Source organism: Ancylobacter vacuolatus, from assembly GCF_030813595.1.
GTDB classification, from domain to species: domain Bacteria; phylum Pseudomonadota; class Alphaproteobacteria; order Rhizobiales; family Xanthobacteraceae; genus Ancylobacter; species Ancylobacter vacuolatus.
Window position 1 is genome coordinate 147514 of the sequence record NZ_JAUSUH010000008.1, and the last position, 57671, is coordinate 205184.

The following is a 57671-nucleotide window of genomic DNA, read 5'->3' on the forward strand; positions in this document are numbered from 1 at the left end:
TCAGTGCTCTGCCGTTCATCATGGTCACGGCCGAGGCCAAGTCGGAAAACGTCATTGCCGCCAAGAAGGCGGGGGTGAACAACTATATCGTCAAGCCCTTCAACGCGCAGACGCTGAAGAGCAAGATCGACACTGTCTTCGACAGCTGACCCTGTCGCTGGAGCCCTTGTCGATCAGGTGAAATGACCTGATCGACAAGCATGTGCTCGGCAATCAACAGGCCGGTGCCTTTTCCCGGCGTGAAAGCCTGTCGACTTTCGCGGAAAAGGCTCGGGCCAATCGATATGGCGCCCCTCGGGATCTCCCGGGGGGCGTTTCATTTGCGTGGCCCGCCCTGGCGCGAACCCCCCCGATTTTGCCGATACCCTCCAGAATGGAGGGAAACACCATCCAACCCTGAAGCAACTCAGCTTGAGTGGATATAATCGTCAAAATAGTCCTTTGCCCAAGGACACGCGCAGCCAGCAATCAACATCGTTGCATGACTGCAAATCCAAGGCAGGGGAATTGAATCATGTATGTCATCGTCGATGACCGTTCGATTGTTGCGGACAGCTATGTTTCCAGCTTCTCGCGCGAAGGTTTTTCCAGCTTCGGCGTCAATGAAGACGAGTTCAAGGGCTGGATCGAAAGCGCCTCGGGCAATGACATTGCCGCGGTCGAGGGCTTCCTCCTCGGCGATTTCGAGCGCCGCCCGACCTATCCCGAGATGATCCGCTCGCACAGCAGCGCGCCGATCCTGGCCCTCAGCGACCAGAAGAGCCTGACCCAGACCCTGGAGCTGTTCACCGCGGGCATTGACGATGTGGTGCGCAAGCCCGTTCATGTCCGCGAGATCGTGGCGCGCACTGATGCCATCTGGCGGCGGGTGAACTCCAATGTCGCCCCCACCAGCGAAGAACGGCTGAAAGTGTTCTTCGACGGCCGCGATCCCGAGATCGACGGCGAGGCGCTGGCTTTGCCGCGCCGCGAGCGGCACATGCTGGAATATCTGGTCAAGAATTCCCGCCGGCGCGTGACCAAGACGCAGATCTTCAACACCATTTATGGCATCTTCAACGACGACGTCGACGAGAGCGTGGTCGAAGGCCACATGAGCAAGCTGCGCAAGAAGCTGCGGCTGAAGCTCGGCTATGACGTGATCGATGCCAAGCGCTATCTCGGCTACCAGTTCGTCGGCTGACGGCGCCGGGCCGGCGGTGGCCGGCCGCCGGCTCAATCGAGCGGGAGACCGAGGCGCTCGGCCTGGCGCTTGACGAAGGTTTCCATGCGCTGGCGGCCGCTTTCGGTGAGCTCGACGATGATCCGCCGGCGATCGGCCGGGTCCGGGCGGCGCTCGATCAGGCCGGCCTCGCGCAGTTCGTCGATGCGGCGCAGCGCCGTTGTCGTCGGCGCCCCTGAGGCGATGCACAGGCTGGTCACCGAGATGGGGCGGCCGGACGCTTCCGCCATCGCCAGATCCAGCAGCATGTCCCAGGCCGGGTCCGAGAACAGATCGGACTGGAAGATGGCGTCGCGGTCGGCACGGGCCGCCACCAGGGTTTTCAGATAGTTCGGCCGGATGATCGGCTTGTCCACCCCGATCAGAGGGATTCCCGCCGCGCCATTGGATGCCTTCTGGCTGTCCTCGACCAGCGAGAAGGCCCGCCGCACCGCCTGCGCGACCTCTTCGGGCAGCAGCGGCTTCTGCAGGAAATCCACCGCATTGAGACGCAGCGCGCCCACCGCCCGGTCCAGCGAGGCATGACCGGTGATGATGATGGTCGCGAGCGGGCGCTTGCGGCCCATCAAGGCGAGCTTCTGCAGCAGTTCGATGCCGTCGATGCGCGGCATCTGCAGATCGGTGACGACCACCTGCAACTGTTCATTGCGCTGCACCAGGTCGATCGCTTCCACCGGGGTGTTGGCGATGAGGCTGGGCAGGCCGAGCGATGCCAGCCCCTCGCTCAGTTCGATCAGGATGTCCGGGTCGTCGTCGACGAGCAGGACACGCGGAAGTTCCAGCTCTGTTTCACTTGCCATCACACCGCCACACGCCGGACCCAGGCGAAAAGAACGTCACGCTCGGCGACGTCTGTAATGACTCTATGATAGTGCCGCAGGGGCATCATTGTGAAATAACAAATCTCCGCGCGGGGGATGCCTTTTTTATGAAGGCGAGCCTGTGACCATGTCGGCTCCGGGTCCGCACCTCAACCCCCTGCACTCAACCCCCGGCCGTCGTCCCCCCGGCGAGGCCAGCGGCGATGTCGTCGAGGATGTCGTTCGGGTCGACGGGCTTCACGTAGAGAAAGTCGCTGTCGAAATCCGCCGCCGCCACATTGTGCATGACATGGCCGGTGATGATGATGATCAGGGCCGGGCGGAGCGCCTCCGGCAAGGCCCGCGCCTCGGCCACCACCTGGCGCCCGTCGACGGCGCCGATGCGCAGATCGGTAATCAGCACACGCGGCGCCAGCCCCTGGCGCAGGTGCCCGATCGCGTTCTCCGCCGTGACGGACAGCTCGACGCGCCAGCCCAGCGAGGTGAAATACTCGCCGAGCTCGTGCGCCAGCTCCTCCTCGTCGTCGCAGATCAGCATGGTTTGTGCCGTGTTCATGCTGCATCCTGCGTGGCGCTGGCCTGGGTGGTCGGCAAGGTAATGGCGAAGCAGGCGCCGCCGCCCCTATTCTCCACCACAATAGTGCCGTTCATGTCGCGGATCACGCTGCGGGCCAGCGACAGGCCGAGCCCGGTACCCTTTTCGGTCGATTTCGTCGTGGCGAAGGGCTCGAACAGGCGTTCCAGCATTTCGGGGGGCACGCCGCCGGCATTGTCCTGTACCAGAACCACCGCGCGCCCCTCCTCCAGCCCGATCGACACCCGAACCGCGCGGTCGCCGGCGCCGCCCTCGCGGTCGCCCACCCCGCTCTCGCGGGAGCCAGCGTCACTCTGGTGGTCGGTGTCGTCGCGAGGGGCCTCGCCGTCCTGCGCCTCGCCGTCCTGCGCCTCGAAGGCGTCGCGGGCATTGATCAGCACATTGACGATGACCTGCTCGAACATGGTCTGTTCGCCAAAGACCAGCAGCTCGGCCGGGGCGCTGGTTTCGATCGACAGCGCGATATTGGCGGCGCGGAACTGCTCGGCGACGAAGCCGGCGGCGAGTTCCACGGCGTGGCGCAGCGAAAAGGGCAGGAGATGCTCGGTCGGCATGCGACCATAGCGGCGGACCTGATCGGTGATGCGCTTGGCGCGGTCGACCTGCGCCGAGATGCGCTCCAGCTTCGCCGCCACCGGCTCGCCGCCCGGCAGCGGGTCGAGCAGGCGGCGGGCATTGGCCACCGCCATCTTGATGACGGCGAGCGGCTGGTTGAGCTCATGGGCGATGGCGGTGGCCATTTCGCCCAGCGTCGCCAGCTTGGCGGCCTGCATCACCTGCAATTCGGCATTGCGCACCCGAGAGGTGTCGACCAACACGATAAGCTGCTGCTGGCGCCGCTCCCACAGCACGCTACCCACCGAGCCGCGCAGCGAGATGATATCGCCCGGCCCGCGCGCATAGCCCATGGTCAGGGCGCCCCAGCGGCGGGTGTCCGGCTCGCCGGCGGCGCCGCGCACCGCCTTGACGAAGCGAGGCCAGGCCGGGTCGTCGAGCGAGGGGGAGACGAGGGTGGCGGCGCTGGGGTTGAAGAAGCTCACATGATCGGTGTCGGGGTCGATCACCACGACGCAGGCCGGCACCGCCTGAATCACCGCGCGCAGATTTTCCTCCACCGCCGCCAGGGCCGCCTGCGCCTCGCCGATCTCGCCGAGGCGGATGCGGTCGCGGCGCGACTGCAGGATGAGCACGGCGGCAAGGCAGGCACCGCTGATGAACAGCAGCACCAGCGGCACGGCGCCCGGCCTCTGCGCCAGGGCGCGCTCGCGCCGGAAGATCTCCTGATTATAGGCGACCGATTGCATCAGAATGGTCTGCAGAGCCTCCCCGAGCGGTTCCAGCTCGGCGCTCAGCGCCCTCAGCTCAGCGGCGGCGTCGCCGTCTTCGGGGTCAAGCCTGGCGACATCGTCGATCACCTGGTCCAGCCGGACCTCGAAGATCTGCGTCGGCCCGCGGGTGTCGACCACGTCGCTGAGCACCCGCCCCTCGTCGGAATCATAGAGAAGCGGCAGCCGCGAGCGCAGGATTTCGAGGCGAAGCATCAGCGCGTGCACGCCGTGCACGCTTGGGACGATCGAGAGCTTGGCGAATTCGGCCTGCACCTTCACGAATTCCAGCTGCGCCTGATAGGCGACCCACCCCGAGGAGCGGATCGTCGCGGTGAGAAAGGCCTGCTGGCGTGTCTGCGAGACATAGACCAGCGCGGTTGCGAGGAAGAGCGCAACGGAAGCGACGACGAGGCCGATTTTCAGAAGGCCGAGCGACCGCCTATTGCGCGATAAAATCAATGGACTTTACCTGCCAGACCATGCGCGACTGGAAATATTGCTGCCCGAGCGCGGGGTCGGAATCGATGGGGTACATCACCCAGAACGGTCCCTTGTCGCGCACCCGCATCGTCGCGCCGTCGAGCCGGGTGGTGAGGATCGCGCCATGGTCCTTCCAGTCCTCGGCCGGAATCGGGGCGACATAGTCGTTCAGCGCCATCACCTTGGCTTCGCGCACGGGCCGGCCACCAAGAGCGGCCAGCACGCCGAGCGAGGGGCCGGTGAAGGTGTTCACGCCCTTGGTCCATGGGGTGCCGGTCTCGATCCGGCTCTGGGGCAGCGTGTCCAGTTCGGCCAGGGTCAGCGTCTTCTGCGCGAGGACCTGCCCGTTCTCGCCAAGCCAGCGGAGGCCCAGGTCCTGCGCGTGCGCCATGTTCGGCACCGCGCAGGCCATCAGCGCCAGCACGAGCGCACAGACCAGCCTGATCGACATCGTTCGCTCCATGAATGGCGCCCGCGCGCCCGGCTCGCTCGCGAGCGCTGGGAAGATCGCACGTGCCTTTGCGCCGGGCCTGCCAAATTGCTGCCATTTCGGCAGCGACGGAGCGGAGATCGTTCCATTTTGGATCAAATAGCTCGCACAGGGGTGCCGGCAGGCGATGGAGCCCTGCGCCGAGATGAGCCGCCGCAACGAGTTATCTTCCAATCCTGCAGCAAAATGCGACCTTTGACCTAAAGAAACGCGGCCGATTGCATCCAAAATGCCGGAAGACTAGGAAAGAGTGACTGCGAAAGTGTCCAGGTGCCGCGTGCCCGCCCGCAAGACACTGGCCCGGGATGAGGCGGCAGCGACGTGCCCTTTTTCGATGCGGCGGCCATGACCCCAGAATCTTCCCTGCACGCGGCGCCGATGGCGGCGCTACCCGATGGCTCCGCGGTGCCGGAGACTGCTTCCGAAGCCACAACGCTGTGGAAGGGCGCCTCCCGCCGCCTTCTGTTGCTGCTGTTGCTGCTGCTGGCGCTGCTGGTGCCGGCCTCGGTGGCGTTCCTTACCATCCAGCTGCATGAGCAGCATGAGGATGAGGTCGCCGTCGCCGCCTCGCGCAAGCTGGCGCTGGCGTTGACCTCGCATCTGGAGCGGACGGTCGAGTCGATCGAGTCCTTCCTCGACAGTTTTTCAGGTCTCGCCGACGAGACTTCGCCGCAGGAAATCTACGACCGGCTCCTGACCGCCCGGCTGCCCGCCTCGGTCATCCAGGTCACCTATGTCGATCGGGAGGGCGCGGTGGTGGCGAGCAACCTGCTGCCTCCGGGCAACGGTTTGAACCTTGCCGATCGGGAGCATATCCGGGTGCATCTGAACGATGACCCGACCGGCCGCGACATTTTCATCAGCAAGCCGGTGAAGGGGCGGATCAGCGGCGCCTGGTCGATCCAGTTTACCCGCGCCCTGCGCGCGCCGGACGGCAAGCTGCGCGGCATACTCGCGGCCTCCTACCAGATTTCCGACTTCATCGACTTCTATGAGAGGCTGCTGCCCGAGGGCCAGGGCCTGATCGCCCTGGTCGGCTTCGATGGGGTGGTGCGCGCCAGCGTTCCGGCCGCCAGCCAGATGGACGGACTGGATGCCGCCGCGATTCTCCCCGGTCTGGAGTCGCTCGGCAGCCATGCCAACGGTCCCTATGCCGGCGTCGCCTGGGACGATGTGCGCCGGATCGGCTATTCCGTGCATTCCGACCGCTACCCCTTCCTGGTGGTGGTGGCGGCCGACCGCAGCGCGATCCTGGCGGAGTCCCACGATTTCCATGCCGCGATCTGGTTGATCGCCGGCGGGCTCGGCCTCACTTTGGCGGCGCTGGCGCTGTTCGGCCTGCGCCATTCGCGGCTGGAGCGCGCCTATCGCGAGCGCGAACTGAAGGCCAACGCCCAGGAGCGCGAGGCGCAGGTGCTTCAGGCGATCAGCCGCGTACCGGGCATCCACGTGCTGCATATCGAGAACGGCCAGGCCATCCGTATAGGCGACGCCACGGAGGACATTCTTCCCCGGTTGATCGCCGCGCATGTGGAAGCGCCCGATTTCCTCGCCCGCGTCGAGCAGGGCAATGCCCCGTCGGTGGCGATCGAGCATTTTTCCGGCGAGGGCGAGGAGTTCGAGGTGGAGCTGGTGCTGACCCGGCTGCGCCCGGCCACGCAGGACCGATCCGGCCCGGCGGCCCCCATGACACCCGCCGCCGTGGTGTTCGCGCTTGACGAGACCGCCAAGCGCATGGAGGAGAACAAGCTCTACCAGATGTCGAAGATGGCGGCGCTGGGCGAACTCGTGACCGGCCTCGCCCATGAGATCAACCAGCCGCTCGGCGTCATCCGGCTGGCGGCGAGCAATGCGATGACCGGCCTGCGCAAGGGGCTGCCGGTGGAGCACACCAGCGAGAAGCTCGAACGCATCATCCGCCAGGTCGAGCGCATGAAGTCGATCATCGACCACATGCGGATCTTCGGGCGCAAGGACGCGCTCACCGTCGACCCCTCCTCGGCGGAGACGGCGGTGGAGGGCACGCTGCAGGTCCTCGGCACGGAAATCCGGCTCGACGGCATCGAGCTGTCCTTCGCCGGCAGTGCCGGCGGCGCGCGCGTGCCCTGCCGGCAGGAACAGCTGGAGCAGGTGCTGATCAATCTGGTGCTGAACGCGCGCGATGCCATCCGCGCGCGCCGCCAGGAGAAGCCGGACTGCTCCGGCCGCATCGCCATTACCATCGAACGCCGCGAGATGGAGGGGCGGCGCTGGGTCCTCGTCACCGTGCGGGACAATGGCGGGGGCATCCCCGGGGCGGCGATCGGCAAGATCTTCCAGCCCTTCTTCACCACCAAGCCGCCGGGCCAGGGAACGGGGCTGGGCTTGTCGGTCAGCTTCGGCATTATCCGCGAGTATGGCGGCACGCTCGCCGTCGCCAATGTCGAGGACGGCGCGCTGTTCACCATCGCCCTTCCCGAGGTTGCGGCGCAGACACAGGAGGATGTGGCGGGAGCCGCCTTGGTGCCGCCAGCCCGGCGAAGCGAGCCTGAGACAAGCTCCGGTAGCTAGCCAGAGGAGCCGTCCTGACAGTCCCGGACCGGCAATTGTCCCGACCGGAGATCGGTATGAGCTCAGCTTCCCCTTATTTTCTTAAACGCCGCTCCCCGGCGCGCGGCTTCGACGCCGCGCTGCTGGACGACTTGCCCGCCGCCGTCCTGATGTGCGACCCGCAGACCGGACAGATCGACTATGCCAATGCCCGCGCGCGGGCTCTGTTTGAGACCATCCGTCAGGTGCTGCCGGGCGCGCCGGCGCAGCTCGCCGGTGCCTCGCTGGCGCTGTTCGCTCTCGATCTCGGCCCGAAGGGCGAGCGCCTCGCCCGCCACGATCTGATGCCGCTCAAGGCCGATGTGGCCATTGGCGGCGAGACCCTGCGCTTCGCCATCACGCCGATCCGCAATGCGCGGGGCGACTATGTCCACGCCCAGGTGGTGTGGAGCGTGGAGACCGCCACGCTCGCCACCGAGGCGAAGATCCGGCGCCTGATGCAGATGGTCGATCAGATGCCGATCAACGTTATGACGTGCTCGCTCGACGGGTTCATCGTCGACTACGCCAACCGCACCAGCCTCGACACGCTGGCCCGCATCGAGCAGCATCTGCCGATCAAGGCCTCCGAGCTGGTCGGCTCGTCGATCGACGTCTTCCACAAGAAGCCGGAAATGCAGCGGCACATGCTGGCCGACGCCTCGCGCCTGCCGCACACGGCGCGCATCCAGGTCGGCCCGGAAACGCTCAATCTCAGCGTCTCGGCGCTGATGACCCCCGATGGGCGCTATGACGGCCCCATGCTCACCTGGGCGCTCATCACCGACACGGTGAAGGTCGCCTCCAGCGTCACCGCTGTCATCAACGAGATGAACCAGTCCTCCTCGGCGATGGAGCACGCCAGCGCCGAGCTCGACGGCCTCACCCGCCAGAGCGAGGAGATGACATCCTCGGTGGCGGCGGCGGCGGTCGAGATGTCGATGTCGTTCAGCGAGGTCTCCAAGCAGATCCGCAACGCCACCGACATGACGGCGCAGGCGGCCGAGCGCGCCACCTCGGCCGACGGGCTGGTCAGCGGACTGGTGGAGAGCATCGAGCGCATCGGCAATATCTCGGCGATGATCGAGCGCATCGCTTCGCAGACCAACCTCCTCGCCCTCAACGCCGCCATCGAGGCGGCCCGCGTCGGCGATGCCGGCAAGGGCTTCGCGGTGGTGGCTTCCGAGGTGAAGGAACTCGCGCTGCAGACCGCCAATGCCACCAAGGAAATCAGCACCCAGGTCGACGCGGTGCAGCGGGCCAGCAGCGATGCGGCGCGGGCGGTGAACGAGATCACCCACAGCGTCGGCACCCTGCGCGACGTGTTCACCACCCTTTCCGCCGCTGTCGAGGAGCAGAGCGTCACCAATGGCTCGGTGACGCAGAGCATCGATGGCGTCTCGCGCATTTCCGGCCAGATCCGGGGCACGGCTGGCCAGATCGAACAGGTGTCTGACGCGGTGTCCGCCCTTGGTGGGCGGCTGCGCGAGGAAGTGAAGGTGCTGACCGCCTGATCGAGATGCGGGCCGGGCACCCGCGATCCTTTTCTCCCTGAACTCCCCGCAAGGGCCGGCTCGCGCCGGCCCTTTTTTCGCGTCGCAACGACGGCCTCGTCGCCACGCGGAAGCCCGGCCGGCGGCGGCGGGCCGGAACTTTTTTTCGCGCGCGCGCGTTCTGCGAGCGGCCCTTCACGCGGCCCTTCACGCGAGAGCATCCATGTCCGAGAGCTATTGGGACGCCTGTTTTGATCGCCCCTTGCCGACGCGCGAGGGGCGCCATCTGCGCACGCTGCGCGATGCCTATGAGTTCATTCGGGCACGCTGCGCCTATCCCGGCCATCCGCTGGCGACGGCCACGCTCAGTGCGCTGCACGTTGCGGCGCAGAGCGGCGGCTCGCCCGAGGCGCGCCGCGCGCAGGAGCGCACCGCCCGCCTGATGCGGATCAACCGCTGGGGCGGACACTGACGTCATTGCTGGCGCCGCTCCCGAAGCCACCCCTGGCGATGCGCCGGCTCGGTGCGCCGCGTAGGCCCTTTTTCCTTGCCTTTCTCCCTCCTGACGGTGAACCCCATCATGCGCAAGATACTGCCTGGCTCCGCCTTTCCGCTCGGCGTGACGGTCGACGGAAGAGGGACGAATTTTGCGCTGTTCTCCGACAATGCGGTCGGGGTGACGCTGTGCCTGTTCGATCGCTATGGCGAGACCGAGCTGGAGCGGATCGACCTGCACGAATGCACCAACGGCGTCTGGCACTGCTATCTCCCCGGCGTCGGGCGCGGCCAGGTCTATGGCTGGCGCGTGCATGGGCCGTGGGCGCCGGAGGCGGGCCATCGCTTCAACCCGAACAAGCTGCTGCTTGATCCCTATGCCCGCATGCTGGTGGGCGACATCAAGTGGCATGACGCGCTCTATGGCTACACGATCGGCGCCGGCGACGACGCCGACCTGATCATGGACGAGCGCGACAGCGCCGCCTTCATGCCGAAGGCCCGCGTCGTCGCCGGCACGCCGATGGCCGCGACCCAGCACCCGCGCATCTCCTGGGCCAAGACGGTCATCTATGAGGGCCATGTGCGCGGGTTGACCATGCGCCACCCGCTGGTGCCGGAATCGATCCGCGGCACCTTCACCGCGCTCAGCCAGCCGGAGTTCATCGACTACATCGCCAAGCTCGGCGTCACCGCGGTGGAGCTGCTGCCGGTGCATGCCTTCACCCAGGACCGGCATCTGCTGGACCGGGGCCTCGCCAATTACTGGGGCTACAACACGCTGAACTTCTTCGCGCCGGAGCCGCGCTATCTCGGCGAGGACGGGCTCGACGCCATCGGCGAGGCGGTGGACCGGCTGCACCAGGCGGGAATCGAGATCATTCTCGACGTGGTCTACAACCACACCTGCGAGGGCAACCATCTCGGCCCCACTTTGTCGTTCAAGGGCATCGACAACGCCTCCTATTATCGGCTGCTGCCCGGCAATGGCCGCTACTATGACGACCTCACCGGCTGCGGCAACTCGGTCAACACCGACCATCCGCGCGTGCTGCAGATGGTGATGGACTCACTTCGCATGTGGGCTTCGGTCTACGGCATTGATGGGTTCCGCTTCGATCTCGCCACCACGCTCGGCCGCCGGCCAGAGGGTTTCGATTCCGGCCACGCCTTCTTCAACGCCATTCTGCAGGACCCCACCCTAGGCGGGCTCAAGCTGATCGCCGAGCCGTGGGATGTCGGCCCCGGCGGCTACCAGCTCGGCGCGTTCCCGCCCGGCTTCTCGGAGTGGAACGGCGACTACCGCGACACGGTGCGCGAGTTCTGGTGCGGCTCGGAAGGGCTGTTGCCGAGCTTCGCCACCCGCTTCGCCGCCTCGCAGGACATCTTCTCGGAAGGGCGCCGCCGGCCGTGGTCGAGCCTCAACTTCATCACCGCCCATGACGGCTTCACCCTGCACGACCTCGTCACGTACAACGACAAGCACAATGAGGCCAATGGCGAGGACAACCGCGACGGCCACGACGACAACAAGAGCTGGAACTGCGGCGTCGAGGGCGAGACCGACGATCCCGCCATCAACGCGCTCCGCCGCCGGCAGAAGCGCAATTTGATCGCCACGCTGTTCCTCAGCCAGGGCGTGCCGATGCTGCTTGCCGGCGACGAGCGTTCCAACTCGCAGGGCGGCAATAACAACGCCTATTGCCAGGACAACGAGATCGGCTGGGTCGACTGGTCGGATGACGACCCGGAGCTGCCGGAATTCGTCGCCCGCCTCGCCGAGATCCGCAAGACCCATTCCTGCCTCTCGCGCCCGGAATTCCTCACCGGCTCGCGCAACGAGATGGGCCAGCCCGATGTCGCCTGGTTCAACAATGGCGGCACCCGCATGAGCGAGGAGAACTGGTCCGACCCGCACTCGAAATGCATCACCCTGCGCCTCGCCCCGGTGCTGCCGGAGGAGCCTTCGCTGGTGATCATGCTCAACGCCTCGCATGTCGACGTCGATTTCGTCGCCCCGCCGGTGCAGTCCGGGCGCTGGGAGGCGATCCTCGCCACCGGCGACGACCTCGAAGGCTCCAGCCTTGAGGGCGGTGGAAGCTTCGGCGTGCCGGGCCGCACGCTCATCGTCTGGGAATGGCGCGCATGAACAGCCCCCGCTTCGGACCGATCCTCGACGGCACGGCCACAAGCTTCCGCCTCTACGCGCCGGATGCGGACCATGTGAGCGTGGAGATCGACGGCACCGCGCCCAGGGCGATGGAGAAGGACGGCGATGGCTTCTTCATCGCCGCCGTCGACGGGCTCGGTGCGGGCACGCGCTATCGCTTCCGCATCGGTGACGGGGAGGGGGCGGTCGCCGTCCCCGATCCCGCCTCGCGCGGGCAGGCGGAAGATGCCGATGGCTGGAGCCTTACACCGGCGCCGGTCGCCATGTCGGCGGGCGGCGCCTCCCGCCCCTGGCACGAGGCTGTCATCGCCGAGATGCATGTCGGCACGGCCACTCCGGAAGGCACGTTCCGGGCGCTGATCGAGCGGCTCGACCATTTCCGCGATGCGGGCTTCACCGTGATCGAGCTGATGCCGGTCGCCGATTTTCCCGGCCGCCGCAACTGGGGCTATGACGGGGTGCTGCTCTACGCCCCCGACACCGCCTATGGCACGCCGGACGATCTGCGCGCCCTTATCGCTGCCGCCCATGAGCGCGGGCTCGGCGTGATGCTGGATGTCGTCTACAACCATTTCGGCCCGAGCGGGAACTACCTGCCGCTCTATGCCAAATCGTTCTTCCGCGAGGACATACACACCCCCTGGGGCCCGGCGATCGACCTGGAGAACCCCATCGTGCGGGCGTTCTTCACCGAGAACGCCGCCTATTGGCTGCGCGATTTCGGTTTTGACGGGCTGCGCTTCGACGCGGTGCATGCGCTCGCCACCGCCGGCGCCGAGACTTTCCTGCGCGAGATCGCGGCCGCCTGCCGCGCGGTGCGCCCGGAGGCGTGGCTGGTGTTGGAGAACCACGACAACATTGCCGGCTGGCTGACCCGCGAGGAGCATCTGTTCACCGCGCAGTGGAACGATGACTGGCACCACGCCTTCCATGTGCTCGGCAGCGGCGAGCGCACCGGCTATTACGCCCCCTATGCCGGGGACGCGGTTGCCTCCGCCGGGCGGGCCCTCGCCGAGGGCTTCGTCTTCCAGGGCGAACCCTATCCGGGCGAGGGCGGCCATCCGCGCGGCACGCCCTGCGCTGATCTCGCCCCAGACGCCTTTGTCAGCTTCGTGCAAAATCACGACCATATCGGCAACCGCCCGCTAGGCGACCGTCTGGCGGCGACTCTGGCACAGGAGCGGCTGGCCTTTCTGCGCTTCGTGCTGATGCTCTCGCCGGAAATCCCCCTGCTGTTCCAGGGCGAGGAGGCGCTGCTGCCCACGCCCTTCCCGTTCTTCTGCGATTTTGAGGGCGAATTGGCGGACGCGGTGCGCAAGGGCCGCCGCAGTGAGTTCGCCGATTTCTTCGACGCCCATGGCGAGAGTTTCCCCGACCCGCTGAGCGAGGCGACCTTCTTTTCCGCCAAGCTGAAGGCCGAGGACATGCGCACCCCGCAGGCGCGGGCCGAGCTCGACGCCTTCCACCGTCTGGCCGAGCAGCGCCGCCGTCTGGTCTGGCCGCTCACCGCCAGCCCCTATCGCGGCAGCGAGCTGAGCCGGACCGGGGAGGCTCTGCGCGTCGCCTGGCACTATGGCGCCGGCACGCTGGTAATGGTGCTGAATGGAGGCAAGGGCCGCGTGCGGATCGACCCGCAGACCAGCCTTCCCGGCATGCCGGCGGGCGCCAGCATTGGCGGCGTGATCCACGAGGCGGAAGGGCAGCTGACGCTCGACCCCTTCGCCGCCGCCCTCTGGAGCCTTGCCCGCGCATGAACCCCGCCCTCCGCGCCACCTATCGCTTCCAGTTCCATCGCGGCTTCACCTTTGCCGATGCGCAGGCGCTGGTGCCCTACCTCGCCGATCTGGGCGTGAGTCACCTCTATGCCTCGCCGATCACCACGGCGGTGCCGGGCTCGACCCATGGCTATGACGTCGCCGACCCGACCCGGATCAACCCGGAGCTGGGCGGGGAGGAGGGTTTTGAGGCTCTCGCCGGCGCGCTGGCGGCGCGGGGCATGGGCGTGGTGCTCGACATCGTGCCGAACCACATGGCGGCCTCCAGCCACAACCCGTTCTGGCTCGACATGATGGAAGCCGGCCCGGGCTCGGCCGCCGCCCGCGTGTTCGACGTGAAATGGGAAAGCGGCCGGCTGCTGCTGCCGGTGCTGGGCGATCCGCTGAAGGCGACGCTGGAGGCCGGGGCGCTGTCGCTGCGCGCCGATTACGAGATCGGGCGCGTCAATGTCGCCTATGCCGACCACGTCTTTCCGCTGCGGGCGCAGACCGTGGCGGGGCTGCTGCGCGCGGCCGGCCTCGCTGCCGCTGCCGACTGCTTCGCCGTGGTGGAGGGCGGATCGGACGATACCGGAAGAGGCGCGGCCCGCGCCGTGCTCACCGGCCTCGACGCCGCCGCGCGCCAGGCGCTGGAGGCGGCGCTGGCGCAAGCGGACCTCGCCGCGGTGCTGGAGGCGCAGCACTGGCGCCTCGCCTGGTGGCGCACGGCGGCGCATGATCTCAATTACCGCCGCTTCTTCAACATCACCGATCTCGCCGGCGTGCGGGTGGAGGACCCCGAGGTGTTCGACCTCGTGCACCGCCTGCCGCTGGAGCTGATCCGGCGCGGGCTGGTCCACGGGCTGCGGATCGACCATATTGACGGGCTGGTCGATCCCGCCGGCTATTGCGCTCGGCTGCGGGCAGCGGTGGGGCCTGATGTGCCGCTGCTGGTCGAGAAGATATTGGAGCCGGGCGAGGTGCTGCGTCCCTGGCCGATCGAGGGCACTACCGGCTATGAGCGGCTGAACGACATCAACGCGCTTTTCGTCGACCCGGAGGGCTATGGCGCCTTCGAGGCGGCGCTGCGGGCGCGTCACCTTCTCGTCGGCGCGCTGCCGGAGCGGCTGGCGAGCGCCAAGCGGCAGGTGCTGGAAGCGAGCCTCAAGGCCGAGGTCGACATTCTGGCCATGCTCGCGCGCGAGGGGCTGGACGCGGCCATGACCGCCGGCGACCTCACCGACACGGCGATCCGCGACGGCGTGGTGGCGCTGCTCGCTCATTGCCCGGTCTATCGCTCCTATGCGACGCCTGCTGGCCATGCGCCCGAAGATGTCGCGATCTGGCAGGAAATCCGCACCCGGATCGACGCCACGGAGAACCCGTTGACCGCTGCGGCGGCCGCGCTGCTGCTCGATCGGCTGGAGAGCCCGGAGCGGCCGAGCGACCATGAATTCCGCTCGCGCTTCCAGCAGCTCAGCGGCCCTGCCATGGCCAAGGGCTTCGAGGATACCGAGCTTTACCGCTTTCCGGTGCTGCTCTGCGCCAATGAAGTCGGCGGCAGCCTCGACCATCCCGCCCGCAGCGCGCAGGAGTTGCACGCGCTTTATGAGGCGCGCGCCAAAGACGGCGCGGCCGACCTCATCCCGCTGGCAACGCATGACACCAAGCGCGGCCCCGGCCCGCGCGCCCGCCTCGCCGCGCTGAGCGGCAGGCCCGAGGCGTGGCTGGCGTTCTGCGAGGCGGCGGAGGCGCTCACGGTCCCGCTGCGGCGCGAGGAGGCGGGCATTGTTATGCCCGACGCGCTCGATGCGCATATGATCCTGCAGACGCTGGTTTCCGCCTGGCCGATCACGCCTGAGCGGATGGAAACCTATCTCACCAAGGCGCTGCGCGAGGCCAAGCGCCACAGCAATTGGGAAACCCCGAACGAGGCCTATGAAGCGGCGAGCCTCGGCTTTGCCCGGGCGCTGGTCGAGGCGCCGGAGGCGGCGGAATTCCGCGCCCGGCTCGAGGCGTTCGTGGCCGCGCTTGCCCCTGCCGGGCGGCTTGTTGCGCTCGGCCAGCTTATTCTCCAGCACACGCTTCCGGGCACGCCCGACATCTATCAGGGCACGGAGTTTCGCGATTTCTCGCTGGTCGACCCCGACAACCGCCGCCCGGTGGACTGGGCGGCACGGGCACAGGCGCTGGCGGGGCAGGCCGCCGCGCTCGACCCCGACGATGCCGCCATTTTCCAGCTGACGCGGGACCTGCTGGCGCTACGCGCGCGCAACCCGGCGCTGATGCGCGGCGATTATCGCCGGCTTGACATCGCGCCCTCGGCCGCGCCCTCGCCCTGGGGCTGGTTCGGCTTCGAGCGCCGGCACGGGGAGCATGCCGTGCGGGTGGTGCTGCCGACCCGTATCCCGGAGCCGGGCGCGCCGCTGGACGACCTGACCGAATGGCTTGGCGAGTGGCTCGGCGAGGGCTGGCGGCCGCTGGAGGGCCACGCCCTCAGCGCCGACATGCCGTTCCTACTGGCGGAAAGCGGGCCGGCGTGAGGGTCAGCCCCTCGGCGCCTTGAAGAAGGCGAACACGCCGATCACGCTGCGCAGCGCGATCCAGCCGATGATGACGTTGCCGGCGATGAACAGCACCAGCGCCATCTGCGTCACCGGTTCGCCCGCGCCCTGTTCCGTGAGTTTCAGCGCCGCGAGTGGCAGGGTGGCGACGCCGAAGGTGTAGCCCCAGGCGCCGGGACCGAAGGGCTGCTGGCGCAGCCAGGGCACAAGTCGCGCCATCACCAGCGCGAGAAAACAGCCATAGCCGAACAGAGCGAGCGCCACCTTGTCCGCCGGGCCCGGCGCCAGCGAGAGATAGGCGACGCAGGCGACCGCCGGCGGCGCCAGTTCCATGCCGAGGCTGGAGCGCTGCGCGGCCGGCAGCGCGTGCTGGAACAGGCGGGTGAGGAACACCGATTCCATCGACAGCCACGACATCACCCCCATGCCGAAGAACATCCAGCCGAGCGCCGTCTGGCCGAAGGTGGCGCAGGCGATGGCGCCGACCAGCCCGCCGCCAACGGTGGGGAGATAGAGGATCGGCGTCACCTCCTGCGGCATGCGACCGCCCTGCCACAGGCCGCCGACGCTCCAGGCGGCGTAAAGGACAACGCCCGACGCTCCCAGAATGAACAGGCTCCAGCCGAGCAGTGGCACATGCGGGCCGATGGCGATGGCGGCGATCAGGGTGGAAACCGGCGCCAGCGCGGCGATGAGCCCTTGGGCGGGGTGGTTCAGCTCCGCGCGCGCCGCGCCGGAATGGATCAGCCATTTCAAGGCGTAGAGAACGCTCCAGAGCAGCCAGAGCCCGAAGGCGAGCACCGCCAGGCTCTCGCCGATCAGGACCGGCGCCCCCCAGAGCCTCGTCGCCATGCGCCAGCCATTGGCGAGGCCGCCAATGCCGAGAACACTGCCGAAGAACATCGGGCGCATATGAAGGAGGAAGGACGTCACGATGGGCACCTGTCGCTTGAGGCGCGACACTTACCCCAGAGTGAGGGCGGAATGCACCTCCGCCCGCCTATTGGAACTTCGCCCGCAGCCGGTCGGTCAGGAATTCCATCGCCAGCACGATGATGAAGATGGCGAGGATGATGGCCGAGGCGTTGCGGTACTGGAACAGGTCGAACGCCACTTTCAGCTCCTGCCCGATGCCGCCGGCGCCGACGAGACCAAGCACGACGGAGGCGCGCACGGCCTTTTCCAGCGCGAACAGCGAGGAGTTGATCAGCGTCGGCATCACGTCCGGCAGGATCGCCCCGCACAGCACGGTGACGCGGTTGGCGCCGATAGCGTGCAGCGCCTCCTGCGGCTTCTTGTCGGCCTCCTCCATCGCCTCGGCGAAGAAGCGGCCGCAAAAGCCGATCGTGTCGACGACGATGGTCATCGTGCCGGCCACCGCGCCAAGGCCCAGCGTGGAAACGAAGAGCAGCGCCCAGACCAGATCCGGCACGGTGCGGAACAGCGAGATCAGCGCGCGCGGAAAATGCCGGAAGGCGCCGAGCGGCGAGATGCCGCGCGCCGCCAGCCAGCCCATCGGCAGGCTGATGATGACGCCGAACACCGTGCCGACCAGCGCGATCTGCAGCGTCTCCAGAATGCGCCAGCCCATGCGCTGGAGAAAGCCGGGGTCGGTGTTGGGCGGCAGCATCCGCCCCACCAGCTCGGCCATGCGCGGCATGCCGTTGGCGAGCTTTTCCGGCGAGGGTGCGACCTGCCCCATCGAGACGAGGAACAGCGCCCCGACCACCACCAGAACGGTGAAGGACAGTGGCGAGATCGCGGGGAGGCGGGAGGGGGGAAGCGTGCGGGGCAGGGTGGGCGAGGGGGTGCTAACCATGGAAAACGCCATCCATATCGCGCAGGGAAACCCGCACTGTGGGTCGGTCGAAATGCACCTTGCCGTCTTTAAGCGCGACGATGCGGTCGGAATAGTCGAGCGCGTGCTGCATGTCGTGGGTGGTGTAGACGAGGGTGATGCCGTGATCGCGGGCGAGCTCGGAGAAAATCCGCATGATGTCGCGCCCCACCGCTGGGTCGAGGCTGGCGGCCGGCTCGTCGGCGATCAGCAGGCGCGGGCGGCGGATCAGCGCGCGGGCGATGGCGACGCGCTGGGCCTGTCCGCCGGAAAGCTGGTCGGCGCGGGCGCCCGCCTTGTCGGCGAGGCGCACCTCGGCCAGCACCGCCATCGCTTCCTCGCGCCATTCCTGCCGGGCGAGGGCGTGGTGCCAGGCGCGCCAGCTGCCGGGCAGGCCGAGCTTGCCCTGGATGACATTGGTCAGCACCGATTGCCGGCCCACAAGCCCGTGGTTCTGGAACACGAAGCCGATCTGCCGGCGCAGCCGGGTCAGCTGCGCGGCGCTGGGGGCGGCCATGAAGCGCTCACCCAGCGTGGTGATCTCACCATGGGTCGAGGGCAAAAGGCCGATCAGGCATTTGAGCAGGGTCGACTTGCCGGCGCCATTGGAGCCGATAAGCGCCACGCGCTGGTCGGCGCGGATGTCGAGGTCGATCCCGGCGAACACCGCCTGCCCGTTGGGATAAGTCTTGGCGAGGCCGCGCGCGCCGATGATCTGCGGGGCGAGGACCGGCGCCACCGACTTCACCAGCGGCCCGATCTCGGGATTGCCGGTGTCGGCCGGGCGCAGGCCGGCGAGGGGCGGCACGGGAACGTGCTCGGTCGGAACGCGCTCCATGGCGGCCTCCATCACGGACGAAAAGAAACGCCGGACGGGAGCAAGGCCCGTCCGGCGCTGGGGTGAGGGGTTCAGTTGATGAAGGAACCGAAATTCTCGATGCCGATGGTGCGGTACATCGAGCGGACATAGTCGTAGTCGCTGTCCTTCACGTCGGTGATGAAGATACCGCCCTTGAACTTCTGGTTGTCATCGCCCTGCAGCACTGCGCCCATCAGCTCGTTGCCATGCTTGAGGAAGGCCTCGCGCACCTTCACGAATACGTCCTCGGGAATGTCCTTGCGGGCGACGAGGATGTCGTTGGGCAGGTCGCGGCCACGGGCGACGACGGCGAAGGCGGCGTTGGGGAACGCCTTGCGGATGGAATTGAGGTGGCCATAGTTCAGGCCGATGGCGGCGATGTCGCCCCGGATCAGCGCTTCCGCCGCGACGTTGCGGGAGATGATGACGCCGTCATAATCCTTGCCATACATGATGCCGAAATCGGCCAGCACCTGCGCCGGGCCGAGATGCTGCGAGGTCGAGCCGACCGAGCCGAAGGACACCTTCTTGCCCTTGAGGTCGTCAATGGTGCGGATCGGGCCATTGGCCAGCACGGCGATCTGCGCGAAATAGTCCGGGCGCTGCCAGGCGACGACGATGCGCGGGTCGCTGAGCTGCTTCATGACCACATATTCGGCCGGGCCGGTGAGCACGAGCTCGACATGGCCGGAATTCATCGCCTCGACGGCGGCGGTGCGGGAGCTGACCGGGATCAGCTCGATATCGAGGCCGGTGAGCTTGGAAAGCTCCTTCTGGAAGCCGCCGAACTCCTGCTGCAGCGCCTCCAGGCCTTCAATGTCGGTGACGGCGAAACGAACCGGTTCGGCCGTCGCCGCGAAGGCCGTCGCCAGGGTAATGGCGAGGGCGGAAACAAGCTTGCGAAACATTTTGTGCCCCTTGCTGTATAGACAGGAACTGTGGACTACGGTTATCTGTATAGACAGCGTATGACGTGTCCATGACAAGGACGTAAGGGTGCCGAGGCGGATGATGAGTGTGCGGATCGAGAATGGGCGGGCGCTCAGGGGCGGCCAATGGAGCGACCGGCCGGTGGTGGTGAGTGGTGGGCGCATCGCCGGGGAGGCAAACGACGCCGCTCCCGACGCCGCTCCCGAGCGTGCCATCGACGCGCGCGGCCTGCTGGTGCTGCCGGGCATCGTCGACATTCATGGTGACGCCTTCGAGCGCCACATCATGCCCCGCCCGGGCGTGCGCTTCGACATGAAGCTCGCTCTGCGCGACACTGATCGCCAGCTGGTGGCGAACGGCATCACCACCGCCTTTCACGGCGTCACCATCTCCTGGGAGCCGGGCCTGCGCTCGGTCGAGGCGGCGCGCACCTTCGTTGCCACGCTGCTCGCTTTGCGCGAGGGGCTGGCCTGCGACACCCGGCTGCATCTGCGCTGGGAGACCTTCGCGCTGGAGGCGCTGGAGGAAGTGCGGGAATGGCTGGTGCTCACCCCCGCGCCCATTCTCGCCTTTAACGACCACACGACCGGCTCGGTGCTCAAGGGCACCATCGCCCGCAAGATCGGCCAGATGGCGGAGCGTTCCGGCCTCAGCCAAGAGGACTATAGGACGCTGCTCGACCGGGTGTGGGGCGCGCGCGAGGCGGTGCCTGCCGCCATTGAAAGCCTGGCCGCCAGCGCGCGGGCGAACGGAAATGTGCTGCTCGCCCATGACGAGGATTCGCCGGCCGTCCGCGCCCGCTTCCGCGCGCTGGGCGCGGTGGCCTCCGAATTCCCGATGAACCAGGAGACGGCGCAGGCCGCCCGCGACGCCGGCGAGGACGTGATCCTCGGCGCGCCGAACGTGGTGCGCGGCGGCAGCCATAATGGCGCGCTCAGCGCGGCTGAAGCCATTGCCGCCGGGCGCTGCACGGTGCTGACCAGCGATTACCACTACCCCTCGCCGCTCTATGCCGCCTTCACCCTGGCGGCGGGCGACCATGAGGCGCTGGCGCGGCACTGGCCGCTCGTCTCCGCCAACCCCGCCCGCGTCGCCCGCCTCAGTGATCGCGGCAGCCTGGAGGCGGGAAGCCGGGCCGATCTCCTGCTCGTCGATGCCTCCGACATGGCGCATCCGGAAGTGGTGGCGACCATGGTGGCGGGACGAATCGTCTATGCTCGCCGGGCTCTGGAGCGTCGGCCGTCCGCGGGCCTGGCGCAGGCAGCGGAGTGAGGGCGTGAACAGGAGCGTGAAGGCGCAGCCGGGTCCGGCGAATGGCATTTCAGGTTTTGACGGGCTGGTGTTCCGCCCGCGCCGCGATGCGCCGATCTGGCAGCAGATCTACGACTATATCCTCTCGCTGATCGACAGCGGCTGGCTCACGCCGGGCGGCCAGCTGCCGGGCGAGGTGCATCTGGCGGAGAAGCTGGGCGTCACCCGCATCACCCTGCGCCGGGCGCTGCAGCAATTGCAGCAGGAAGGGCACCTCACCTCGCGCAAGGGGGTGGGGGTGTTCGTGCGCAGCCTGCCCTCGGCGCTGGTGGTGCGCGACGGCAGCCGCTTCGCCGAGAGCCTGCGCGCCGACGGCAAGAGCGTCACCACCACGACCACGGTGCTGGAAGAGGAGTTCGCGGACGCCGCCGCCGCCGAGCAGCTGCACCTGGCCGTGGGGGCGCCGGTGGTGCGCCTGCGCCGCGTGCGCTCGGCCGATGGCCAGCCGATCTATATCAGCACCAAGGTCTTCCCCGCCGCCCTGCTGCCGGACTTCATCACCGTCTATTCCCGGCGCCAGTCGGTGACGGATGGGTTCATCGCCCATGGCATCCAGAAGTACCGCCGCGCCGAGACCCGCATCAGCGGTGGCTTCGCCACGCCTGACGAGGCGAGCCTGCTGGCGCTGACGCCGGGGACGCCGGTGTTCCGCACAAGCTCCATCAACACCGACGCCAGCGGCAACCGGATCGAATGGGCGCGTGGCTGCTGGCTGCTGACCTCGGTCGATTTCGTATTCTGAGCCGATCTCACGCGCGCCAGTTTCGGCACTTCTTCACCGCCTCGCGGAAACGGGCGTGGTCCTGCGCGCTGACGGAGCCGTCCGGCTCGAAGCGCCGGAAGGCGGCACGGGCGGCGCCGGTCTCGGCGCCGCAGAGCGCGGCGAGGCCCAGCGCGGTCATCTCGTGCAGCTCCGGCACCTTGATGGCGCGGCCGCTGGCGGCGGCCAGGAAGGTGGCGAAGGAGCGGCTCCGCGACAGGCCGCCATCGATCGAGATGTCGGTGATGTTCCCGCGGCCGGCTTCTGCGGCTTCGATAAGGCCGACAGTGAGCAGTGCGATGCCTTCCAGCGCCGCGCGGACCATGTCGCGCCGGTCGGTCGAGGCCTCCATGCCGATGAACAGCGGCGCCGCCTTGCGGTCCCAATAGGGTGCGGCGAGGCCCGACAGCGCCGGCACGAAAACAAGCCCCCGGCTGAGGGCGGAAGGCCCCTTGAACCCGTCGAGTTCCTGCGTCTGGCTGAACAGGCCAAGCCGGCGCAGCCATTCCAGCGCCGCCCCGGCATCGTAGACGCCGCCCTCGACGGCGAAGACCGGCGCCTCACCCTTGCACTGCCAGGCTATGGTCGGCAGCAGGCCGGCGGTGTCGGGGCGCGCCGGGCCGGCGACCGCCAGCAGGAAGGCGCCCGTGCCGAAGGTGATCTTGGCCTCGCCCGGCGCGCGGCAGCCATGACCGTAGAGGGCCGCTTGCTGGTCGACGATCGAGACCTTCACCGGCACGCCGTCGATCTGTCCGAAGCCGCTATCGGAGGGCCGAATGCAGGGCAGGAAGGTGCGCGGCACCCCATGCAGCGCGCAGAGCTCGTCGCTCCACAGGCCGGTGGAAAGATCGAGCAGGCCGGTGCGCGAGGCGGTGGCTAGGTCGGTGGCGAAGGTGCCGGTGAGCTGATCGAGGAAATAGGCGTCGGTGGTGCCCAGCCTGAGCCGGCCATTGGCCCGGGCGGTGGCGACGGCGGGGATGTTCTCGACCAGCCAGGCCAGCTTGGAGGCGGAAAAATAGGGATCGAGCGGCAGGCCGCAGATCGCCCGCGAGCGGATCACGTCTTCGCAGGAGCGGGCGGCGAGGGCGTCCGTGGTGCGCGAATCCTGCCAGACGATGACGGGAGAGAGCGCTTCCCCGCTCACCGCGTCCCAGGCGAGGCAGCTCTCTCCCTGATTGGCGAGGGCGATGGCATCGACCGGCCCGGCGGCCGCCAGCACGGCGCGGATGTTGCGGAGCAATTCGCGCGGGTCGTGCTCCACCCAGCCCGGCGCGGGGTGGCGCTGACCATGGGTGAGGCTGGCGGCCAACCAGGCCGCGCCGTCCGCCTCGACGACGAGGCAGCGGGTTGACGTCGTGCCCTGGTCGATAGCGGCGACACGCACTAGGCCCTCTCCTCGAAACCGATATGCACGCGGCCCGCCGTCTGGGCGGCGGACGGGATAGGTAAGACAATGCGACGTTCCGGTCGCCACGTCTTCTCTTGCGCCCACATTTCGCGGCCGTCCAGCACCAGCGAGAGCCGCCCGCGCGCCTGCCGTGCGAAGCGCAGCTGGAAGTCCGGGAAAGCCGGCGCGGCACCGCTGCCGCGCCGGATCAGGCCGGGCACGACGAGCTTGACCGGCGGGTCGAAGGTGACGGGGATGAGGGCGTCCCCGTCGAGGCCGGAATCCCTGTCGCGCGCCAGATCCTCGGCAATGGCGCGGCCGACCGCGCGGCCCTCGCGGAAGGACCAGCCGGCGGTCTCCACCGCGCGCAGCAGATTGCCGGCGGCGAAGAGGTGAGGGTCGGCGGTGCGGCCATAAGGGTCGATCGCCGGGCCGGAACTGCCGGGGTCGACCCCGAGGGCCGACTGAAGCAGCAGCGCCGATTCCGGGGTGAAACGGCCGGTGAGCAGCACCCCGTCGCAGGCGAGCTTTTGCAGGGTACCGTCGCGCAGGCGCAGCGTGACATCCTCCACCCGGCGGACGCCGTGAATGTCGAGGAGTTCCGCCCCGCAATGGAACGGAATGCCCATCGCGCGGGGAAACCACATCAGCGGGGCCGGGGCGAGCGGGTGCGGGCCGGGCTCGATCATGGCGACGGGGCGGGCGCCATGGCTGAGGCAGGTGAGCACGGCTGAGAGGCTGACCAGCTCCGAGCCGACGATGAGCGGGCGCCTGAACGGCATCAGCCCGTGAAAGGCGACATAAGACTGCAGCGCACCTGTCGTCACCACCCCGATCGGCCGGTCGCCTGAGATCAGCCGGGCGGCGCGGGGCGTTTCGCGCGCGCCGGTGGCGATGAGCAGCCGCCGGGCCTTGAGCGTCTCCACGCCGCGCGGGGTCGCCAGTTCAACCCGGCCCCCGGCCATAAGCTGCACCACGGAGTGGCCGGTGCGGACCTCCACCCCGGCACGGGCGGCTTCCGCCTCCAGTCGCCTGCCATAGGCGGCACCAAAATAAACCCGGTGAAAATCGAGCATGCCGAAGGGCGAATGACTGCAATGTCGGGTGGCGCCGCCGAGCTGCGCCTCGCGTTCCAGCAGCACGACACGGGCGACGCCGTGCCGGCGCAGCTCCACCGCCGCCGCCACCCCGGCCGGCCCGCCGCCGATGACGATGACATCCGCGTCGCTCATGAGCGCTCGTTCCCGATCGCCAGCGGCTCGCGAAGCTTGCCCCGCGTCATCTCGGCCAGCCTTGCATTGCAGTAGAAGCCCTGGCAGCGGCCCATGCCGGCGCGGGTGCGCCGGCGCAGGCCGCCGAAATCGCCGGGTGGCACCGGGCTTATGAGCGCCGCCTCGATCTCGCGCCGTGTCACCATTTCGCAATGGCAGACGATCTCGCCATGGTCGGGCGCCTGCCAGTCGCGCGGGCAGGTTTCGGTGAGGTTGGGCAGGCGCAGTTCCGGCGCGTCGCTCGCCTGGGACAGCGAGAGGCCGAAGCCCTCGATGAGCTTCAGTGCGTGCTGCGCCAGCCCGAGCGCGGCGCTGAGCCCGGTGGAGCGGATGCCGCCCAGCGTGACGGCGCGCTTCTCCGGCCGGCAGAAGATGCGGTAGGCCTTGGCCTCGCTCGCCGGCCGCAGTCCGGCATAGACCGCCGTCACGGGCATGCCCGCCAGCGCCGGCACGATCTGCGCCCCGCGCGCCAGCAGGCCCTCGAGTGTGGCGGTCTCGACGGTGGCACGCACGCGGTCTTCCTGTTCCTCGGCGGTGGGGCCGATCAGCACATTGCCGAAGGCGGTGGGGCAGACCACTACGCCCTTGGTGATCTCGGTCGGCACCGGCAGCACGATGCGCGGCACATGGGCATAGGCCGCCTTATCCAGCACGACGAACTGGCCCTTGCGCGGGCGTATCTCGAATTCCGGGGAAAAGCCCAGCCGCGCGTCGACGATGTCGCCATAGAGGCCGGCCGTATTGACCACGGCGCGGGCCGACACCGTGCCGGCGGTGGTCGCGAGGTGCCACTCGCCGTCGAAACGCCCCTCGATCAGCTCGGCATTGCGCAGGAAATGTGCCCCCAGCGCCACGCCCTGCGTGAGATAGGTCAGCGGCGCGGTCCAGGGGTCGATGATGTGCTCGTCCGCCACCTCGATCGCCGCCACCAGCCGGTCGGAGAGGCCGGGCATGGTGGCGCGGGCGGTGGCTCCCGACAGCAGCGCCAGGTTGGAGACGCCATTTTCGCGCCCCTGCGCGGCGATGGCATCCAGCTTTTCCGCCTCAAGGTCGTTCCAGGCGCAGACCAGCGCCCCGGTCTTCACCAGGTCGAGGCCGAGACCGGGACCGAGGGTTAGGTATTCCTCCCGCCCGGCCTTGATCAGGTCGAGCTCCAGGCTGCCCGGCGGGGCGTCGAAGCCGGTGTGGAGAATGGCGCTATTGGCCTTGGAGGCGCCGGAAAGAATGTCGCTGCCCTTCTCGATCAGCACCACTTTGGCACCGGCCAGGGCAAGCCTGCGCACCACCGCGCAACCGACCACGCCGGCGCCGATGACGGCGATGTCGAAACTCTCGTCAAAGGCAGGCGGTTCGGGGCGCATGGCGCTCCTTTCCATGTCGGCACGTTCCTGTCGGCACGGCGCGCCGGCTCGTCCGGGCGCGCGGTCCCCGCCACCCCTGGGTGGCGGGGATGTCTGCGGGGGCTCAGCGATAGGGGTAGCCGGCCTTCTGCATGGTCTCGTCATACTTCTTGAAGGCGGCGACGACGCGGGCCGCGCGCGGGCTGGCGGCGGCGGTCTCGTCCCAGAAGCCCTTGGAGTCGGCGACCACCTTGTCCCAGTCGGCCGGCGGCAGCGAGGTCAGCTCCATCTTGTTGCCCTCGACGCGCAGCTTGGCCTCGCCGCCCCAATACCAGACGTCGCGGTAATAGTGCGACTGGTCGATGCTCATCAGGAACAGTTCCTTGAGGTGCGGCGGCACCTTGGCCCAGCTCGGGGAGTTGGCGAAGTAGCTGCCGAACCAGGCGCCGGTGACCGAGTTGGTCAGCGCGTAGTTGCACACATCGGCCCAGCCCACTTCATAGGCTTCGGTGAAGCCGCACCAGGCGACGCCGTCGAGCTCGCCGGTCTGCAGCGCCACTTCGACGTTGTCCCACGGGATCGTCACCGGCACGAGGCCGTACTTGGAGAGGAACTTGCCGGCGGTGGGCACGCCGAAGACGCGCAGGCCGGCCATGTCGGCGAGGCTCTTGATCGGCTTGTCGACGGTGAAGATGTGCAGCGGGTCCCAGGCGCCGGTGGACAGCCAGGTGACGTTGGGCACCTCGGCATAGGCCTCGGCCCAGATTTCCTTCAGCCCGTAATAGCGGAACAGCGCCGGCACATCGAGGCTGTAGCGGGTGGCGAAGGGGAAGTAGCCGCCGAAAACAGCGATATCGACCGGCGAGGCCATGGTCGCCTCGTCCGACTGCACCGCGTCGAGCGTGCCGGTCTGCAAAGCGCGGAACAGGTCGGAGGTCGGGACCAGCTGGTCAGCGTAATAGAGTTCGATCTCCATCGCGCCATTGGCGGCGGCGTTGAAGGCGTCGATCTGCGGCTTGATGACATGGGCGCCGAGCGGGGCGCCGGAATAGGTCTGCAGGCGCCATTTGATGGTGCCGGCCTGGGCGATGACGGCGGGCGCCGCCAGCGTCGTGGTCGCCAGCGCGGCGCCGGTGCCGAGCGCTGCCTTGCCGAGGAAGCTGCGGCGGGTGGCGAGAATGGCGTCGGCGGCGGGGTCCACCTTCTTGGGTGTGGGCTTCTTGATGTCGTCGGTCATCGGTTGCTCCTCTGTTTTCTGGAAGGGTCGGTCGGCTGTTGCGATCAGCCTTTGACTTTCATGTGTTCGGGAAGCCAGAGCGCGATCTGCGGGAAGACCATCAGCATGACGATGGTGAACAGCATGATCGCGGCGAAGGGCCAGATCGACTTGTAGATGTCGACCAGCGAAATCTCCTTCGGCGCCAGTGAGCGCATCAGGAACAGATTGTAGCCGAAGGGCGGGGTGATGTAGGCGATCTGGCAGGTAATCGTGTACAGGATGCCGTACCAGATCAGCTGGTTGTCGAAGCCGAGATCGAGCGCCTTCACCAGCGGGATATAGAGCGGCGCGACGATGACCAGCATGGCGGTGTCGTCGAGGAACATCCCCATGATGATGAAGCTTAGCTGCATCATGATGATGATGGTCCAGGGATTGAGGTCCCATTGCTGGACGAACAGGAACTCGACCGCCTTCACCGCGCCGAGCCCGTCGAACACCGTGCCGAAGGCGAGCGCGGCGAGGATCAGCCACATGAACATGCAGGAGACGTTCAGCGTCTTCAGCGCGGTGTCGCGCAGCACCGGCCAGTTCAGCCGGCGCTTGGCGAGCGCTGCCAGCGTCGCCGTGGTGGCGCCCACCGCCGAGCTTTCCACCAGGCTGGTGACGCCGAACACGAACAGCCCGGTCATGAAGAAGAAGATGGCGAAGGGAATGATGCCCGCCCGTGCCAGCGCGAACTTCTCGCGCAGCGGCATGTTCAGTTCTTCGTCTGTCAGCTGCGGCGCCAGCTTCGGGTTCAGCTTCACCCTGACATAGATGTAGAGGATGAACAGCGCCGCCATCAGCAGGCCGGGGCCGACGCCGGCGAACCAGAGCTTGGAGACCGGCTGGCGGGCGATCATGCCGTAGAGCACCAGCACCACCGAGGGCGGGATGAGGATGCCGAGCGAGGAACCGCCCTGGATGACGCCTGAGATCAGCACCTTGTCATAGCCGCGGCGGATCATCTCCGGCAGGGCGATGGTGGCGCCGATCGCCATGCCGGCGACGGAAAGACCGTTCATTGCCGAGATGATGACCATCAGGAAGATGGTGCCGATGGCGAGGCCGCCGGTGAAGCGGCCGAACCAGACATGCAGCGCCCGGTACAGATCCTCCGCGATGCCGGATTCCGCGAGGATGTAGCCCATGTAGATGAACATGGGCAGGGTCAGCATCGCGTACCAGTTGAACAGCTTGAAGACCTGGTTGAACGGCAGGTCCATCGCGCCGGGGCCATAGAGCAGCAGCGCGGCGGCGGAGGCGACGAAGCCGATGCCGGCGAAGACCAGCTGGCCGCTGATCAGCGCCAGCACCATCGACGCGAACATCAGCGCCGCGATCATCTCATAGGTCATCAGAGCTTCTCCCCACGCAGGGTGGCGACATGCTTGAAGACCAGTGCAAAGGCCTGCAGCAGCATCAGCACGAGGCAGACCGTGAGCAGCGCCTTGATCGGGATCACCGAAGGGTTCCAGATCGAGAAGCGTTTCTCATTGGTGGCGATGGCGTATTGCAGGCTGGAGATCGAGCCGATGAGCAGAACGCCGAGATAGAAGATCAGGCACCACACAGTGGCGAGGTCGATCTTCGCCTTGCCGCGCTCGGACAGCGTCGCGTACCAGAGGTCCATGCGGACATGCTCGTGGTTCTTCAGCGTGAACGGGCCGCCCATGAAGTAATAGGCCACGAGCATGAACTGGGTGAGTTCCACCGCCCAGTGGACCGGCATCTTGATCAGGTTGCGGGTCACGGCATCGAACAGCAGCACGCCGCCCATGGCGAAGACGAGCGACGCGGCGAGATAGCCGACATAGTCCGAAACCCGGTCCGTCAGCCGCACATAGGCGCTAATGAACCGCCAGGCGCCGGCGCTCTGTTTCACACCTTCCACATTCACGCTGTCGCTCCGTTGCTGCCGGTCTCCAGCCCGCACCGCCGGCGCCGGACCCCCGCAGGGCCGTTGCGCCGGTGGCGGCACGGTCGGGTCGCGTCCGTGTGGACGCAGGCCGCAGCCGGCGGCGCCAGACGAGCGCGCGACCGGAAGGCCGGAAACCGGACATGTCCATTCCCCTCGCGCGCCGCATTGCACTAATGTTGTGCTTGCTTGATTTTTCCGCGCTTGCAAACACTGTAACGGATCGGGATACGAAAGGAAGCCCGAAAATTGACTAAATTGCCCATTCGGTCTTCAATCTTGTGTCTGGGCAGGCGTAATGGGCTTTGTCGGGCATTGATGCTGCCCGTTCGGGCATATTTCGCGACTATGTGGCGTTGTATGCCGGGCGGTTCGGGCAGCGCTGGCTGTATTGACCGATTTTTCTCCGCTGGCATAACCGATATCAAGCGTCCTATGTCCGAACGGGCAGGGTGCTGGATGCGCGGCGGTCGCCTCGCAGCGGCATCGTAAGGAGACAGGCTTGGCACTTTCCTCGCGCCATGAGGACATCATCGCCCTGCTCGCCGCGTCCGGCGAGGTGACGGTCGAGGATCTCGCCGATCGGCTCGGCGTGTCGCGCGAGACGGTGCGGCGCGATCTTGCCCGGCTGGAGAGCAATGGCCATCTGCGCCGCTATCACGGCGGCGCTCGCTCGCTCGCTACCGGCCCGGAGCCGGAGACCGAATGGCCCTTCGCCCAGCGCATGGCGCAGAACGCCGCCGGCAAGAAGCGCATCGCCCTTGCCGCGCGCGAGCTGTTCGGGCCGGACGAATCGCTGTTCATCGACACCGGCAGCACCACCATCGCCTTTGCCGAGGCGCTGGTGATGCGGCCCTCGCTGATGGCCATCACCAATTCGCCGCGCATCGCCGCCACGCTGGCGGCCAATCACAGCCACAAGGTGTTCCTTCTCGGCGGCGCCTATGGCGCCGATGCCGGCGAGAGCCTCGGCCCGCTGGCGCTCGAGCAGATCGGCAAGTTCCGCGCCCGCCACGCCGTGCTCACCATCGGTGCCATCGACGCTCATGCCGTGATGGATTTCGACCTGCAGGAGGCGGAAGTGGCCAAGGCGATGATCGAGCGCGCCGACCGCGTCACCGTGCTGGCCGACCACAGCAAGTTCGAGCGCGGCGCGGTGTTCGAGCTCGCCCCGCTGGCGCGCATCCACCGGCTGGTGACGGACCTGCCGCCCTCCGAGGCGATGACCCGCGCCCTGGTCGAGGCCGGGGTCGAGCTGATCGTCGCCGACCGCGACTGAGCCCGCCCGCCGGCGAAAGCCGCCCAGGCTTGCGCGGGGTCAATGCGCGCGCCTCACGATGAGAATGTTCTGGACGTCTGCCATGCTGCATCGCACCATCTGGGTCGGGCGGCCGGAAGACAGGTGCGGACATGATCGACGACGCCATCGCCTATGCCACGGACGCCGCCCAGCGCGGCACGCTGTTCCTCGAAGCGATGCGCCGGCGCGGCCTGCAGTATGAGGCGCATCTGGCCGAGCCACTGCCCACCGTGCTCGACTATGAGGCGGAACTGATCGTCGACGGGCGCGACCTGCCGCAGGCGGTGAACTATTTCCTGCTGCGCATCGTGCCGCCGGCGGGCGTGGAACTTGACCCGTTGAAGCGCCCCTTCGTCGTTGTCGATCCGCGCGCCGGGCACGGGCCGGGCATTGGCGGCTTCAAGGCCGACAGCGAGATCGGCGTGGCGCTCGCCGCCGGGCATGCCTGCTATTTCATTGGCTTCCTTCCCGCGCCGATGCCGGGCCAGACCATCGAGGACGTCGCGCGCGCCGAGGCGGTGTTCCTTGAGACGGTGATCGCCCGCCACCCGGAGGCCGAAGGCAAGCCCTGCGTCATCGGCAATTGCCAGGCCGGCTGGGCGGTGATGATGCTGGCGGCGGTGCGGCCGGAGCTGTTCGGGCCGATCATCATCGCCGGCGCGCCGCTTTCCTATTGGGCGGGGGTGAAGGGGCGCAACCCGATGCGCTATTCCGGCGGCCTGCTGGGTGGCAGCTGGCTCACCGCGCTCACCAGCGACCTCGGCGCCGGCGTGTTCGATGGCGCCTGGCTGGTGCAGAACTTCGAGAACCAGAACCCCGCCAACACGCTGTGGAGCAAGCAGTACAACCTCTACTCCAAGGTCGACACCGAGCTGGAGCGCTATCTCGGCTTCGAGAAATGGTGGGGCGGCCATGTGCTGCTGAATGGCGAGGAAATCCAGTTCATCGTCGACCAGCTGTTCATCGGCAACCACCTCGCCTGCGGCGACATCCGCACCTCCGACGGCACGGCGATCGACCTGCGCAACATCCGCTCGCCCATCGTGGTGTTCTGCTCGCAGGGCGACAACATCACCCCGCCGCAGCAGGCGCTGGACTGGATCCTCGACCTCTATGACAGCGTCGACGAGATCCGCTCCTATGGCCAGACCATCATCTACACGGTGCATGACACGGTCGGCCATCTCGGCATCTTCGTCTCCGCCGGCGTGGCGCGGAAGGAGCATGACGAGTTCGCCTCCAACATCGATTTCATCGACGTTCTGCCGCCCGGCCTCTATGAGGCGATCTTCGAGCCGAAGGGCGCGGACACGGCGAGCGCCGACCTGGTGCACGGGCAATGGGTGATGCGTTGCGAGGCGCGCGACCTCGACGACATCCGCGCGCTCGGCGGCAATGACGCCGCCGACGAGCGCCAGTTCGCCACCGCGGCGCGGGTGTCGGAGATCAACCTCGCGCTTTATCAGGCGCTGGCGCAGCCCTTTGTGCGCGCGCTGGCGAACCCGGCGATGGCGGCGGCGGCGCGGCGGCTGCATCCGCTGCGCCTCGGCTATGAGATGTTCGGCGCCGGCAACCCCTTCCTCGGCTGGCTCGACGATGCGGCGGAGAAGGTGCGCGCCGCGCGGCGGCCGGTGGCGCCCGACAACCCTTTCCTCAAGACGCAGGAACAGGCCTCGCGCCAGATCGTCGAGGGGCTGGAGGCCTGGCGCAAGGCGGTGGAACACCAGAGCGAGCAGGTGTTCCGCGCCATTTATGGCGCACCGTTGCTGCAGGCGGCGGTGGGCATCGAGCCGGACGGCGGGCAAGGCCCGCGCCGCGCCGCCAAGAGCGCGCTGCATCGCGAGCTGATCGCGCGGCGCATCGGCGAACTGCGCGCGGCGATCGCCCAGGGTGGGCTGATCGAGGCGCTGGTACGGGCGCTGGTCTATGTCGGCCTCGCCCGCGGGCGCGCCGATGAGCGCGGCTTCTCCACCATCCGCCAGCTGCGCCGGCACTATCCTCGGGCGCGCCAGCTGACGCTGGAGGATTTCAAACAGCTGGTGCGCGAGCAGTATTTCATGCTGCTGATCGACCGCGAGGCGGCGCTGGCGGCGCTTCCCGCCTTGCTGCCGCAGGAGCCGGACGAGCGGGCGCAGGCGTTCGAGCTTCTGTGCCGCGTGCTCACCGCGGCGGGGCCGCTGACCGGCGGGGCGGCGGAGAAGCTGGAGGAGGTGCACGCCCTGTTCGAGCTTGAGCCATCGCCCCCGCCCGCGCCGGCCGTGGAAGCGCCGCCGCGTGCCCCCGCCGCGCGCAGGCCGGCGGTGCGGCGCGCCGCGAAGAGTTCGGGCTGAGCCGGGGAGGGGAGCGCATGGTCATTGCGGCCGCAGGGCTGAGGCTGTTCGAGGGCAAGAGGGGGCTGGTGGTCGGCATCGCCAACGACCAGTCCATCGCCTGGGGCTGCGCGCGCGCCTTCCGTGCCTTCGGGGCACAGGTCGCCGTCACCTATCTCAACGACAAGGCGCGGCCTTATGTCGAGCCGCTGGCGCGCGAGCTGGAGGCGCCTATCTTCCTGCCGCTCGACGCCACCGTGCCGGGCCAGATGGAAGCGGTGTTCGCCGCCATCACCGAGCAATGGGGCGAACTCGACTTCCTCGTCCATTCCATCGCCTTCGCCCCGCGCGACACGCTGGCCGGCCGCGTCACCGACGCGCCGCTGGATGGCTTCCTGAAGACGATGGAGGTGTCCTGCTGGTCGTTCATCCGCATGGGGCATCTGGCCGAGCCGCTGATGACAAAAGGCGGCGCGCTGTTCACCATGACCTATTACGGCGCCGAGAAGGTGATCGAGAACTACAACATCATGGGCGTCGCCAAGGCGGCGCTGGAGAGCGCGGTGCGCTATATGGCGGCGGAGCTGGGGCCGAAGGGCATCCGCGTCCACGCCATTTCGCCCGGCCCGCTCGCCACCCGCGCCGCCTCCGGCATCCCGGAATTCGACGCGCTGCTCGACAAGGCCCGGCGCAAGGCGCCGGCGCGCGAACTGGTGACCATCGACGATGTCGGCATCGCCACCGCCTTCCTCGCCCATGAATCCGCCCGGCTGATGACCGGGCAGGTGCTCTATATCGACGGCGGCTACAACATCATCGACTGAAAGCGCGGCCCGAACCCCGGGCCGCCTTTCAGTGCCCGCCGAACACCAGCGTCTGCACCGGCAGGATCAGCGCCTGGATGCGCAGCAGCAGGGCATGGACCAGCGCCACCGTGTCGACGATGTGCAGATAGATCCCGCGCAGCAGGCCGACCTCGCCGGAAGCGATGAGGTCGTGATTGTTGGAATAGGCGTTGGCGGCGCAGGTTGAGCCGGGCGGAATGCCATCGAGCCCGCCTTCATAGAGCGGTTCGAGGAACACGGTGATGGTGCCCGGCGCGCCGACCTGCTGGGCGTCGACCAGTTGGTCGCTGGTGCGCAGCTGGCCGGCGGCGATCACATCCTGCACGCTGGTGACCACCATCGGGATGATGGTGAGCGGCTTGGACAGGCAGGTCGCCTCGGCGATCATGCCGGGCTTCATCACCTGCGCCTCGATCTGGCCGAAGCCGGCGACGAGCCGCTTGCGGCCGGCATCGTCCGGGATCAGCACCCCGGCCGGGCGCATCAGCGGGTTGACGAGGTCGCCCACCCGCAGCGCGAACTGCTCCACTTGCCCCGAGACGCCGGCGCGGATGACGGTCTTGGCCAGTTCCACCTCGGCCTGGGCGAGTGCCGCCTCGGCGCTGGCCTTCTGCGCCGGCAGCAGGGTTTCCAGCCGGATCAGCGCGCCTTCCTTCGCCGCCATCGCTGCCGCGACTGCGCCCTCTCGGCCGTCGACCCCCACCTGAAGCCGTTCCAGCTCACGGCGCGAGACGACATCGGCATTGCGGGTGTTCAGCTGGGTCTTGGTATCGAGCTCGTCGCGCGCCTGCTGCAGCGCCTTCTCCGCCTGGGTGATCTGGCCCTGCGCGGCGGCGACATCGGTGCGGGCGACGGTCATCTGCGCGTCGGTCTCCGCGATGCGCCGGCGCGCGGTCTCGGCCGCCGCCTTCTGCGCCGCATCGTCGAGCCGGAAGATCGGCTGGCCCTTCTCGATCCGGTCGCTCATGCCGACATAAATCTCCGCCACCCGGCCGATGGTTTCCGGCACGATCGGCACAGTGCGGAAATAGGCGGTGACGTTGGTCGCGGAGGGGTGATTGTAGAAGATGATGGTGATGAGCGTCACCGTCAGCATCAGGCAGGCGGTGATGCCCCAGCGCAGCTCGAACCACACCGAGAACAGAGTGATCTCGCGGCCGATGCGCTTGCCCTGGCCGTAGCGGCGGTAAAGGTAGTCCGGCAGGACGGTGAGCAGCGAGCAGAGGAGCAGCTCAAGCATGAGGGCCGGCTCCGGTCGAACCGCCATGGCCAGACGGCGTATGCGCCCGCTCTTCCCGGGGTTCCGGCGGCAGCCCGGCCACCACCTCGGCGGCGCGGGCGATGCGGTTGAGCGGCGTGCCGAAATCCGGCAGGTCGACGAAGGCCAGCAGCAGCGCGATCACCCAGAGCGCGTGGTTATGGGTAAACAGCGCCAGCAGGCAGAGCACCGCGACGACCTCGAATTGCAGCTTCTGGCCGCGATGGGCCATGCGCTCGGGCAGCGAATGCACATGCAGGAAGGCGACGCCCGCCAGCAGCACCGAGCCGATCAGCGTGATGGTGGCGATCACCATCAGGATATCGGTGCTGCCCGGCGCGGTGATGAAGAAGGGCAGGTGCTCGATGGCGGCACCATGGGGCAGGGACGTCATGCCATTCTCCAGGGCACGCGCGCGGCAAGGAAAGCCGCGCTCACGGCGCGGCCGGCCGAATCCACCGGCCAGCCGAGTGGTGCGAATGTACTACTTTCCCCAGGTCAGGAACATCCCCACATCGCCCGGCATGCCATTGGGCCACTCCACGATCATGGCGGAGAGCCCGTAGCCGGCGGCACGGAGATGGTCGCGCCAGAGTTCAAAGGCCTGGCGCGGGCGCCCGGTCAGCGTATCCGTCCAGCTGGCGTCGCCATTGTTGACCGCGCGGCCGTGGTCGCTGCACAGGGTGTTGGGGAAGCGCATGACCATGATCTCGTTTTCGCCGCGCTCGGCGGCGGCGCGCAGCTTGATCAGCAGCGTCTCGGTGATCTCGTGCAGCTTGACCGGCGTGAGGTCGATCGGCTGCGACAGCGTCTTGGCGAGGTCCTCCTTGGCGCGCCGGGCGCGGTCCATCGCCTCCACGGCCTCGTTCATCTTCGCCAGCGTGACCTTGTCCATATAGCCGCGCAGATCGGCGGCGGACATGAAGCTCTCATCGCCGAGGTGCTGGTGCGGCCCGCCGGTCGGGCTGGTGGTGTCGCTCATCGTCTCGCTCCTTGGTCGCTGCCGCCAATGGCGGATGGGTGATTTTCAGAAGATCGCCGGGACGTGGTGGCGCACGTCTTCCGGTTCCACATAGTCCTTCGGCTTTTGCCGCTTCGGCAGGGTGATCTTGTCGCGCTTTGGCGCCTCATAGGGCACCTTGGACAGAAGATGGCTGATGACGTTCAGCCGCATCCGCTTCTTGTCGTCGGAGGCGGCGACATACCAGGGCGCCCAGGCGCTGTCGGAGGCGGCGAACATCGCGTCGCGGGCGCGCGAATAGTCGTACCAGCGGCCATAGGATTTGAGGTCCATTGGCGAGAGCTTCCAAATCTTGCGCGGGTCGTGGATGCGCTGCTCCATCCGCCGGGTCTGTTCTTCCGGGCTCACCTCCAGCCAGTATTTGAGCAGGATGACGCCGGATTCGACGATCACCTTCTCGACGGCGGAGATGGTGTCGAGAAACTTCTCGGCCTGGGTTTCGGTGCAGAAGCCCATCACCCGCTCGACCCCGCAGCGGTTGTACCAGGAGCGGTCGAAGATCACGATCTCACCCGCCGCCGGCAGATGCGGCATGTAGCGCTGGGCGTACATCTGCGATTTTTCCCGCTCGCTGGGGGCAGGGAGGGCGACGACGCGGAACACGCGCGGGCTCACCCGCTCGGTGATGGCCTTGATGACGCCACCTTTGCCGGCGCCGTCGCGCCCCTCGAACAGCACGCAGATCTTGGCGCCAGTCGCCTTCGCCCATTCCTGCAGGGCGACCAGCTCGCCGTGCAGCCGCTTGAGTTCCTTGTCATAGGCCTTGCGGGAGAGGGATTCTGACGTGTCGAGGGTCGCCTTTTTCATCGGTCTTGCCCTTTCAGTACAGATACGCCAGCGCCGGCCCGCGCCGGAGAGGAGACGTGGCCCTACGACCATACCTTAGCCGGCGCGCGCGGCGCGACTTTGATTTTAGGCAAGCGCGAAGAGGGGTGGAAGGGCCGCCGTTCAGCCGCCGGAAGCCGCCGCCTCCAGTGGGGCGATCTGCAGCGACTGGAACTGGATTTCACCCGAGGCGAACTGCTCCGAGGTGGAGCGCGAATCGTGGAACAGCCGCAGCCGCTGGGCGGCGCAGCGGCCATTATTCGGGATGGTGATGTCGAAGGAGAAGGGTCGCCAGGTGCGCGGGGCACCCAAAAGCTGGCCCGACTGGGCGGCCACCGTCCCGGAAGGATAGCACAGCACCTGCCAGACCATGCCGCGCTTGGACGACATCAGCCCCTTCTGTTCACCTGAGAAGCGGTAGCTGCCGGGCCGGAGGAAGGTGACCTGCTCCATCGAGGCGGACCTCACCCGGCCGACACCGAAGCGGATGCGCAACACCCGGCCGGCAACGTCGTCGCCGCGCGGCTGCAGGTCGATGAAGGCATTCACAGCGCGCGCCACGTTCCAGTTGAAGGGGAGGTTGCCGGGGTTCTGGGCGAAATCGAGATTATTGACCGGCCGAACCTTCAGCGCCTCAGCCTCGGGCAGCATTTGCAGCCAGATATTGTAGGCGCCCTCGGCCCGCTTTTCGGCCGCGATGCGGGCGCGCAGAAGCGGCACGAGCTCGGGCTCGCTTGGCGGGCTGCCGGAGTCCTTGAGGTCCTGGAGCAGGGCGAGCGGCGCGTCCGAGGCGGCGAGCTTGCTGCCCATGCTCCGCAGGAACAGCCCGCGCCAGCTCGGATTCTCGACGAGCGCCGCCACCAGCGCCTTGCGGCCCTCGGGCGAGAGCGACAGGGAGTTGAGATAGCTGAGCGTGTACTCGTTCAGCGCCGGGCGGGTGCGCAGCAGCACATCGGCCATCCGCACCACGCCGGCATAATCGCCTTGCTCATAGTCCTGGTGCATCAGCCAGAAGGCCGCGACGGTCTCGCGGCGCGAGCGGGCCACCGCCTCCAGCATGGCCTGGCGGCTGGTGGCGAGGTCGTCCGACGTATCGCCCGTCAGCCGCCAGGCGGAGGCGTCCAGCGGGGCACCGGCGAGGATGCGGGTGGCGAGATCGCGGAGGGTGGCGCGCATGGCCGGGAGGTCTTCCGGCGCCGCCGGCGGCGGCGGCGCCGCCGCGTCGGCGGCGTCAGCCGCTTCCGGTTCGGCAGCTTCGGGCGGCGTGAGCGAGGCGGCGTGCTCGCGCGCTTGCCGCGCCAGGGAGTCTGCATCGTCGGCCGCCGCGGGTGGCAGGCCGGCATCTTCCGTCTGTTCGCCTCCGGCGGTGGTCGCGGTTGCGGTCGCGGCGGCCGTCGCGGCTTGCTCCGCCTGGCCCGCAGCCTGTTCTGCCTCCTGCGCCGTGGCGGTGGCGAACCGGGCCCGCTCCTGGCCCGCCAGCGTCAGCAGGGCGCGCGGATGCTCGGGATGCAGCGCCAGCGCCAGCTCGGGATGGCGCTCGGCCAGCGCCATGGGCAGCGAGGTGGTCGCGATCAGGGCGGCGAGAAGCAGCGCGCCCGCGCCGATCCCGGCGCAGCGCCAGGGGTGGACGGCGAGGGCGAGGCGCAGCGTGCGCAGCCAGACGAAGCGGGGGCGCGGCGGCGACCGGCGCGGGCGTGGCGGCTTGCTCATCGGCGGCCCCAGAGAAAGCCCCAGAGCCGGATCCACACAGAAGGCTCCTCGACCTTATGGACGCTGAGCGGCAGCGGCCGGCGGGCGAGGGCGCTGCCGGAGACCGCGGCACGCGGACCCGACGCCGCTCCGGTGCCGTTTATCGGACGGCCCGAAGCCTTGACCTGTGGCGCCCTGACCAGTGGCGTCTTGGCCTGTCCCGCCTTGGCCTGTGTCGCCTTCGCCGATCCGGCTTTCCCCAAGGTCGCCTTGCCGCCCCCTGCGCGGCTGGCACCCGTCCTGCCCGAACCGACCTTGCCGGCCCCCGGCGCGCCGCCATTGGGGCGCGGCCCAGTCGAACCCGAGGGGCGGCTCGATTCGGACCTTGCGGTGGTGGGCGCGGGCGGGCGACGCAGATCATAGGCGTCGCGCCGTTCCTGTGTCTTGAGGTCCTCCCAGGCGCGCGACACGCGGGCCGCGAAGACTTCCCGGTCCAGCGGACCGCTGCGCAGCGATTGCAGGTCGGGATGCAGCCAGCGCATCAGCAGCGCCATGTTGTGGCGAAGCTCTTCATGCGTTGAATGCGGCCCGCCTCCCAGCACGCGGTAGCTGTCGGCATCGCGGCAGAGCAGCGCCTGTTCGATGAAGAAGCCGGCGGCTTCCTGCAACGGTTGCCGGGCGAAGCCGCTGCGGCGGCTGGCGGCTGCCAGCGTCGCCTCATCACCCACCGCGATGGCGAGCAGGCAGGCGACATCCGGCGGCAGCGGGCGGCCGGGGATGCCGCGCGCCGAGGCGGGGTCCTTGAATAGGGCGAGCGCGGCATCGAGCGCGTCTGGCTCCGGCATGGTCACGCCGCTTCGGAGTGGTCGGTCTTGGCGTCGCGGCGGGCGAATTTGGGCAGCAGGGCTCTTACTCCGCTCAGGCCGCCGCCGGTGGCGCCGGTGCTGCCGGTATCCGTGCCCTGACCGTATTCATAGCCATAGCCGTAGCCATACCCATAGCCGTAGCCGTAATGGGCGCTCCGGGTGTCGAACTTGGTGAGCACCACACCGATCGTAACGGCGCGGGCGATCTGCAGCCGCCGCAGCGCATTGCGCGCAATGGCGCGGCGCCCGTCGCCCGAGCCGGTGACGAAGATGGTGGCCTGGGCGGCGGCGCCGAGCAGCTGGGCATCGGCGATGCTGAGCATGGGCGGGCTGTCGAAGATGAGGAGATCATAGATCTCCAGCCCGACCGAGATCAGGGAGAACACATGGGTGCCGCCCAATATCTCGGCGGCGTTGGGCGGCAGGGGGCCGGAGGCGAGGAAGTCGAGCGTGGCGAGGTCGGTCGCCTGCACCACGTCATGCAGCGTCGCCATGCCGGTGAGGCAATTGGAGAGGCCGACGGCGTTGTCATAGCCGAGCTTGGAGTGCACCGAGGGGCGGCGCAGATCGGCGTCGATCAGCAGCACGCGCTTGCCGGTGATGGCGTAGTGGCGCGCCAGGGCGATGGCGGTGCTAGACTTGCCTTCCGAGGCGCCAGCGCTGGTGACAACAAGCGTGCGCGGCAGGCCGGTCTCGGTGGAGAACTGCAGCGATGTCGCCAGCGATCGGTAGGCTTCGGCCACTGCCGATCGTGGATCGCTGAGTTCGGCGACGATCCCCTGCGGGAACTCGGCCCGCGGCACGATGCCGAGAATGGGCAGGCCTGTGGCCTTTTCGGCGTCCTCCGGGGTGCGGATGCGGTCGTCCAGCAGCTCGATGAGGCTCGCCGCGCCGAAGCCGCAGACCAGGCCGAGCATCAGCCCGCCGGCGAGCAGCAGCATTGTGCGCGGGTGCGAAGGCCCGCGCGGGGGAATGGCCCGGTCGACGATGAAGACGTTGTTGGTGCCGACGCCGCTGGCGACATCCACTTCTTTGAAGCGCTGCAGCAGGTCATTGTAGAGGTTGCGGTTGGAATCGACCTCGCGCTGGAGGATGCCGTACTGGATGCTCTTGCGCTGCAGCACCAGCACCTCGCCGCGCAGTTCCTCGATCCGCTGGCGCATCTGCGCTTCCTGGTTCGCGGACGATTCAAAGGCCGCCCGCAGCGAATTGCGGATGGTCGAGACTTCGGTGGCGAGCTGGCGGTCGATCTCGGCGATCTTGTTGGAGATTTCCACCATGGCGGGATAGCCGGGCTTGAAGGTCTCCAGCCCCTCCTCATAGTCGCGCCGTAGCTGGTTGCGCTGGGTGCGCAGCCCGTCGATCACGTTGTTGGTCAGCAACTGCGGCAGGTTGATCGCGGTGGAAGCCTCCACCTGCTTCCAGCTTTCCTCGTCGCGGATGCGGGTGGAGATGAGCTGGCCCAGCGCGGTGTTGGCAGCGGCAAGATTGCTCTCGGCGATCGAGACCTTGTCATTGGTCTGGACCATGTTCTCGCGCTCGGCAAAGGCGAGCATCCCCCGCTCGGATTCCTCCAGCCGCAGCTTCAGCTGCTTGATCTGGTCCTCAAGGAACACCTTGGCGTAAGAACTGGCCTCGAAGCGCTTGTCGAGATTGGAGGCGATATAGGCGTCGGCATAGGCATTGGCGATCGACGCCGCGCGGGCGGGTGACGTGTCGGTGTAGATGATGTCCACGAGGCGTGAGGACGCGACAGGCCGAATATTGACGTCACCCTTGACCCGGTTGACGCTGATGCGGTGATTACGCTCCTGCGCCGCTGCGGGATCGGTGTCTTCGCTCGGACCCGAGAAGAGCCCGAACAGGCTGCCGATAAGTCCCGGCGAGATCGTGGTGAATTCGGGGCTCTGGTCCAGGCCCAGCGTCGCCACCACGCGCTCGGACATGGCGCGGCTCTTCAGCAATTCGTACTGGGTCTTCTGGAACTCGGCGCCGCCGCGCTCGGCCGGTGCGAGAACGCCGCCGTCGACGACCTTGCTGGCCTCGTTGTCGATCTGGATGCGGACATTGGCGGTGTAGAGCGGTGTCGCAAGGAAGCTGTAGACGAGAGCGAGGACGGCGAAGGCGCCAGCGGTGCACAGGATCAGCATGCGCCATTTCAGGGCGATGCCGATCACGTAGTGGATCGCGGCGGCGAGTTCGGATTCGTGATGGGTGTCGGGCGCGGCATAGGCGGCGGCACCATAGCCGTAACCATAGCTGTCACGCCCGGCCGGAAGGTTGCGGCCCTCCTGCACAACCGGGAGGTTGCGCTCGTTCCCGCCCGGCCGCCCGCTCTCCGCCCCCTCGTTCATCATCCGCTTTTGCTTCCTGTATGGCGCGCGCCGCTACTCGCTCTGGTTGGGCTACAACAGCAAGAAAGAGTTGAACAGCGGAACCGACTGCAAAATGTACTTCATGCCGATCTTCAGGTCCGAGGAGGGCACTGTCACGATGTCGCCCGCCTGCAGGTCCGGGTCGCTGGCCTTTTGCGAGCGTAGATCGGATACGCTGAACTTGGCCACGGCGGTCTTGCCCTCGATGCGGCGGAACACCAGGATCGTGCCGTCCGCCACCTCCTGCATGCCGCCGGCCATCGCCACCGACTGCAATAGCGACATCGGCCCCTGCATCGGGAACACGCCCGGCTTGTTTACCGCGCCGTCCACCGTGATGCGGTGGCTGTTATATTCCTTCACCAGCACCGTCACCTGCGGGTTGCGCAGATAATTGCCGCCCAGCTTGGTCGCGAGGTCTTTCTCGATCTCGCTGACCGTGCGGCCGGAGGCCTGAACATCGCCGACCAGCGGGAAGGTGAAATTGCCGCTCTCGGAGACCTGTACGGTTTTCGACAGATCCTCGACCTTGAACACCTTGATGTCGAGGACGTCGAGCGGGCCGACGCGATAGCCTTCCGAGCCCGGCGTGCTCACGGCGGTCGCGGCGGAAACGGCGGCCACCTCGCTTGCGGGGAGGGGCTCGGACACGGTGCTGACCGGGATCTGGGAGCCGCTGGCCGCCCGCGTGCCGATGGTGCCCCCGGCGGACGAGCTTGTCGGGTCGGAGCGCGTGGCGGAGGCCCGCGACTGGGACGGTGCGGTGGCGCCGGAACTGGCAAAGCTGGCGGTGGAGGCGGCCGGCGGAACGCCCGCCTCGGCGCCCGGCGAGGGGCTATCGCCCGAAGAGGCGACGCAACCGGCCAAGAAGATCGCCAGCCCCGCTGCCAGCGCTGCGATACGCGCGGAGGCCCCCGCGGTCTTCCTGCCCCACCTCATCAAACTTCACCACCCCTATAGGCGCCGACTCCGACGGCGCCCTGTTCAAAACGATATCTCGCGGACGGCCCACCGTCATCTGCGCCGCTTCGGCCGCTCCCACCAGACGCTCGGCCGCGAGACGGCCCTCCGCAAGGTCCGGTGGTCGCTTCACCGTATCATGTGCGTCGCTGGCAAGGATATGCACCCTTCCTTCGCCGATCATCCGCTCAGCCCAGTATTTCGGCCGGCGCCCGAAGCGGCCGGTCAGCGAACCGGAGGTGATCTGCATCCAGATACCGTGCGCCGCCATGCGTTCGATCAGTTCGTACTTCTCTTCTATCCATTTCAGTCGCTCGGGGTGCGTCAGTATTGGCACATAATTCGCCAAAAGAATGGTAAACACCAATTCGTCGAGACGCGCCGGCGCGACGTTGTGCGGCGGTTCCACCAGAACATAGCGTGTGTCGCCGAGGGTCAGCAGCCTTCCCTTGCGCAGTTCATCGACGAAGTCAGGCACCACATGGTTGTCGGCGCCGGGAATGAGGATGAGCGGCACGCCCGCCTCATCCAGCACCTGCTGGAGCGCGTCGACCGCGCGGCGGATCGCCTCGCCCTCATTATGGTAGACGCCGGGCAGGATGTGGGGCGTGCAGGCCACGATCTCCACGCCCTGGGCGACATGCATCCGCGCCATCTCGACGGAAACGGAAAGATCGGCGGCACCGTCATCGATGCCGGGCAGGATGTGGTTGTGCAGGTCAATCATCGGCCGAATATGAACCGCAGGCGTGCGACATTGTCCCGGCGGGCGCCGTTTTTCCCGGTCGAGCCGGTCGTTGCCGACCTGGGCGTATGTCGTTCATGGCGTTGCTTATAAGGTTCGGCTGCGTTTCCCGCAACGGCCGACAGGTTTTCATCGTCATGGTAACTATGTGCCATCAACAATAGGTCCCGGTCTTTCCTAGCGTGATGAATCATTAACCAATATATTGGGGCGCCCAAGAGTAAGCGGATCGGTATTGTTGCATTCCCGTCACGAGAGATGGGATAAGAGGGACTCGACATATGTCTCTTTGATTTCCGGACGTGAAGCTAGTAACATTCTGTAAGGCTCATGCGCCAGTGGTGCGCGCGGGTGAATGAGGGGCAATATGAAGCGTTCAGTGGCGTATGCGGCGGTTGCGGGTCTTTCCTTGCTTGGTATGGCTGGGTCGGCGGTGGCCGATGTCTGCCAGACGACGGGAACGCTGACGGAGGCCGTCGGCACGGTGCTGGTCGATAGTGGCCAGGGCTTCGCCAATGCCAGCGTCGGGGCCTCGCTCAAGGGCGGCGACGTGGTGTCCGTGCACGGCGCCGGCAGCGCCGTGGTCGATTTCGGCAGCGATCGCACCGTGATGGTTCCTGGCTCCACCACCACGGCCCTTCAGGTGCCGGGCTGCGGCTTGGCTATGGACAGTTCGACCGGGTTGGCCATCGGCGCGGTCGCCATCGGCGGCGGCATTGCAGCGGCCGTCGCGCTCTCCGACAATGGAAGCGGCAATGGATTCATCTTCCCGGTCAGCCCCTGATAGAGGCGCTTGGCCCTGTTTCTGAAGCCACATGGTGATTGGGGGCCGGCCTATGTTGGGTCGGTCCTTTTGCTATTCGCCAATGTCGTGCTCGGCGGGGCGACCCGCACCGGCTATCTCGCCGATGTGCTGCTGCAATTCTTCTCCCTGCCTTTTCTCGCCCTGGCGGCCTGGCTCTGGCTTGACCGGCTGACGGCGCGCCCGGCCCGACTGAGCTTCGGGCTGGCCTGCGGCGCCGGGATGGCGGTGGTCGGCCTTCTCATCGCGCTTGCCCAGTTCATTCCCCTGTTCGGCGCCCCCGGCTGGGAGGGACTGTCGGCCCGCATCGTGGCAGCGGGCGGGGCCGGGCTGGAGGGGGCATGGACGGGGAGTTCCTCTGTCGACCCGGCGGCAAGCCTTGCCGCCCTGCCGGCGGTGCTTCCCCCGCTCGCGCTGTTCCTCCTGGTGGCGCTGCTCGACGAGGATCGGCGCCTGCGCTTTGCCGGCTGGGCGGTCGGCTTCGGCATGATGGCGCTTGGGCTCGGCATCGCGCAGGTGATGCAGGGGCCAGCCAGCCCGCTGCGCTTCTTCGAAATCAGCAACCGGACCGAGTCGGTCGGCTTCTTCGCCAACCGCAACCATTTCGCCGCCCAGCTCTATGTCACCTTCCTGCTGGGGGTGGCGTGGCTCGCGGCGCGGGGAGAGCGCGTGCTCTCGCACCGCACGCCCACTACCGGGCGGGCAATCTGGTTCGCCGCGGCGTTTTCGCTGGCGCTGCTGCTGCTGGCGGGCATCGCGCTGGCCCGCTCGCGCGCGGGCATCTTGCTGCTGCTGGTCGGGGTGGCTGGCGTGGTGGCGATGGCGCCGGCGCTGCTCGCGCTGCTGAGCGGGCGCGAGGGGCGCCCGCGCCGGGTGCGCAGTCTTGTCATCCTCATTGCGGCGGGCCTCGTCCTGCTGGTCGGGCAGCTCGGCGCCGAGCGCTTCCTCACCCGTTTCGACGCCGGTCTCGTCGACCAGCTGCGCGCAACCCTCAATGAGAAGACGCTGCAGGCCGCGACCGAGGCGCTGCCTTTCGGTACCGGGCTCGGCACCTTTACCGCCGTTTTCCCCGTCTACGAAGACACCACGCTCTCGCCGCAATATATCAACCGCGCCCATGATGACTGGCTGGAGTTCTTCCTGGAGACCGGGCTGGCGGGTGCGCTGCTGCTGGCGATCTTTCTCATTTGGTATGGTGAGAGGATCTGGCGCGTCTGGTTCTCCGCCGTGCCGGCGGGTGAGGCGCGCCTGCGCCTGCTGCAGCAATGCGCCTCGCTGGCCATTCTGCTGCTGATGCTGCATTCCGTTGTGGATTATCCGCTGCGCACGGCGACCATGCTCGCCTATTTCGCCGCCTGCTGCGCGCTGATGACGCCGCGCGCGAGGGCGGCCGTCGCGGCGGCGGGAGCGTCGAGCGGCCCCGTGCCGCAGGAGCGCGCGGGTCGCCGCCTGCCCGCCTCCGTGCCACCGGGCGAACGGCGGCAGCGTGGGTCGACGGCCTCGGCCAGGATTGCCGCGAGCGGTAGCCTTTCCAGCGAGCGAGTGTAACCCATTGGCCTACGACCTGATCAAGCGCGGCATAGACCTGACCGCCGCCGTGATGATCCTTCTGCTGGGCTGGTGGGTGTTCATCCTGATCTGGCTGCTGATCCGGCGGGAATCGCCCGGGCCCGGCATCTTCGCGCAGCGGCGCATCGGCCAGCATGGCCGTGTCTTCATTTGCTACAAGTTCCGCACAATGAGGGTGGGCACTCCGGAGCAGGGGACGCACTTGATGACGGCCTCCGCCGTGACCCGCATGGGGCGCTGGCTGCGCCGGACAAAATGCGACGAACTGCCCCAAGTCTGGAATATCCTGCGCAATGAGATCAGCCTGGTCGGGCCTCGTCCGTGTCTTCCGGTGCAGACCGAACTGATTGCAGCGCGCGAGGCGCGGGGCGTCCTGTCCATCAAGCCCGGCATTACCGGCCTCGCCCAGATCAACGGCATCGATATGCGCGATCCGGACGTGCTGGCCGAGTGGGACGCGCGCTATCTGGAGACGCGCTCGCTGCTTGTGGACCTCAAGATTCTGATGGCTACGGTTCTGGGTGGCGGTCAGGGCGATCGACTGCGTGCGTGAGCGGGAAGGGTGCTCTCGAGCCGCGCCGTTCCTGTGCTGATGCCGAAAGTTGGAGGGTGGAATGCGTGTCCTGGTCACGGGTGCGGGGGGCTTCGTCGGCCGCCATCTAGTCGCGCGGCTCACCGAAAAGGGCAACGACGTCGTCCCGGTTCCGCGGGAGTGGTTTGGTGGTCCGCCACGCCCCGGCAGCGCCGTGCCCGCGCACGGCGTGGCGACGAGCTTGTGGCGTGGGTGTGACGCCGTGGTCCATCTCGCCGGTCTCATCCCTCGCGGCGGTGCCCTCGACGAGGCCGACGTGCTCAGGGTTAATGTCGAGGGCACGCGCCGGATCGCGCAGGCCGCCGTGGATCTGGCCATTCCGAGGATCGTGTTCGTGAGCACGGCCAGCGTTCACGGCTCGGGTGGCGTAACGCCGCTAGTTGAAACGGACCCGATCGCTCCCGCCAACCTCTACGCCCGTTCCAAGGCGCTGGCGGAAACGGCGTTCTGGGAAGCGCTCGGCCCGGCGCGCGCCAGCGGCGTGGTTCTGCGGCCCACCCCCATCTTCGGTGACGGCGGCCACGGGCCGGTCGCGCTGCTGACGAAGCTGGCGCGGCTGCCGGTTCCGCTGCCCTTCGCCTCGGTTGGCGGCCACCGGAGCATCATCTCGATCGACAGCGTGGTCGACATCCTCGAGCTTTGCCTCACCGGCCCGCACTCCGGCACGTTTCTCATTGCCAATGACGAACCCTTGCGGGCCGGCGACATCATCGCCGCCACACGGCAAGGGTTGGGCCGCTCGCCGATGCTGTTCGATCTGCCCGAAGCGCTGTTGGCGGGGGCGGCACGGCTCGCCGGCCGGGCCGGCCAGTGGGAGGCCATGACGCAGCCCTTCCTGGTGAACACGGATCGAATCAAGCGCGAAACCGGATGGCAGGCCGGGCCGACCAGCCGTCAAAGGCTTCGCGCGATGAGCGCAGCGGGGGGCTCATGATGGTAGTTCTGGGCTGGAAGCCGGGCCCCCCTCAGTAATGGGCGCAAGCTTTGGCTGCCCCAACGTTCGCATGGAACTCTGTGTTTTGTTAGCAAGTTGTTAATACTGCTAATGATGCTTGAGTCTCTTTGCCAGAATCGATACATTACAAGTCCTTACAAGCGCGAGAGTGGTGGCCGGTCATGCTGCCACGTCGTTCCAACAGTGCCGGGCCAATGTCATGACCGCCAGAGAATCAAGAGGCTGCTGGGCAGGCCTCCTCGGGCCATCGCGGCGTGCTTTCGGTGCGGTCAGGCGTCTCTGCCGGATCGGCGCCGTGGCTTGGCCGCACTGCGCAGGCGGCCGGCGAGGAGGGTTCTGCCAATCATTCGTGGAAACCCGGCCGATATGACGGGCGGCGCGCTTAATTATCTGATCGGGCTCAGCCGCGCGAAGAAGCGAGCCGTGCTCTATTTCGTGGACGCCTCACTGCTGACGGCCAGCTTCTTCCTTGCGATGGCCTTGCGGCTGGACAGCTTCTCGCTGGCCTTCGCGCCCGAAAGTTGGGCCGTGTTCGCGATCGTGCTGCCCCTGACGATCGTGCTGCTTCATCTGCTCGGACTCTATCGAGTGGTGGTTCGGCATATTTCGAGCCGCACGCTGCGGGAGCTCGCCATCGGCGCGGCGATTTCGTCGGCCATGCTTCTCGCCGGGGCCAAGGGGCTGGGTCTGTTCCTGCCGCGTTCCGTGCCGATCATCTACTGGCTGTTGGCGATGGTCTCGCTCGGCGGCGCGCGTTTCGGTTTGCGCGCCCTCTATCTCCAGCGCCAGTCGCGCCTGAGGGCGCCCGTGGTGATCTATGGTGCGGGCCGTGCCGGCCAGCAATTGCTCGCCTCGCTCCAGGGGAGCGAATATGCCCCCGTCGCCTTTGTCGACGACGCGCCGGAACTGCAGGGGCGGGACATGGGCGGCTACCGGGTTCACCCGACCAGCGCGCTGGTGGAGCTTGTCGCCGAATACGAGGTCGAGAACGTTCTCCTCGCCATTCCCAGCGCCACGCGCTTGCAGCGCAAGCTGATCCTGGAGCGGCTGGTGCCGCTGGGCCTGCGGGTGCGGACCATACCGGGCATCACCGATATCGTGTCGGGCCGCGCGCAGTTGACCGAGCTGCGGGAAGTGTCGATCGAGGACCTGCTGGGCCGCGACCTCATCCCGCCCCAGCAGGAGCTTCTCGACGCCAATATCCGCGGCAAGGTGGTGATGGTCACGGGCGCTGGCGGCTCCATCGGCAGCGAGCTTTGCCGGCAGATCCTGCGCCAGGGCCCGGCCCGGCTGGTGCTGCTGGAACTGTCGGAATATGCCCTCTACAGCGTCGATCAGGAACTGCGGCAGCTGGTGGCGGCCGAGGACGAGCGGATTCCGATCGTGCCGCTGCTGGCCTCCGTCACCGATAGGCCCCTGATCGAGGGCCTGCTTCGCCGCTTCAAGGTCGACACCCTGTTCCATGCCGCCGCCTACAAGCATGTGCCGCTGGTGGAGCACAATGTGGTGGAGGGGGTGCGCAACAACGTGTTCGGCACGCTGATCCTTGCCGAGGCGGCGCTCGCATGCGGTGTTGGCGCCTTCGTGCTGATCTCGACCGACAAGGCGGTGCGCCCCACCAACATCATGGGGGCCTCCAAGCGGATGGCGGAGCTGGTCTGCCAGACGATGGCGGCACAGGCGGAGACGGTGTTCTCCATCGTGCGCTTCGGCAATGTGCTGGGCTCTTCCGGATCGGTCATTCCGCTGTTCCGCCAGCAGATCGAGGCCGGCGGCCCGATTACCGTGACGCACCCCGAAATCACCCGTTATTTCATGGCTATTCCGGAGGCGGCGCAGCTGGTGATCCAGGCCGGTGCGATGGCGCGGGGCGGGGATGTGTTCATTCTGGACATGGGCGAGCCGGTGCGGATCGTCGACCTCGCCATCCGCATGGCGCGGCTCAGCGGGCTCACCCCGGTGATTGCGGAAGGTAACCGCCGGGAAGGCGCACCACCCGACGGCGACATCGAGATCCGGTTCACCGGCCTGCGGCCCGGCGAAAAGCTCTATGAGGAGCTGCTGATCGGCGGCGTGGCGCAGGAAACCCAGCACCCGCGCATCATGACCACGATCGATCGGTCGTTGACGGCCGCCGAGCTGAACGAGCTTCTCCGACAGCTCGAAGCGGCCTGCGATGCCCAGGACATTCCGGGCATACGCGCGATCTTGAGCGCTGCGCCCACAGGCTACGTGCCCGATGACGGTATCGCCGATCTCTTCTGGCAAGCGCGTGAAGCCGCGCCGCAGGAGCGTCGCCCGCTGCATGGCTAGACGCCGCCCGCCGCCATACCCCGGTAGGTGCGGAAGCGCGCGCCTTGACAATTCAGGCGCCGGCGCGTCGCCTGACGGCGATTGCATGGCCTCCGAGGCCATGCCACAAGCGACCTTGATACCGCCCCGCACGAGGCTCACTCGGCCGGCGGGTCGAGAGGGCAAGACTAGAGTCACCGTCGGCAGGGCCTACCCGGGGCCGGGCGGAACGCCGCCAGAGAGAGCGACACATTGAGCGCCGCAAGGATCGCGACATTGACGTCAGACATTCCCCTCTGGTCCGCCCTGCGTGCCGCGTTTCGCGAATTGTCGCCGCGCCGCCGCCTCGCCATTATCCCGCTGCTTCTCCTCATGTTTGCGGGGGCGCTGGCGGAACTTGTCAGTCTCGGCGCGCTGGTGTCTTTCCTGACGCTGATCGCCCAGCCTGAGCGGATCCAGCAGGCCGGTCGGGTCGGCATGCTGTTCCAGGCGGTGGGTGCCGACACGCCGGTGCGGGTGGTCTGCCTGTCGACAGCTCTGTTCGCCACCGCCGCCCTCCTCGCAATGGGATTGCGGCTGGCACTCATGCGGGCGACGCTCGGCTTCGCTTTTGGCGTGGCATATGAACTCGGGGTGCGCCTGTTCGCCAATAGGCTCCACCAGAGCTACATCTACCATACGCAGGGCAATTCCAGCACCATCATCGCAGCCATCAACAAGGCGCAGATCGTGACCGGCGAGCTCCTGCTGCCGATCCTGCAGGCGGTCGTGTCGACGGTGATCGCGCTGTTCATCATCGCCGGGCTGGTCTGGGTGGATCCCCTGCTGGCGCTTCTTCTCGGCGGGCTGTTCGCGGCCATCTACCTGACGATGTCGGCCATCAGCCAGGTTCAGCTGCGGCGTAATGGCAGGATCCTCGCGCAGATGCAGGAGGCCCGCGTGAAGATCATGCAGGAAGGGCTTGGCGGCATCCGCGACATTCTCATCGACCGTTCGCAGCCCGTCTTCATCGAGGCCTACGACCAGATCGAGGCGTCCCTGCGCGACGCGCGCGCTGCCACGAGCTTCGCCTCGCAGTCCCCGCGCTTCATTGTCGAGGGGTTCGGCATGATCGTGGTGGCGGTCGTCGCGGCGGTGCTGGCGGTGCGGCATGGCGGGCTCGTCGACGCGATTCCCATTCTCGGCGTGCTCGCGCTGGGGGCCCAGCGCCTCCTGCCGCTGCTGCAGCTCATCTATAGCGCCTGGGCCATGTCGGCGGCCGGCCGCCAGTCGCTGATCGATCTCCTGCGGCTGCTGGCGCGGCCTGTGCCCTCGGAGCCCGAGCGGCAGGAGGCGATCACCTTCGATCACGCGCTGGAGCTCGATCGGGTGGGGTATCGTTACGGCGAGAATGGGCGGCCCGTGCTGACCGACATCTGCCTGCGGATTCCGCGGGGCGCGCGCATCGGCATCGCCGGGCAGACCGGCAGCGGCAAGTCGACCCTCATGGACCTCATCATCGGCCTGCTGGAGCCGACCGAGGGGGTGATCCGCATCGATGGCGCACCCCTGACCGTGCATAACCGCGCGGCCTGGCAGCAGCATGTCGCCCATGTGCCGCAGGCGATCTTTCTTTCAGACGCGAGTGTGACGCAGAACATCGCCTTCGGTGTGCGCGATAATGAGGTCGATCACGACCGGGTGCGACGCGCCGCGGAGCAGGCGGAACTTGCCGACGTTATCGAGGCCCTGCCCCAGGGCTATGCCACCCGTGTCGGCGAGCGTGGCATCCAGCTTTCCGGGGGGCAGCGCCAGCGCATCGGCATTGCGCGCGCGCTCTACAAGCAGGCCTCGGTGCTGGTGTTCGACGAAGCGACCAGCGCACTCGACAACGACACCGAAGCCTCGGTGATGCGTGCGATCGAGCGGCTGGACCGGAAGCTTACCATCCTCATCATCGCCCACCGGCTGACGACGCTGGAGGGCTGTGACGAGATCATCCGGCTGGAGAAGGGGCGGATCGTGCGCCAGCCGGTCGTCGTGCACGCGGCGTCAACGGCGGGTCCCTGAGAATGAGGACGCCTCCTGCCGCTGGACAAACGTGCGGCGCGGGGCCTCTCCAGACAAACACGGGCCTGGCTTGCTTGGGTACTGGCGCCGTCTATAGAGAGGGCAGAGAACTGCCGGGGCATTCGCGGCAGTCCGACGCACGGAATACCCCATGAGGATCGCCTTCTTTCTCGGAATCCTTGGCGATGGCGGGACGGAGAGGTCGACGATCCGCCTGGCGAAGGAGCTGGTCGCGCGGGGCTATCGCGTCGATCTCGTTGCCAGCAGCGTGCGTGGCGACATGGTGCGCGAGGTTTCCGCGGGCGTGCGGTTGGTCGACCTGAAGGCGGGGGGCACGGCAAGGGCGATCATTCCCTATATCCATTATCTGCGGCGGGAGGATCCCGAGATCGTTTTCGCCTGCCCCAGCAGCGTCTGCTTCGTTGCGGCGGCGGTGAACGGCACGCTGACGCGGCGCCGGACGGTCATCTTCGTGCAGCATACCTGGGAAGGGGTGCTGCACGGCAGGCAGGCCCGATTCCGCTATGGGCTGCAGCAGAAATTCGTCCTTCCCGCCTATCGCCGCGCCGAGGCGATCATCGCCGTGTCGCACGCCAGCAAGCAGCAGCTTCTTGGCATTGCGGGAATGAGGCCGGAGCGCATCCACGTTATCTACGGTCCGATCTGGAGCCCAGCCCTCGAGGAGAGCGCCCGCGAAGCGGTCACCCATCCCTGGCTCGCGGAGCCGCGCGGGGGGCCGGTCATTCTCGCGGTCGGCCGCCTCTCGCGGGAGAAGGGGATCGACACGCTGCTGCGCGCTTTCGCGCTACTGCCACGCGGACGCGAGGCGCGGTTGCTTGTGCTGGGCGAGGGGGAGGAGCGACCGGCGCTGGAGCAATTGGTTGCCGAGCTCGGGCTCACCGGCCGCGTCTCGATGCCCGGCTTCGAGCCGAACCCCTTCGCCTATATGGCGCGCTCTGCGTTGCTCGTTCTGCCCTCGCGCCATGAAGCGCTCGGAAACGTGCTGGTCGAGGCGATGGCGGTCGGTACGCCCGTCGTTTCCACGAACTCGCCCGGCGGGACGGGGGAGATCCTGGAGCAAGGCAGATTCGGCACTCAGGTGCCCGTCGACGATCCGCCGGCCATGGCGCGCGCCATCGAGGCGACGCTCGACGCCCCGCTTGCCCCCGAACTGTTGCGCGCGCGGGCGCGGGTGTTTTCCGCCACAAGCTCGGTCGTCGCGGTGGAGCAGCTCATGCACGAGCTGGCGGCACGTCGCCGGCCTTGATCGCGGGAGAAGGATCAAATCCGAACGAACTCAACGCGCTCATGCGAAAAATACAGCTCAGTGCTGGATCCGTGATGAAAGACGGTCACTCGGTCGTAAATATCCAGCAAGTTGACCAGGATCAGCTCTGCGGGGGGCGCCCCGGTGAGAACGTGGAATGAGCCATGGCCCAGGTCACCTTTGAAGTGGGGGTGCGGTTTCAAATAGACGTCGTCCGATGAATCGGTCAGCGTCTTTATGAAGGCCTCATCCTGGCTCCAACTCGACAGATACAGGATGCAGCATGCGCTCTTTCGATCCGCGCCGGTCAGCGGAGGATAGGAAAACAGCGCGCAGAGGCTGGCAAGGTGACGTCGTATGACGTCGACCGGAGAATGGACGATCTGCCGAACCTTGCGCTCCATGCCCGGAAGCGCCGACAGGTAGGCATCCGGCCTCAGGACATAGACGTTCGAGGTGAGTACGCTGTTGCCAAGATGGGTTCCTGCGCCCGTCAGCGCGATGACCGCGCGCTTTCTGCTGGAATAGAGGTCCTTCCTGTAGGTGCCGACACCTTCTTCATACACGTTGATACGTGTATTTCGGGACAGTAATTTGAAGAATAACAAATATAGACAATGCTTCAATCCCGCATCGCCGCCGATGAAGAGTTCGTCACCTTCAAGAGCGGCGGCGTAACGCGACGCCAGGCGGAACGATGGGAAATAGCGTGCCGATTTCCACCCCGGACTGATGGAGAGCGCGGTGAATCGGTCGCAGATCACTTCGCCATTCGTGAACGAGCCGATCATGATCATGTGCTTGTCGACATCAGGGCCGAGATCGTGCGCGATGGACAGCGAAAACAGGATCTGGAGAGGCGTCGCGGCGACAAAGACGCAGGTCCTCCGGCCTCCGCCGTCGGTCGAGGTCTTGCCTTCACTCAAAGTCATTGCCCAGCACCGGGGTGTTGGCGGTGATGTCACGCGTGGCGCGTTTGCCCACGACGCTGTCGAGGTGCTTGGGCGCCAGCCCATAGCCGGGCCGCACGCTGCGCACGGCCTCGGCGGGGATGATCTCGCCCGCCTTCACATCCCTCACGAAGTAGAGCGAGCGGCGGAACTGCTCATTGCCCTTCTCGCTGGGCTTGCGGCCGTAATCGACCCGGCCGAGTGCGCTCCAGGCGGTCCGGGCGTCGCGGCACAGCGCCGCCAATTCCGCCGGCTCCAGTGAGAAGCTGTCATCGGGCCCGCCGCCGCTGCGATCCAGGGTGAAGTGCTTCTCGATGATCGCGGCGCCCAGCGCGACGCTGGCGATTGCCGTCGCGTTGTCGAGGGTGTGGTCGGACAGCCCGACCACCAGGCCGAAGCGTGCCTCCAGATCGGCGATGGTGCGCAGATTGTAGTCCTGCGCCGGCGCGGGATAGCCGCTGACGCAGTGAAGCAGGGCAATCTCCCGGCACCCCCCTTCGCGCGCGGCTTCCACCGCCTCGGCGATTTCCTCGGCATCGGCGATGCCGGTGGAGATGATCAGCGGCTTGCCCGTGCCGGCGGCGTAGCGGATCAGCGGCAGGTCCACGGCCTCGAAGGAGGCGATCTTGTAGGCCGGGGCGTTGAGGTCCTCCAGCAGGTCGATCGCTGTGGTGTCGAAGGGCGAGCTGAAGATCGTTATGCCCAACTCCGCCGCCCGCTGGAAGAGCGGCCGGTGCCAGTCCCAGGGCAAGTGCGCTTCGGCATAGAGGTCGTAGAGCGTGCGCCCGTCCCACAGGCCGCCCTTGATGCGGAATTCGTCGCCGTCGCTGTCGAGGGTGATGGTGTCGGGCCGGTAGGTCTGCAGCTTCACCGCGTCGGCGCCGGCCGCGTGGGCCGCGTCGAGAATGCGCAGGGCGGTATCGAGCGAGCCATTATGATTGGCGGACAGCTCCGCAATCACGTAAGGCGGCCCATCGGTTCCTATGGCGCGGCCGGCAATCTCGATCCTGCTCATATTGTACTCCTGACCGTCCCACCCGCTCGCCATTCGTGCTGTAGCAGGCCGAAGTGGACGAGGGAATGATGGGCTCCGTGGATGAGTTTCTGATCGCGCAGCAGCCCTTCCTCAATGAAGCCGAGGCGCCGATGCAGCGCCAGGGAGGCAAGGTTGCCGGTCATGACTTGCGCGTACACCTTATGCAGCTTCAGCGTGTCGAAGGCATGCCCCAGGGCCGCCTGGCCCAGCTTCGTCCCGGTGCCTTTCGGCCGGCCGGGACGGGCATAGAACCCCCAGTCCGACACGCCGTCGGGGGCGACATTGTTGAACTGGGCGAAGCCGATGGTCGTGGGTCCTTCCTCCACGATCAGTCGTGCGCAGTAAGAGGGCGCGTGCGCGAACCACGCCTCGTGTTCGGACGGGGAGATTTCGTGCTGGGTGAACATCGCCCGGCGCACGTCGGGGTGGTTTCTCCACGCCAGCAGCGTGGGAAGGTCATCCGCCGTGAGCGGCCGAACCGTGCAGGTCTCAGCCATGTTGCACCATGCCGCGAACAACCCGCGCCGCGCCCTCGCCATCGGCGATCGCTGCCCCGCCGCGGCTGAGCCGCTGCAGGAACGGGACAAGTGTATCATCCTGCAGATGGTGCTCGATGCAGGCGGCCGCCTCGCCGCCACTGGAGACTGCGACCGATGCCTCCTGCTGGTGCAGACTTTCCGCGATGCTACGTTGGTTTTCCGCCAGCACCAACACGATGCTCGGCAGCCCGAGCGCGCAGCGCTCCCAGGAAGTGCTGCCGGCGGCGCCGATGGCAAGGTCGCTGTCGGTCATCAGCCGGGCCATGTCGGCGACACCGACGCGGACATGAGTGGCGTTGCACATCCGCGCCGCACGGGCCTCGACCTGCGCCCGCCACGGTGCCTGCGGGCCCAGCACCACCGTGATCTCCAGGTCGCGCGGCAGGGGGCAGGCGTCGAGCGCGTCGAGCACACGCTCGGTGACGTTGTCCTTGTCGATGCCGCCCATCGTGACCAGAAGCCGCCCGAGCCGGGGTTGGCGCCGCCGCGTCAGGCTCTCGGCTCGCAGCGCCGCGAATTCGGGCCGCAGCAGCGCGTAACGGGGGCCGGCCAACACCGGGGTATCTATGGGCAGGAAGGCGGCATAGTCCTGCGCCCGGCGGCCGGTATTCTGGTCGAGCAGAAGGTCGCAGGCGTGTGTCCGGTCGGCGAGGTCGTCGATCACCATGAGGTGGCGGCAGGACGGGCGCAGCGCCTCCTCCCAGCGGCCGTCGAGCGCGTAATGGTCGACGACCAGCCAGTCGACCGGCGTCGGGCCGATGGCCGCGCGCGTTTCCCGCGCGTCCTGCGTCCATGTCACGCCGAGCCAGTGCGCATGAGCGGGGCCGCTGGCGTCCTGCGCGGGGAGAGCCTCGGCGGCGGGCAGCGGCCGGGTCGCGTGGCCGCGCTGCGCGATGGCCTTCCTGAGGTCGCCCGGCATGGCGCGGCAGATGAAGAGGCACGTAGCCCCCTCCCGGATGAGCGCATCGGCTAGCGTCAGGCAGCGCATGACATGGCCGGTGCCGATCTCGATCGAGGCGTCGGCCCGGAAGGCGACGCGCAGGCCCTCCGGTCGCGGGCGGCTCATGCTTCGGTTCCCGGCGCCAGCGCACGGAACATCCACTCGGCCCTGTCCCAGTCGTCCGGCGTGTCGATGTCCTGCACACGCTGGCGCGGCAGGGGGACCGGCGCGCTGCCGGGGCCGAAGATGATCTCCTGCGACAGCCAGGCCTCGGCGCGGCCCCAATAGAACTGCGCGGCATCGTGCCAAGTCTCTTCGAGATCCTGCGAGCGAGTGTGGAAATGTTCGGGCTGCAGCATCGCCACTCGCCCCTCGGGCGTGACGCGTAGGGCGCGCTGGATGGGGGCGGCAAAGCTCGTCACCGAGAAGGCATAGTCTGCCCCCGTCTGCTCCAGCACCTGCAGCCCGCGTTGTAGGTCGCTCGCCCGTAGGAAGGGGGCGGTGGCGTAGATGCAGCAGGCCTCGCTCACCGTGCCGCCATGCGCGTTCTGCCAGGCGACGGCATGGGCGATGACGGGGATGGTGCCGGTGTGATCGTCGGAGAGTTCCGGAGGGCGCAGGAACGGCACGTCCGCCCCATGCGCCTGCGCCACCTCGCCGATCGCCGCGTCGTCGGTGCTGACGAGGATGCGGTCGAAACAGCCGGCCTCGCGCGCGGCGCGGATCGACCAGGCGATAATGGGAACCCCGCCGAAGGGCCGGATGTTCTTGCCGGGAATGCGCTTGCTTCCGCCACGGGCGGGAATGACGGCGAGCTTCATTGGACTAGCGCCTCGCGCAGCACCTCCACCACCCGGTCCTGATCGGCGTCTGTCAGCTGCGGATGCATGGGAATGCTGATCGCTCCCCGATAATAGCTCTCCGCCACCGGATAGTCGCCGAGCCGGAAACCCATCTGCCGGTAGAAGGGCTGGGTGTGGACGGGGATGTAGTGCAGGTTGACCATGATGTCGGCCGCCCGCAGCGCCTCGAACACTTTCACATGCGTGGTCGCCAGCCGATCGAGCTGCAGGCGGATGACATAGAGATGAAAGGCCGAATAGCCGTCCGGATGCTGCCAGGGCAGGGTCAGCGGCAGGTCTGCCAGCAACCGGTCATAGCGGCGGGCGATCTCGTGGCGGCGGGTGACATAGGCGGTGAGGCGCTCAATCTGGCTCACGCCCAGTGCCGCCTGGATGTCGGTTATCCGGTAATTGAAACCCAGCGCCACTTGTTGATAGTACCACGGGCCGTCGGATGCGCCCGACATCAGCGCCGCGTCGCGCGTGATGCCATGGCTGCGCAACAGCCCGAGCCGGGTGGCGAGCGCGTCGTCATTGGTCAGCGCCATGCCGCCCTCGGCGGTGGTGATGATCTTGACCGGGTGGAAGCTAAAAACAGTGATGTCGCTGTAGCGGCCATTGCCGATGGGCTCGCCGAGATACCTGCCGCCGATGGCGTGCGAGGCATCCTCGATGATCCGGAAGCCATATTTCTGGCTGAGGGCGTGGATCCGCGCCATGTCGCAGGGCTGCCCGGCGAAGTGGACCGGCACCACGACCTTGGGCAGGCGGCCCTCGGCCTGCGCGCTGGC

At 67.5% G+C, this 57671-nt stretch carries 49 protein-coding genes (2 of these 49 only partly in view); 20 read left to right on the forward strand and 29 right to left on the reverse strand.

The window, feature by feature from the left end; translation table 11 throughout:
* Positions 1 to 149, forward strand: the end of a protein-coding gene (locus J2S76_RS16935; RefSeq protein ID WP_307062216.1) for a response regulator. Its footprint begins 235 nt before the window's first position; the window shows 149 of its 384 coding nt (coding positions 236-384); its start codon lies beyond the left edge, outside the window; the stop codon is at positions 147 to 149.
* Positions 150 to 514: 365 nt separating this feature from the next.
* Complete coding sequence (locus J2S76_RS16940) at positions 515 to 1183, forward strand: response regulator transcription factor (RefSeq protein ID WP_307062218.1); 669 nt, start codon at positions 515 to 517, stop codon at positions 1181 to 1183.
* A 32-nt stretch (positions 1184 to 1215) separates the two neighbouring features.
* Here J2S76_RS16940 and J2S76_RS16945 read toward each other — a convergent pair whose 3' ends face one another.
* From J2S76_RS16945 to J2S76_RS16960, 4 genes are all read right to left on the reverse strand, one after another.
* A complete protein-coding gene (locus J2S76_RS16945; protein ID WP_307062221.1) occupies positions 1216 to 2022 on the reverse strand; it encodes a response regulator in 807 nt (268 codons plus the stop codon).
* 184 nt (positions 2023 to 2206) lie between these two features.
* A complete protein-coding gene (locus tag J2S76_RS16950; protein WP_307062223.1) occupies positions 2207 to 2599 on the reverse strand; it encodes a response regulator in 393 nt (130 codons plus the stop codon).
* Complete coding sequence (locus tag J2S76_RS16955; RefSeq protein ID WP_307062225.1) at positions 2596 to 4425, reverse strand: sensor histidine kinase; 1830 nt, start codon at positions 4423 to 4425, stop codon at positions 2596 to 2598. Before J2S76_RS16955 ends, J2S76_RS16950 begins: the two co-directional genes overlap by 4 nt.
* A complete protein-coding gene (locus J2S76_RS16960) occupies positions 4406 to 4897 on the reverse strand; it encodes a putative pterin-binding protein (protein ID WP_307062227.1) in 492 nt (163 codons plus the stop codon). The genes J2S76_RS16955 and J2S76_RS16960 overlap by 20 nt, the downstream gene beginning before the upstream one ends.
* Before the next feature lie 384 nt (positions 4898 to 5281).
* Between J2S76_RS16960 and J2S76_RS16965 the strand changes: the two genes are divergently transcribed.
* From J2S76_RS16965 to treY, 6 genes are all read left to right on the forward strand, one after another.
* Positions 5282 to 7486: an ATP-binding protein gene (locus J2S76_RS16965; RefSeq protein ID WP_307062229.1), complete on the forward strand. Its 2205-nt coding sequence runs from the start codon at positions 5282 to 5284 to the stop codon at positions 7484 to 7486.
* A 56-nt stretch (positions 7487 to 7542) separates the two neighbouring features.
* Entirely contained in the window at positions 7543 to 9018 is a 1476-nt protein-coding gene (locus tag J2S76_RS16970) for a methyl-accepting chemotaxis protein (protein ID WP_307062231.1), read from the forward strand.
* 202 nt (positions 9019 to 9220) lie between these two features.
* Positions 9221 to 9469 carry a hypothetical protein gene (locus J2S76_RS16975; RefSeq protein WP_307062233.1) on the forward strand — a complete coding sequence of 83 codons (249 nt, stop codon included), beginning with the start codon at positions 9221 to 9223 and terminating at the stop codon, positions 9467 to 9469.
* Between the two features lie 108 nt (positions 9470 to 9577).
* Entirely contained in the window at positions 9578 to 11641 is a 2064-nt protein-coding gene (gene glgX, locus J2S76_RS16980; protein WP_307062235.1) for a glycogen debranching protein GlgX, read from the forward strand.
* A complete protein-coding gene (gene treZ / locus J2S76_RS16985) occupies positions 11638 to 13416 on the forward strand; it encodes a malto-oligosyltrehalose trehalohydrolase (protein WP_307062237.1) in 1779 nt (592 codons plus the stop codon). Before glgX ends, treZ begins: the two co-directional genes overlap by 4 nt.
* Positions 13413 to 15959: a malto-oligosyltrehalose synthase gene (gene treY / locus J2S76_RS16990; protein WP_307062239.1), complete on the forward strand. Its 2547-nt coding sequence runs from the start codon at positions 13413 to 13415 to the stop codon at positions 15957 to 15959. The genes treZ and treY overlap by 4 nt, the downstream gene beginning before the upstream one ends.
* Positions 15960 to 15962: 3 nt before the next feature.
* Here treY and J2S76_RS16995 read toward each other — a convergent pair whose 3' ends face one another.
* From J2S76_RS16995 to J2S76_RS17010, 4 genes are all read right to left on the reverse strand, one after another.
* Positions 15963 to 16913 carry an SLAC1 family transporter gene (locus J2S76_RS16995; protein WP_307062241.1) on the reverse strand — a complete coding sequence of 317 codons (951 nt, stop codon included), beginning with the start codon at positions 16911 to 16913 and terminating at the stop codon, positions 15963 to 15965.
* A 67-nt stretch (positions 16914 to 16980) separates the two neighbouring features.
* On the reverse strand, positions 16981 to 17799 hold the full coding sequence (gene phnE, locus J2S76_RS17000; RefSeq protein WP_307062242.1) for a phosphonate ABC transporter, permease protein PhnE: 819 nt from the start codon (positions 17797 to 17799) through the stop codon (positions 16981 to 16983).
* The gene (locus tag J2S76_RS17005) at positions 17792 to 18655 is read right to left on the reverse strand and encodes a phosphonate ABC transporter ATP-binding protein (RefSeq protein WP_307062244.1); all 864 of its coding nucleotides are present in this window, start codon (positions 18653 to 18655) and stop codon (positions 17792 to 17794) included. The genes phnE and J2S76_RS17005 overlap by 8 nt, the downstream gene beginning before the upstream one ends.
* Before the next feature lie 71 nt (positions 18656 to 18726).
* Positions 18727 to 19584 carry a PhnD/SsuA/transferrin family substrate-binding protein gene (locus tag J2S76_RS17010; protein WP_307062246.1) on the reverse strand — a complete coding sequence of 286 codons (858 nt, stop codon included), beginning with the start codon at positions 19582 to 19584 and terminating at the stop codon, positions 18727 to 18729.
* Between the two features lie 103 nt (positions 19585 to 19687).
* Between J2S76_RS17010 and J2S76_RS17015 the strand changes: the two genes are divergently transcribed.
* Both J2S76_RS17015 and phnF read left to right on the forward strand, forming a co-directional pair.
* On the forward strand, positions 19688 to 20878 hold the full coding sequence (locus J2S76_RS17015) for an alpha-D-ribose 1-methylphosphonate 5-triphosphate diphosphatase (RefSeq protein ID WP_307062248.1): 1191 nt from the start codon (positions 19688 to 19690) through the stop codon (positions 20876 to 20878).
* A gap of 4 nt (positions 20879 to 20882) precedes the next feature.
* Positions 20883 to 21659: a phosphonate metabolism transcriptional regulator PhnF gene (gene phnF / locus J2S76_RS17020; protein ID WP_307062250.1), complete on the forward strand. Its 777-nt coding sequence runs from the start codon at positions 20883 to 20885 to the stop codon at positions 21657 to 21659.
* Positions 21660 to 21666: 7 nt separating this feature from the next.
* Here phnF and J2S76_RS17025 read toward each other — a convergent pair whose 3' ends face one another.
* The 6 genes from J2S76_RS17025 to J2S76_RS17050 all read right to left on the reverse strand — a co-directional run bounded on the left by J2S76_RS17025 (position 21667) and on the right by J2S76_RS17050 (position 28836).
* Positions 21667 to 23061 carry an FGGY family carbohydrate kinase gene (locus J2S76_RS17025; RefSeq protein ID WP_307062252.1) on the reverse strand — a complete coding sequence of 465 codons (1395 nt, stop codon included), beginning with the start codon at positions 23059 to 23061 and terminating at the stop codon, positions 21667 to 21669.
* The gene (locus J2S76_RS17030; protein ID WP_307062254.1) at positions 23061 to 24296 is read right to left on the reverse strand and encodes an NAD(P)/FAD-dependent oxidoreductase; all 1236 of its coding nucleotides are present in this window, start codon (positions 24294 to 24296) and stop codon (positions 23061 to 23063) included. The genes J2S76_RS17025 and J2S76_RS17030 overlap by 1 nt, the downstream gene beginning before the upstream one ends.
* Positions 24293 to 25696 (reverse strand): NAD(P)/FAD-dependent oxidoreductase, encoded by a 1404-nt coding sequence (locus J2S76_RS17035; protein ID WP_307062256.1) that lies wholly within the window; start codon positions 25694 to 25696, stop codon positions 24293 to 24295. Before J2S76_RS17035 ends, J2S76_RS17030 begins: the two co-directional genes overlap by 4 nt.
* A gap of 103 nt (positions 25697 to 25799) precedes the next feature.
* Entirely contained in the window at positions 25800 to 26912 is a 1113-nt protein-coding gene (locus tag J2S76_RS17040) for a type 2 periplasmic-binding domain-containing protein (protein ID WP_307062257.1), read from the reverse strand.
* Positions 26913 to 26956: 44 nt separating this feature from the next.
* Positions 26957 to 28294 (reverse strand): TRAP transporter large permease, encoded by a 1338-nt coding sequence (locus J2S76_RS17045; RefSeq protein ID WP_307062259.1) that lies wholly within the window; start codon positions 28292 to 28294, stop codon positions 26957 to 26959.
* The gene (locus J2S76_RS17050) at positions 28294 to 28836 is read right to left on the reverse strand and encodes a TRAP transporter small permease subunit (protein ID WP_307062262.1); all 543 of its coding nucleotides are present in this window, start codon (positions 28834 to 28836) and stop codon (positions 28294 to 28296) included. Before J2S76_RS17050 ends, J2S76_RS17045 begins: the two co-directional genes overlap by 1 nt.
* Before the next feature lie 520 nt (positions 28837 to 29356).
* On the opposite strand from J2S76_RS17050, the gene J2S76_RS17055 reads away from it, so the two are divergent.
* The 3 genes from J2S76_RS17055 to fabI all read left to right on the forward strand — a co-directional run bounded on the left by J2S76_RS17055 (position 29357) and on the right by fabI (position 33287).
* Positions 29357 to 30133, forward strand: a complete 777-nt coding sequence (locus J2S76_RS17055) for a DeoR/GlpR family DNA-binding transcription regulator (protein WP_307062264.1) — start codon at positions 29357 to 29359, stop codon at positions 30131 to 30133.
* 131 nt (positions 30134 to 30264) lie between these two features.
* Positions 30265 to 32484 carry a DUF3141 domain-containing protein gene (locus J2S76_RS17060; protein ID WP_307062265.1) on the forward strand — a complete coding sequence of 740 codons (2220 nt, stop codon included), beginning with the start codon at positions 30265 to 30267 and terminating at the stop codon, positions 32482 to 32484.
* A gap of 17 nt (positions 32485 to 32501) precedes the next feature.
* Positions 32502 to 33287: an enoyl-ACP reductase FabI gene (gene fabI / locus J2S76_RS17065; RefSeq protein ID WP_307062267.1), complete on the forward strand. Its 786-nt coding sequence runs from the start codon at positions 32502 to 32504 to the stop codon at positions 33285 to 33287.
* A gap of 28 nt (positions 33288 to 33315) precedes the next feature.
* Here fabI and J2S76_RS17070 read toward each other — a convergent pair whose 3' ends face one another.
* From J2S76_RS17070 to J2S76_RS17110, 9 genes are all read right to left on the reverse strand, one after another.
* Positions 33316 to 34548 (reverse strand): HlyD family secretion protein, encoded by a 1233-nt coding sequence (locus tag J2S76_RS17070; RefSeq protein ID WP_307062269.1) that lies wholly within the window; start codon positions 34546 to 34548, stop codon positions 33316 to 33318.
* Positions 34541 to 34960, reverse strand: coding sequence for a hypothetical protein (locus J2S76_RS17075; protein WP_307062271.1), 420 nt, complete (start codon positions 34958 to 34960; stop codon positions 34541 to 34543). Before J2S76_RS17075 ends, J2S76_RS17070 begins: the two co-directional genes overlap by 8 nt.
* Positions 34961 to 35050: 90 nt before the next feature.
* Entirely contained in the window at positions 35051 to 35548 is a 498-nt protein-coding gene (locus J2S76_RS17080; protein WP_307062272.1) for a hypothetical protein, read from the reverse strand.
* A 45-nt stretch (positions 35549 to 35593) separates the two neighbouring features.
* The gene (gene ppk2 / locus J2S76_RS17085; protein WP_307062274.1) at positions 35594 to 36394 is read right to left on the reverse strand and encodes a polyphosphate kinase 2; all 801 of its coding nucleotides are present in this window, start codon (positions 36392 to 36394) and stop codon (positions 35594 to 35596) included.
* A gap of 141 nt (positions 36395 to 36535) precedes the next feature.
* Positions 36536 to 38122, reverse strand: a complete 1587-nt coding sequence (locus tag J2S76_RS17090) for a hypothetical protein (protein WP_307062276.1) — start codon at positions 38120 to 38122, stop codon at positions 36536 to 36538.
* Positions 38119 to 38946 (reverse strand): J domain-containing protein, encoded by an 828-nt coding sequence (locus J2S76_RS17095; RefSeq protein WP_307062278.1) that lies wholly within the window; start codon positions 38944 to 38946, stop codon positions 38119 to 38121. The genes J2S76_RS17090 and J2S76_RS17095 overlap by 4 nt, the downstream gene beginning before the upstream one ends.
* Positions 38947 to 38948: 2 nt before the next feature.
* On the reverse strand, positions 38949 to 41324 hold the full coding sequence (locus tag J2S76_RS17100) for a GumC family protein (RefSeq protein ID WP_307062280.1): 2376 nt from the start codon (positions 41322 to 41324) through the stop codon (positions 38949 to 38951).
* A gap of 48 nt (positions 41325 to 41372) precedes the next feature.
* Positions 41373 to 42209, reverse strand: coding sequence for a polysaccharide biosynthesis/export family protein (locus tag J2S76_RS17105; RefSeq protein WP_307062282.1), 837 nt, complete (start codon positions 42207 to 42209; stop codon positions 41373 to 41375).
* Complete coding sequence (locus J2S76_RS17110; protein ID WP_307062284.1) at positions 42178 to 43029, reverse strand: tyrosine-protein phosphatase; 852 nt, start codon at positions 43027 to 43029, stop codon at positions 42178 to 42180. The genes J2S76_RS17105 and J2S76_RS17110 overlap by 32 nt, the downstream gene beginning before the upstream one ends.
* 436 nt (positions 43030 to 43465) lie before the next feature.
* Here J2S76_RS17110 and J2S76_RS17115 point away from each other — a divergent pair, with 436 nt between their 5' ends.
* From J2S76_RS17115 to J2S76_RS17145, 7 genes are all read left to right on the forward strand, one after another.
* Complete coding sequence (locus tag J2S76_RS17115; protein ID WP_307062367.1) at positions 43466 to 43831, forward strand: hypothetical protein; 366 nt, start codon at positions 43466 to 43468, stop codon at positions 43829 to 43831.
* Positions 43832 to 43840: 9 nt separating this feature from the next.
* Positions 43841 to 45397 (forward strand): O-antigen ligase family protein, encoded by a 1557-nt coding sequence (locus tag J2S76_RS17120; RefSeq protein WP_307062286.1) that lies wholly within the window; start codon positions 43841 to 43843, stop codon positions 45395 to 45397.
* A 4-nt stretch (positions 45398 to 45401) separates the two neighbouring features.
* Positions 45402 to 45971: a sugar transferase gene (locus J2S76_RS17125; RefSeq protein ID WP_307062288.1), complete on the forward strand. Its 570-nt coding sequence runs from the start codon at positions 45402 to 45404 to the stop codon at positions 45969 to 45971.
* Between the two features lie 61 nt (positions 45972 to 46032).
* Positions 46033 to 46944, forward strand: a complete 912-nt coding sequence (locus tag J2S76_RS17130) for an NAD-dependent epimerase/dehydratase family protein (RefSeq protein WP_307062290.1) — start codon at positions 46033 to 46035, stop codon at positions 46942 to 46944.
* Between the two features lie 387 nt (positions 46945 to 47331).
* Complete coding sequence (locus J2S76_RS17135; RefSeq protein ID WP_307062292.1) at positions 47332 to 49278, forward strand: polysaccharide biosynthesis protein; 1947 nt, start codon at positions 47332 to 47334, stop codon at positions 49276 to 49278.
* Between the two features lie 255 nt (positions 49279 to 49533).
* Positions 49534 to 51306, forward strand: a complete 1773-nt coding sequence (locus J2S76_RS17140) for an ABC transporter ATP-binding protein (protein ID WP_307062294.1) — start codon at positions 49534 to 49536, stop codon at positions 51304 to 51306.
* A gap of 151 nt (positions 51307 to 51457) precedes the next feature.
* A complete protein-coding gene (locus tag J2S76_RS17145; protein ID WP_307062296.1) occupies positions 51458 to 52573 on the forward strand; it encodes a glycosyltransferase in 1116 nt (371 codons plus the stop codon).
* A 14-nt stretch (positions 52574 to 52587) separates the two neighbouring features.
* Here the strand turns inward: J2S76_RS17145 and J2S76_RS17150 are convergent, their stop codons facing one another.
* The 6 genes in view from J2S76_RS17150 to pseC are tightly spaced (each overlapping or abutting the next) and all read right to left on the reverse strand, a layout consistent with a single transcriptional unit that may run on beyond the window.
* Positions 52588 to 53505 carry a hypothetical protein gene (locus tag J2S76_RS17150; protein ID WP_307062298.1) on the reverse strand — a complete coding sequence of 306 codons (918 nt, stop codon included), beginning with the start codon at positions 53503 to 53505 and terminating at the stop codon, positions 52588 to 52590.
* On the reverse strand, positions 53492 to 54538 hold the full coding sequence (pseI, locus tag J2S76_RS17155; RefSeq protein WP_307062301.1) for a pseudaminic acid synthase: 1047 nt from the start codon (positions 54536 to 54538) through the stop codon (positions 53492 to 53494). The genes J2S76_RS17150 and pseI overlap by 14 nt, the downstream gene beginning before the upstream one ends.
* The gene (gene pseH, locus J2S76_RS17160; protein ID WP_307062303.1) at positions 54535 to 55056 is read right to left on the reverse strand and encodes a UDP-4-amino-4,6-dideoxy-N-acetyl-beta-L-altrosamine N-acetyltransferase; all 522 of its coding nucleotides are present in this window, start codon (positions 55054 to 55056) and stop codon (positions 54535 to 54537) included. The genes pseI and pseH overlap by 4 nt, the downstream gene beginning before the upstream one ends.
* Positions 55049 to 56164 (reverse strand): UDP-2,4-diacetamido-2,4,6-trideoxy-beta-L-altropyranose hydrolase, encoded by a 1116-nt coding sequence (pseG, locus tag J2S76_RS17165; RefSeq protein ID WP_307062305.1) that lies wholly within the window; start codon positions 56162 to 56164, stop codon positions 55049 to 55051. Before pseG ends, pseH begins: the two co-directional genes overlap by 8 nt.
* Positions 56161 to 56859 (reverse strand): pseudaminic acid cytidylyltransferase, encoded by a 699-nt coding sequence (gene pseF / locus J2S76_RS17170; protein ID WP_307062307.1) that lies wholly within the window; start codon positions 56857 to 56859, stop codon positions 56161 to 56163. The genes pseG and pseF overlap by 4 nt, the downstream gene beginning before the upstream one ends.
* Positions 56856 to 57671 carry the 3' portion of a UDP-4-amino-4,6-dideoxy-N-acetyl-beta-L-altrosamine transaminase gene (gene pseC, locus J2S76_RS17175; RefSeq protein WP_307062370.1) on the reverse strand. It continues 345 nt past the right edge of the window, so 816 of the gene's 1161 nt are visible here — the last part of the coding sequence; its start codon lies beyond the right edge, outside the window; it ends in the stop codon at positions 56856 to 56858. Before pseC ends, pseF begins: the two co-directional genes overlap by 4 nt.

Coding starts and splice junctions, on each gene's coding strand:
- J2S76_RS17110 (WP_307062284.1), bottom strand. CDS start 43,029: ATGATTGACCTGCACAACCACATCCTGCCCGGCATCGATGACGGTGCC.
- J2S76_RS17015 (WP_307062248.1), top strand. CDS start 19,688: ATGAGTGTGCGGATCGAGAATGGGCGGGCGCTCAGGGGCGGCCAATGG.
- J2S76_RS16965 (WP_307062229.1), top strand. CDS start 5,282: ATGACCCCAGAATCTTCCCTGCACGCGGCGCCGATGGCGGCGCTACCC.
- J2S76_RS17070 (WP_307062269.1), bottom strand. CDS start 34,548: ATGCTTGAGCTGCTCCTCTGCTCGCTGCTCACCGTCCTGCCGGACTAC.
- J2S76_RS17080 (WP_307062272.1), bottom strand. CDS start 35,548: ATGAGCGACACCACCAGCCCGACCGGCGGGCCGCACCAGCACCTCGGC.
- treY (WP_307062239.1), top strand. CDS start 13,413: ATGAACCCCGCCCTCCGCGCCACCTATCGCTTCCAGTTCCATCGCGGC.
- J2S76_RS17005 (WP_307062244.1), bottom strand. CDS start 18,655: ATGGAGCGCGTTCCGACCGAGCACGTTCCCGTGCCGCCCCTCGCCGGC.
- J2S76_RS17045 (WP_307062259.1), bottom strand. CDS start 28,294: ATGACCTATGAGATGATCGCGGCGCTGATGTTCGCGTCGATGGTGCTG.
- J2S76_RS16970 (WP_307062231.1), top strand. CDS start 7,543: ATGAGCTCAGCTTCCCCTTATTTTCTTAAACGCCGCTCCCCGGCGCGC.
- pseF (WP_307062307.1), bottom strand. CDS start 56,859: ATGAAGCTCGCCGTCATTCCCGCCCGTGGCGGAAGCAAGCGCATTCCC.
- J2S76_RS17115 (WP_307062367.1), top strand. CDS start 43,466: ATGGCTGGGTCGGCGGTGGCCGATGTCTGCCAGACGACGGGAACGCTG.
- J2S76_RS17145 (WP_307062296.1), top strand. CDS start 51,458: ATGAGGATCGCCTTCTTTCTCGGAATCCTTGGCGATGGCGGGACGGAG.
- J2S76_RS17035 (WP_307062256.1), bottom strand. CDS start 25,696: ATGCGCCCCGAACCGCCTGCCTTTGACGAGAGTTTCGACATCGCCGTC.
- J2S76_RS17060 (WP_307062265.1), top strand. CDS start 30,265: ATGATCGACGACGCCATCGCCTATGCCACGGACGCCGCCCAGCGCGGC.
- ppk2 (WP_307062274.1), bottom strand. CDS start 36,394: ATGAAAAAGGCGACCCTCGACACGTCAGAATCCCTCTCCCGCAAGGCC.
- J2S76_RS17150 (WP_307062298.1), bottom strand. CDS start 53,505: ATGACTTTGAGTGAAGGCAAGACCTCGACCGACGGCGGAGGCCGGAGG.
- phnE (WP_307062242.1), bottom strand. CDS start 17,799: ATGGTTAGCACCCCCTCGCCCACCCTGCCCCGCACGCTTCCCCCCTCC.
- pseH (WP_307062303.1), bottom strand. CDS start 55,056: ATGGCTGAGACCTGCACGGTTCGGCCGCTCACGGCGGATGACCTTCCC.
- J2S76_RS17135 (WP_307062292.1), top strand. CDS start 47,332: ATGACGGGCGGCGCGCTTAATTATCTGATCGGGCTCAGCCGCGCGAAG.
- J2S76_RS17010 (WP_307062246.1), bottom strand. CDS start 19,584: ATGTTTCGCAAGCTTGTTTCCGCCCTCGCCATTACCCTGGCGACGGCC.
- J2S76_RS17095 (WP_307062278.1), bottom strand. CDS start 38,946: ATGCCGGAGCCAGACGCGCTCGATGCCGCGCTCGCCCTATTCAAGGAC.
- J2S76_RS16945 (WP_307062221.1), bottom strand. CDS start 2,022: ATGGCAAGTGAAACAGAGCTGGAACTTCCGCGTGTCCTGCTCGTCGAC.
- J2S76_RS16950 (WP_307062223.1), bottom strand. CDS start 2,599: ATGAACACGGCACAAACCATGCTGATCTGCGACGACGAGGAGGAGCTG.
- J2S76_RS17040 (WP_307062257.1), bottom strand. CDS start 26,912: ATGACCGACGACATCAAGAAGCCCACACCCAAGAAGGTGGACCCCGCC.
- J2S76_RS17100 (WP_307062280.1), bottom strand. CDS start 41,324: ATGATGAACGAGGGGGCGGAGAGCGGGCGGCCGGGCGGGAACGAGCGC.
- glgX (WP_307062235.1), top strand. CDS start 9,578: ATGCGCAAGATACTGCCTGGCTCCGCCTTTCCGCTCGGCGTGACGGTC.
- J2S76_RS16940 (WP_307062218.1), top strand. CDS start 515: ATGTATGTCATCGTCGATGACCGTTCGATTGTTGCGGACAGCTATGTT.
- J2S76_RS17075 (WP_307062271.1), bottom strand. CDS start 34,960: ATGACGTCCCTGCCCCATGGTGCCGCCATCGAGCACCTGCCCTTCTTC.
- treZ (WP_307062237.1), top strand. CDS start 11,638: ATGAACAGCCCCCGCTTCGGACCGATCCTCGACGGCACGGCCACAAGC.
- J2S76_RS17090 (WP_307062276.1), bottom strand. CDS start 38,122: ATGAGCAAGCCGCCACGCCCGCGCCGGTCGCCGCCGCGCCCCCGCTTC.
- J2S76_RS17130 (WP_307062290.1), top strand. CDS start 46,033: ATGCGTGTCCTGGTCACGGGTGCGGGGGGCTTCGTCGGCCGCCATCTA.
- fabI (WP_307062267.1), top strand. CDS start 32,502: ATGGTCATTGCGGCCGCAGGGCTGAGGCTGTTCGAGGGCAAGAGGGGG.
- J2S76_RS16960 (WP_307062227.1), bottom strand. CDS start 4,897: ATGTCGATCAGGCTGGTCTGTGCGCTCGTGCTGGCGCTGATGGCCTGC.
- pseG (WP_307062305.1), bottom strand. CDS start 56,164: ATGAGCCGCCCGCGACCGGAGGGCCTGCGCGTCGCCTTCCGGGCCGAC.
- J2S76_RS17030 (WP_307062254.1), bottom strand. CDS start 24,296: ATGAGCGACGCGGATGTCATCGTCATCGGCGGCGGGCCGGCCGGGGTG.
- pseI (WP_307062301.1), bottom strand. CDS start 54,538: ATGAGCAGGATCGAGATTGCCGGCCGCGCCATAGGAACCGATGGGCCG.
- J2S76_RS16975 (WP_307062233.1), top strand. CDS start 9,221: ATGTCCGAGAGCTATTGGGACGCCTGTTTTGATCGCCCCTTGCCGACG.